Origin of the sequence: Ornatilinea apprima (assembly GCF_001306115.1) — a bacterium.
Classification (GTDB): Bacteria; Chloroflexota; Anaerolineae; order Anaerolineales; family Anaerolineaceae; genus Ornatilinea; species Ornatilinea apprima.
On record NZ_LGCL01000014.1, the window covers coordinates 1 to 57011 of the forward strand.

At 59.1% G+C, this 57011-nt stretch carries 55 protein-coding genes (1 of these 55 running past the window's edge); 32 read left to right on the top strand and 23 right to left on the bottom strand.

Features of this window, described 5'->3' with window-relative positions:
* Window positions 1-152: 152 nt before the first annotated feature.
* The 3 genes from ADN00_RS03030 to ADN00_RS20475 all read right to left on the bottom strand — a co-directional run bounded on the left by ADN00_RS03030 (window position 153) and on the right by ADN00_RS20475 (window position 3484).
* Window positions 153-1253 carry a baeRF10 domain-containing protein gene (locus tag ADN00_RS03030; protein WP_075061477.1) on the bottom strand — a complete coding sequence of 367 codons (1101 nt, stop codon included), beginning with the start codon at window positions 1251-1253 and terminating at the stop codon, window positions 153-155.
* Between the two features lie 79 nt (window positions 1254-1332).
* Window positions 1333-2520 (bottom strand): S1C family serine protease, encoded by a 1188-nt coding sequence (locus ADN00_RS03035; RefSeq protein ID WP_082389840.1) that lies wholly within the window; start codon window positions 2518-2520, stop codon window positions 1333-1335.
* 34 nt (window positions 2521-2554) lie between these two features.
* Window positions 2555-3484: a DnaJ C-terminal domain-containing protein gene (locus ADN00_RS20475; RefSeq protein ID WP_075061478.1), complete on the bottom strand. Its 930-nt coding sequence runs from the start codon at window positions 3482-3484 to the stop codon at window positions 2555-2557.
* Between the two features lie 232 nt (window positions 3485-3716).
* Between ADN00_RS20475 and ADN00_RS03045 the strand changes: the two genes are divergently transcribed.
* From ADN00_RS03045 to pheT, 5 genes are all read left to right on the top strand, one after another.
* Window positions 3717-4898 (top strand): hypothetical protein, encoded by a 1182-nt coding sequence (locus tag ADN00_RS03045; protein WP_075061479.1) that lies wholly within the window; start codon window positions 3717-3719, stop codon window positions 4896-4898.
* A 117-nt stretch (window positions 4899-5015) separates the two neighbouring features.
* Window positions 5016-6671 carry a hybrid sensor histidine kinase/response regulator gene (locus ADN00_RS03050; RefSeq protein WP_075061480.1) on the top strand — a complete coding sequence of 552 codons (1656 nt, stop codon included), beginning with the start codon at window positions 5016-5018 and terminating at the stop codon, window positions 6669-6671.
* Window positions 6672-6678: 7 nt separating this feature from the next.
* Entirely contained in the window at window positions 6679-8610 is a 1932-nt protein-coding gene (locus ADN00_RS03055; RefSeq protein ID WP_075061481.1) for a hybrid sensor histidine kinase/response regulator, read from the top strand.
* A gap of 371 nt (window positions 8611-8981) precedes the next feature.
* Window positions 8982-10034: a phenylalanine--tRNA ligase subunit alpha gene (gene pheS / locus ADN00_RS03060; RefSeq protein ID WP_075061482.1), complete on the top strand. Its 1053-nt coding sequence runs from the start codon at window positions 8982-8984 to the stop codon at window positions 10032-10034.
* Between the two features lie 2 nt (window positions 10035-10036).
* A complete protein-coding gene (gene pheT, locus ADN00_RS03065) occupies window positions 10037-12565 on the top strand; it encodes a phenylalanine--tRNA ligase subunit beta (protein ID WP_075061483.1) in 2529 nt (842 codons plus the stop codon).
* A 751-nt stretch (window positions 12566-13316) separates the two neighbouring features.
* On the opposite strand, the gene ADN00_RS03070 is transcribed toward pheT, so the two are convergent.
* Both ADN00_RS03070 and ADN00_RS03075 read right to left on the bottom strand, forming a co-directional pair.
* Entirely contained in the window at window positions 13317-14927 is a 1611-nt protein-coding gene (locus ADN00_RS03070; protein ID WP_075061484.1) for a hypothetical protein, read from the bottom strand.
* A gap of 111 nt (window positions 14928-15038) precedes the next feature.
* Window positions 15039-16001 (bottom strand): aldo/keto reductase, encoded by a 963-nt coding sequence (locus ADN00_RS03075; protein ID WP_075061485.1) that lies wholly within the window; start codon window positions 15999-16001, stop codon window positions 15039-15041.
* 191 nt (window positions 16002-16192) lie between these two features.
* Between ADN00_RS03075 and ADN00_RS03080 the strand changes: the two genes are divergently transcribed.
* Window positions 16193-17593: a TolB family protein gene (locus ADN00_RS03080; protein WP_152966239.1), complete on the top strand. Its 1401-nt coding sequence runs from the start codon at window positions 16193-16195 to the stop codon at window positions 17591-17593.
* Window positions 17594-17665: 72 nt separating this feature from the next.
* On the opposite strand, the gene pyrH is transcribed toward ADN00_RS03080, so the two are convergent.
* The 4 genes from pyrH to ADN00_RS03100 all read right to left on the bottom strand — a co-directional run bounded on the left by pyrH (window position 17666) and on the right by ADN00_RS03100 (window position 20849).
* Entirely contained in the window at window positions 17666-18385 is a 720-nt protein-coding gene (pyrH, locus tag ADN00_RS03085; RefSeq protein WP_075061487.1) for a UMP kinase, read from the bottom strand.
* Window positions 18386-18522: 137 nt separating this feature from the next.
* Window positions 18523-19134 (bottom strand): translation elongation factor Ts, encoded by a 612-nt coding sequence (gene tsf, locus ADN00_RS03090; RefSeq protein ID WP_075061488.1) that lies wholly within the window; start codon window positions 19132-19134, stop codon window positions 18523-18525.
* A gap of 45 nt (window positions 19135-19179) precedes the next feature.
* Window positions 19180-20049 carry a 30S ribosomal protein S2 gene (gene rpsB / locus ADN00_RS03095; protein ID WP_075061489.1) on the bottom strand — a complete coding sequence of 290 codons (870 nt, stop codon included), beginning with the start codon at window positions 20047-20049 and terminating at the stop codon, window positions 19180-19182.
* A gap of 209 nt (window positions 20050-20258) precedes the next feature.
* Window positions 20259-20849 (bottom strand): carbonic anhydrase, encoded by a 591-nt coding sequence (locus tag ADN00_RS03100; protein ID WP_075061490.1) that lies wholly within the window; start codon window positions 20847-20849, stop codon window positions 20259-20261.
* A gap of 128 nt (window positions 20850-20977) precedes the next feature.
* Between ADN00_RS03100 and ADN00_RS03105 the strand changes: the two genes are divergently transcribed.
* The 7 genes from ADN00_RS03105 to ADN00_RS03135 all read left to right on the top strand — a co-directional run bounded on the left by ADN00_RS03105 (window position 20978) and on the right by ADN00_RS03135 (window position 27094).
* The gene (locus ADN00_RS03105) at window positions 20978-21553 is read left to right on the top strand and encodes an HD domain-containing protein (RefSeq protein ID WP_075061491.1); all 576 of its coding nucleotides are present in this window, start codon (window positions 20978-20980) and stop codon (window positions 21551-21553) included.
* Window positions 21554-21615: 62 nt separating this feature from the next.
* Window positions 21616-22533 carry a sortase gene (locus ADN00_RS03110; RefSeq protein ID WP_152966240.1) on the top strand — a complete coding sequence of 306 codons (918 nt, stop codon included), beginning with the start codon at window positions 21616-21618 and terminating at the stop codon, window positions 22531-22533.
* A 38-nt stretch (window positions 22534-22571) separates the two neighbouring features.
* Window positions 22572-22763: a hypothetical protein gene (locus ADN00_RS03115; RefSeq protein ID WP_075061493.1), complete on the top strand. Its 192-nt coding sequence runs from the start codon at window positions 22572-22574 to the stop codon at window positions 22761-22763.
* Window positions 22764-23407: 644 nt separating this feature from the next.
* On the top strand, window positions 23408-24538 hold the full coding sequence (locus ADN00_RS03120) for a pyridoxamine 5'-phosphate oxidase family protein (protein ID WP_075061494.1): 1131 nt from the start codon (window positions 23408-23410) through the stop codon (window positions 24536-24538).
* 1 nt (window position 24539) lies between these two features.
* Window positions 24540-25313 carry an ABC transporter ATP-binding protein gene (locus ADN00_RS03125; protein WP_075061495.1) on the top strand — a complete coding sequence of 258 codons (774 nt, stop codon included), beginning with the start codon at window positions 24540-24542 and terminating at the stop codon, window positions 25311-25313.
* Window positions 25310-26074: an ABC transporter permease gene (locus ADN00_RS03130; RefSeq protein WP_082389842.1), complete on the top strand. Its 765-nt coding sequence runs from the start codon at window positions 25310-25312 to the stop codon at window positions 26072-26074. The genes ADN00_RS03125 and ADN00_RS03130 overlap by 4 nt, the downstream gene beginning before the upstream one ends.
* Window positions 26075-26098: 24 nt before the next feature.
* Window positions 26099-27094: an ABC transporter substrate-binding protein gene (locus tag ADN00_RS03135; RefSeq protein ID WP_075061496.1), complete on the top strand. Its 996-nt coding sequence runs from the start codon at window positions 26099-26101 to the stop codon at window positions 27092-27094.
* A gap of 71 nt (window positions 27095-27165) precedes the next feature.
* On the opposite strand, the gene ADN00_RS03140 is transcribed toward ADN00_RS03135, so the two are convergent.
* The gene (locus tag ADN00_RS03140; RefSeq protein ID WP_075061497.1) at window positions 27166-27471 is read right to left on the bottom strand and encodes a hypothetical protein; all 306 of its coding nucleotides are present in this window, start codon (window positions 27469-27471) and stop codon (window positions 27166-27168) included.
* 150 nt (window positions 27472-27621) lie between these two features.
* On the opposite strand from ADN00_RS03140, the gene ADN00_RS03145 reads away from it, so the two are divergent.
* From ADN00_RS03145 to ADN00_RS03185, 9 genes are all read left to right on the top strand, one after another.
* Window positions 27622-28362, top strand: coding sequence for a PIG-L deacetylase family protein (locus ADN00_RS03145; RefSeq protein ID WP_075061498.1), 741 nt, complete (start codon window positions 27622-27624; stop codon window positions 28360-28362).
* Window positions 28363-28439: 77 nt separating this feature from the next.
* Window positions 28440-28628 carry a hypothetical protein gene (locus ADN00_RS03150; protein ID WP_075061499.1) on the top strand — a complete coding sequence of 63 codons (189 nt, stop codon included), beginning with the start codon at window positions 28440-28442 and terminating at the stop codon, window positions 28626-28628.
* Between the two features lie 5 nt (window positions 28629-28633).
* On the top strand, window positions 28634-29392 hold the full coding sequence (locus ADN00_RS03155) for a DUF6754 domain-containing protein (RefSeq protein ID WP_075061500.1): 759 nt from the start codon (window positions 28634-28636) through the stop codon (window positions 29390-29392).
* The gene (locus tag ADN00_RS03160; protein WP_075061501.1) at window positions 29392-29991 is read left to right on the top strand and encodes a hypothetical protein; all 600 of its coding nucleotides are present in this window, start codon (window positions 29392-29394) and stop codon (window positions 29989-29991) included. Before ADN00_RS03155 ends, ADN00_RS03160 begins: the two co-directional genes overlap by 1 nt.
* A 2-nt stretch (window positions 29992-29993) precedes the next feature.
* A complete protein-coding gene (locus ADN00_RS03165) occupies window positions 29994-32483 on the top strand; it encodes a zinc ribbon domain-containing protein (protein ID WP_152966241.1) in 2490 nt (829 codons plus the stop codon).
* A gap of 5 nt (window positions 32484-32488) precedes the next feature.
* Window positions 32489-33169 (top strand): hypothetical protein, encoded by a 681-nt coding sequence (locus tag ADN00_RS03170; protein ID WP_075061503.1) that lies wholly within the window; start codon window positions 32489-32491, stop codon window positions 33167-33169.
* A 17-nt stretch (window positions 33170-33186) separates the two neighbouring features.
* Window positions 33187-34911, top strand: a complete 1725-nt coding sequence (locus ADN00_RS03175; protein ID WP_075061504.1) for a glutamate mutase L — start codon at window positions 33187-33189, stop codon at window positions 34909-34911.
* 47 nt (window positions 34912-34958) lie between these two features.
* On the top strand, window positions 34959-36011 hold the full coding sequence (locus ADN00_RS03180; RefSeq protein WP_075061505.1) for a hypothetical protein: 1053 nt from the start codon (window positions 34959-34961) through the stop codon (window positions 36009-36011).
* A gap of 49 nt (window positions 36012-36060) precedes the next feature.
* Entirely contained in the window at window positions 36061-36717 is a 657-nt protein-coding gene (locus ADN00_RS03185) for a hypothetical protein (protein WP_075061506.1), read from the top strand.
* Window positions 36718-37042: 325 nt separating this feature from the next.
* Here ADN00_RS03185 and rdgB read toward each other — a convergent pair whose 3' ends face one another.
* Window positions 37043-37651 carry an RdgB/HAM1 family non-canonical purine NTP pyrophosphatase gene (rdgB, locus tag ADN00_RS03190; protein WP_075061507.1) on the bottom strand — a complete coding sequence of 203 codons (609 nt, stop codon included), beginning with the start codon at window positions 37649-37651 and terminating at the stop codon, window positions 37043-37045.
* 113 nt (window positions 37652-37764) lie between these two features.
* Here rdgB and ADN00_RS03195 point away from each other — a divergent pair, with 113 nt between their 5' ends.
* Window positions 37765-38247: a YceD family protein gene (locus ADN00_RS03195; RefSeq protein WP_075061508.1), complete on the top strand. Its 483-nt coding sequence runs from the start codon at window positions 37765-37767 to the stop codon at window positions 38245-38247.
* A 75-nt stretch (window positions 38248-38322) separates the two neighbouring features.
* Complete coding sequence (locus ADN00_RS03200) at window positions 38323-39495, top strand: sigma-70 family RNA polymerase sigma factor (protein ID WP_236691468.1); 1173 nt, start codon at window positions 38323-38325, stop codon at window positions 39493-39495.
* A 139-nt stretch (window positions 39496-39634) separates the two neighbouring features.
* On the opposite strand, the gene ADN00_RS03205 is transcribed toward ADN00_RS03200, so the two are convergent.
* The 3 genes from ADN00_RS03205 to ADN00_RS03215 are packed head-to-tail and all read right to left on the bottom strand — an operon-like array spanning window position 39635 to window position 42798.
* Window positions 39635-41095 (bottom strand): phosphoglucomutase/phosphomannomutase family protein, encoded by a 1461-nt coding sequence (locus tag ADN00_RS03205; protein WP_075061510.1) that lies wholly within the window; start codon window positions 41093-41095, stop codon window positions 39635-39637.
* Between the two features lie 42 nt (window positions 41096-41137).
* Complete coding sequence (locus ADN00_RS03210; protein ID WP_075061511.1) at window positions 41138-42331, bottom strand: DUF389 domain-containing protein; 1194 nt, start codon at window positions 42329-42331, stop codon at window positions 41138-41140.
* Entirely contained in the window at window positions 42328-42798 is a 471-nt protein-coding gene (locus tag ADN00_RS03215; protein WP_075061512.1) for an HAD family hydrolase, read from the bottom strand. Before ADN00_RS03215 ends, ADN00_RS03210 begins: the two co-directional genes overlap by 4 nt.
* 285 nt (window positions 42799-43083) lie before the next feature.
* On the opposite strand from ADN00_RS03215, the gene ADN00_RS03220 reads away from it, so the two are divergent.
* The 5 genes from ADN00_RS03220 (at window position 43084) to ADN00_RS03240 (ending at window position 47580) form a co-directional block, all read left to right on the top strand.
* Entirely contained in the window at window positions 43084-43644 is a 561-nt protein-coding gene (locus tag ADN00_RS03220; RefSeq protein ID WP_075061513.1) for a helix-turn-helix domain-containing protein, read from the top strand.
* Window positions 43644-43850: a PLD nuclease N-terminal domain-containing protein gene (locus ADN00_RS03225; protein ID WP_075061514.1), complete on the top strand. Its 207-nt coding sequence runs from the start codon at window positions 43644-43646 to the stop codon at window positions 43848-43850. Before ADN00_RS03220 ends, ADN00_RS03225 begins: the two co-directional genes overlap by 1 nt.
* 59 nt (window positions 43851-43909) lie before the next feature.
* Window positions 43910-44860 (top strand): ABC transporter ATP-binding protein, encoded by a 951-nt coding sequence (locus ADN00_RS03230; RefSeq protein WP_075061515.1) that lies wholly within the window; start codon window positions 43910-43912, stop codon window positions 44858-44860.
* Window positions 44860-46425 carry a YhfC family glutamic-type intramembrane protease gene (locus tag ADN00_RS03235; RefSeq protein WP_075061516.1) on the top strand — a complete coding sequence of 522 codons (1566 nt, stop codon included), beginning with the start codon at window positions 44860-44862 and terminating at the stop codon, window positions 46423-46425. The genes ADN00_RS03230 and ADN00_RS03235 overlap by 1 nt, the downstream gene beginning before the upstream one ends.
* Window positions 46426-46566: 141 nt before the next feature.
* A complete protein-coding gene (locus tag ADN00_RS03240; RefSeq protein ID WP_075061517.1) occupies window positions 46567-47580 on the top strand; it encodes a hypothetical protein in 1014 nt (337 codons plus the stop codon).
* 61 nt (window positions 47581-47641) lie between these two features.
* Here ADN00_RS03240 and ADN00_RS03245 read toward each other — a convergent pair whose 3' ends face one another.
* Window positions 47642-48262, bottom strand: coding sequence for a sugar transferase (locus ADN00_RS03245; RefSeq protein ID WP_075061529.1), 621 nt, complete (start codon window positions 48260-48262; stop codon window positions 47642-47644).
* A 159-nt stretch (window positions 48263-48421) separates the two neighbouring features.
* Here ADN00_RS03245 and trpS point away from each other — a divergent pair, with 159 nt between their 5' ends.
* Window positions 48422-49411 (top strand): tryptophan--tRNA ligase, encoded by a 990-nt coding sequence (gene trpS, locus ADN00_RS03250; RefSeq protein ID WP_075061530.1) that lies wholly within the window; start codon window positions 48422-48424, stop codon window positions 49409-49411.
* A 69-nt stretch (window positions 49412-49480) separates the two neighbouring features.
* On the opposite strand, the gene ADN00_RS03255 is transcribed toward trpS, so the two are convergent.
* From ADN00_RS03255 to ADN00_RS03290, 8 genes are all read right to left on the bottom strand, one after another.
* Window positions 49481-49726, bottom strand: coding sequence for a PspC domain-containing protein (locus ADN00_RS03255; RefSeq protein WP_075061531.1), 246 nt, complete (start codon window positions 49724-49726; stop codon window positions 49481-49483).
* A 34-nt stretch (window positions 49727-49760) separates the two neighbouring features.
* Complete coding sequence (locus tag ADN00_RS03260) at window positions 49761-50456, bottom strand: sensor domain-containing protein (RefSeq protein WP_075061518.1); 696 nt, start codon at window positions 50454-50456, stop codon at window positions 49761-49763.
* Between the two features lie 138 nt (window positions 50457-50594).
* Entirely contained in the window at window positions 50595-51365 is a 771-nt protein-coding gene (gene ppk2, locus ADN00_RS03265; protein WP_075061519.1) for a polyphosphate kinase 2, read from the bottom strand.
* Window positions 51366-51900: 535 nt separating this feature from the next.
* A complete protein-coding gene (locus ADN00_RS03270) occupies window positions 51901-52518 on the bottom strand; it encodes a GNAT family N-acetyltransferase (protein ID WP_082389847.1) in 618 nt (205 codons plus the stop codon).
* A 167-nt stretch (window positions 52519-52685) separates the two neighbouring features.
* Window positions 52686-53141, bottom strand: coding sequence for a nitroreductase family deazaflavin-dependent oxidoreductase (locus ADN00_RS03275; RefSeq protein WP_075061521.1), 456 nt, complete (start codon window positions 53139-53141; stop codon window positions 52686-52688).
* A gap of 4 nt (window positions 53142-53145) precedes the next feature.
* Entirely contained in the window at window positions 53146-53871 is a 726-nt protein-coding gene (locus ADN00_RS03280; protein WP_075061522.1) for a potassium channel family protein, read from the bottom strand.
* Between the two features lie 12 nt (window positions 53872-53883).
* A complete protein-coding gene (locus ADN00_RS03285) occupies window positions 53884-55314 on the bottom strand; it encodes a TrkH family potassium uptake protein (protein ID WP_075061523.1) in 1431 nt (476 codons plus the stop codon).
* An 89-nt stretch (window positions 55315-55403) separates the two neighbouring features.
* On the bottom strand, window positions 55404-56054 hold the full coding sequence (locus ADN00_RS03290; protein ID WP_075061524.1) for an L-fuculose-phosphate aldolase: 651 nt from the start codon (window positions 56052-56054) through the stop codon (window positions 55404-55406).
* 199 nt (window positions 56055-56253) lie between these two features.
* Here ADN00_RS03290 and dtd point away from each other — a divergent pair, with 199 nt between their 5' ends.
* Both dtd and ADN00_RS03300 read left to right on the top strand, forming a co-directional pair.
* A complete protein-coding gene (gene dtd / locus ADN00_RS03295; RefSeq protein WP_075061525.1) occupies window positions 56254-56691 on the top strand; it encodes a D-aminoacyl-tRNA deacylase in 438 nt (145 codons plus the stop codon).
* 130 nt (window positions 56692-56821) lie between these two features.
* Window positions 56822-57011 carry the start of a prohibitin family protein gene (locus ADN00_RS03300; RefSeq protein ID WP_075061526.1) on the top strand. Its footprint extends 863 nt past the window's final position, so only the first 190 of its 1053 coding nucleotides appear in the window; it begins with the start codon at window positions 56822-56824; the stop codon falls past the right edge of the window.

Below are 57011 nucleotides of genomic sequence, written 5' to 3' on the forward strand. Positions count from 1 at the left end.
AGCAGCGCTACCTGGTTCATTACATAGGGCTTAAACACGGGGTGGGCTTGTTTTCTTCTCATTCCTTTATTGAATCATTGCTTTTTAAAAATGTAAAGGGGCTGTCCTCTACTTTTTGGACAGCCCCTTCGTTTAACAGGTTATTCAGCTTATCAGTAACGCAGAAAAGCAGCCACCCCGCCAATTTGTTCGAGTTGGTCGTTGACCTCCACAATTTGCACGTCGCCGCCGTCGCGCAGCACCTGGTTAATGGCCGCGTTGAGGATGTCCTCCAGCGGTTCCAGCGTACCGCCGCACAGCGGGCAGGCCTGGTTGTTGGCCGGTAGCAGGGCGTGGCAGCTCACGCAGCGATGCCCGGGAATTTGCAGCCCGCGCCCGGTGATGAGGGTTTGCACGCGTTTTTCGTTAACTGAGGGGATGACATTTTGCAGCCCCACCACGGCGTTCAGGCCTTTAGCGGCGGCTGTGATGGCCGATTCGACCAGCTTTTCTTCACGCTGGCGTTCAACAACGCGGCCAATTTGCATGGCTTTTTGCAGCACCTCGGCGTGGCTGGCGATCATTTCCATGGGGAAGTCGCCAATCACCAGGCTCTTCCATGCCTTGGGCATTTCGCTGCGAAAATGGGCGATATTGTCGTCTGTTCCGCCGATGAGAATGCGGCGGATGCGATTCTCTTCAAAGAATTGAATGGCGGCCTCAACGGCGTCTTTCATGTTGCGCTCAATCACTTCTTCGGTATAGCGGGTTCTGCCGGCGACACCGCCGCGATGCCCAGGAATGGTGGAAGCCCCACCACGCTTGGTGTGCCGCACAGGGTCTCCCAACATGCCTTCCTGCTCATGGAGCTGCCCCATGTGGAAGGAGAAATAGCGGGCGCCTTGTTTGTCTACCAGCACCACACCGTAGCCCCCATAGCTGTCCAATAAATCGGTAAGCGGCTGCACGCTGGGTAAATCGCCAAAGTGGATATGATCGCGTACAGGTACTTCCAATGGGTACGCGCGGAAGAATTTTTGTGCCGCGCAAGAAAATATGACCACACCGATACCAGACCAATCGTACTGGTGCTGCATATAAAGCTCCACCGCCTCAACATCTTTGGGCGCGTTGACGCTTTTAAGCATCGTGCGCAGGCGCAAGCGGTAAGCATCGGCATTGCCCATCGTGGGATCGGTGTTGAGATAGATGCTCAAGATCGGATCGGTGCCAGAGAACTCGAGCAGTTCCCGCAGGTCATTTTCATCAAACATGGCAATCTCCTTTGGCTAGAGAATTCATAAAACTGAAGAAGATGTTCCCTGCAGCTATTCGATTGTGATTGAGGAACGATCAGGGACGTTTGTCGAGAGTAATGACCACCTCCTTTTCCTGTCCGTCTCTTAATATAGTAACACTAATTGTCTCCCCGGGACTCTTGTTGGTCATCACATAGCTGAGCAATTCGCCAAAAACGCGCACCGGGCGGCCGTCAACGCCGATGATCAGGTCTCCGCCGGCGGGCAGGCCGGTGTCGGTGATCTGGCGCAGCGAGCCGCCGCGCAGGCCGGCCTGGTCGGCCGGGCCGCCCGAAACCACTTCAATCACATACGCGCCGGCGATGTATTTGCCGTCGTTTGTGCTTAAGCCGAGCGATTCTTGCTCCAGCAGGCTTAATTCTTCGCGGGCAGTGAGGCCGATGTAGGGGTAATCGTAGCCGCCCTGGTTGATTAAGGAAGGGACCACCCGCCGCACGATGTTGATGGAAACGGCAAAGCCAACGCCGCTGTTGATCGGGTCGCCGGTGATGGTGGTGCCGGTGGTGCGAATGGCGCGGTTCACGCCGATCACCTCACCATTGAGGTTGAGCAGCGGGCCGCCGGAGTTGCCAGGGTTGATGGAAGCGTCGGTTTGGAGGATGTCTCCGGCTGAATAGACGCCGCCTTCGGGGGTCTGGCGCAGAGAAGAAAGGGTGCGGCCTTTGGCCGAGATGATGCCGGTGGTCATGGTGCCGCTGAGGCCAAAGGGGTTGCCAATGGCAACAACGGTTTGGCCGACAAAGGTCTGTTCTGAATCACCGAGGGGCACGGGGGTGAGGTCTTCGGGAGGGAGGTTCACTTTGATCACGGCCAGATCGGAATCAAGATCGGTTCCGATCACCTCTCCGCGGACTTTAATGCCGGAAGGGAAGTCGACTTCCAGTTCTTTGGCGCCTTCTACTACATGGTAGTTGGTGATGATGTGGCCTTCTTTGTCGTACACAAAGCCCGAACCCAACCCGGAGCCTTCGTTGGTGAGAGTTTGAATGGCCACCACCCCGGGGCTGACGCGCTCATAAATCGACACCAGCAGGTCTTGCTGGGCGGCCAGGTCGGCTATTTGCAGGGGGGCGGCGGTGTTGAGCGGCTGCGGCGGAAGGGGAGTGGCTTCGGCCGGCTGGGGGAGGTTAAGGTTAAGCTGGCTCAACTGGGGCGCGGAAAAACAGGCCAGCGAGGTGAGTAGCAGGATAGAAATGGCGATTAAAAGTTTATGCTTTTTCATTTTGCACTTCCAATAAGGTAACTTCGCTCCGGAGTTAACTCTGGCGCGCTTTGATTAACAGTTCTTTTTGCTGGGCAGACAGGTTGCGGGGGATGCTGACCCGCACGCGGGCGTACAGGTCGCCGTGTTGCTGCGGGTTGCGCAGTTTGGGCATGCCGCGCTGCGCCAGGCGGAAGGTTTGGCCGGGCTGGGTGCCGGCAGGGATGGTGAGGAGGACGTCGCCGCCGGGGGTGGGGGTGAGTACCTGACCGCCCAGAACAGCGGTGAACATATCGACGGACACATCGGTGTATAAATCGTCGTCCTTGCGCTCGTAGCGCGGGTCGGGAGAGACCTCAATCACCAGGTAAATGTCGGTCTGGTTGGGTCCCACACCGGCCATGCGAATTTTGGTGCCGGTGCGCGCGCCAGCCGGAATTTTAACTTCCATGCGGCGGTCGTCAATTTGAATGGTGCGCGAGCCGCCGTGATAGGCTTCGTAAAAACTGATGGTAAGGGGATGCTCAATCGTCCGCGGGCGTGGGGCGGCCGCGCGCGCGCCGCGCCGGGTAGTTCTCACATCGGGGGCGCCCATGCCGCCGAAGATGAACTGGAAGAAGTCGGAGAATCCGCCAGCGCGGCCGAACATGTCTTCCATGTTGCCCATGTCCACCCGAGTGCCAGAAGCACCAGCCGCGCCGGGCGCGCTGGCGAACCAGTCTTCCCAGTTGAAGGAGCCCGGCCGCCCGGTGGTTTGCCATTGGCTGTACGATTCGCCAAGCTGGTCGTAGCGGGCGCGTTTTTGCGCGTCACTTAAAACCTCATAGGCTTCGTTGACGTCTTTGAAGCGGTCTTCGGCGGCTTTATCCCCGGGGTTGCGGTCCGGGTGATATTTCTTGGCCAGATTCCGGTAAGCTTTTTTAATTTCATCGGGTGTGGCACCACGGCTCACCCCCAGAACTTTATAGTAGTCTTTATATTCCATGATTCAATTTTATGCACTGCGGGCGATACAAGTCAAGTGAGGCAGAAAAATTCTTATACAACTCCTATTAACTGCTGACGTTTTGTTAATGAAAAAACAAGGTCCGGAGGTGCTGGCGGGCAGCGAATATGGAAAAGGAGCGAACCGTTTGCTCGGGGCGGGGCAGGGATGGGAAAAATGAGGATATGATAGTAGAATACAATTCTTAACCAGTCTGCATTGAAGGGTACTTATGCTTTCCACTCACCAGCAGCAAACCTTGCGTCGAAAATGGATCTTCGTGTTGGCGGCAGCCCTGGCGGAAGCCGTTTTTTGCCTGGCGTATTTGTTGTTAATTTCCCGCTCTGAGAAGAACGCCTGGCTGTTAGGTTACTCGAAAACGCGCCTGTTCATGACGGTGCCTTTTTGGGCGGCGGCCGGGCTGGCAGGGTGGGCTGTGAGCCGGCTGCTGCGCCGCGACGCGCCAGTGGAGAAGATGGCCGCCGGGTTGGGCAGGCCGCTGTTTCAGGTACTGGCAGACGCCTGTGCGGTGATGGCGCCTATGGGCGCTTATTTGCTGGTGAAGTGGAATTTCTTTATCGACACCGGTTTTGATTACCAGACGGTGGTGCAGCGCCTGAACCCTTATTTGCTGCTGCTGACGCTGTACGCGCTGGGATTTTTAATCGCCTTTTATCCGCGGCCGAGCTGGCAGCCGCTCGCTGGCGGGCTGGTGGAAAAGCTGCGTCGGGAAGCCAGCTATCACCGCGCGCTGCCGCTGGTGCTGCTGGTTTTCGCGCTGCTGTTTGTGGCGGCGCACTTCGCGGGTTGGACGTTTCAGAACAATGAAAACTGGAAATGGTCGCTGCTCTTTTTTGCGCATGAGTTTAACCTGGACAACGAACAGGTTTTACCGGCGTTTTTCTCGGGCTTTCTGTTGCTTCTGGCGGGCTTGCTGGCGCTGGCAGTGACCGCAGATCACTTTCAAGCGCGGGCGCGATTTCGCTGGCATTGGGGGCTGCTGGCGCTGGCTTTCTTCTACCTGGGATTGGATGAGATGCTGCATCTGCACGAAAATTGGTCGCTGCCCGGCGCGGATTTGATCAGCGGGTCGAAGGGGTTCTTCTTTGCCTGGGTGCCTTCCGCGATTGTGCTGATGGTGGTGTTTAGCCTTGTGTTTTTGCCCTTCTTTTTGAACTTGCCGCGCCGCGCCCAGGTGCTTTTCTTGGCGGCGGGGGTTTTGTATGTGGGCGGAGCGCTGGGAATGGAACTGGTCGCCAGTGAGTATATGTCCACGTTTAATGATTGGGGCTATGATTACTGGCGGCTGGTGGCTGTGGAAGAGGGGGTTGAAATGCTGGGGGTGATTGTGGCGATTCACGCGCTGCTGCAAATGCTGGGCCAGGGTGTGGAGCGAGCGCGCGCAAAGGCATAGCTAACTTGCGGCAGGATATTGGCCGCGCTTAACAATTCTGTTGGTTCGGCTGCTTCACGAAAGGGCGTTTCTTCCTTTTTTAACCAGTCCATGCTATGATTCCAAAGGGGAGGCGGCGTGAAAGAGAAGATCCTGGTCGTAGAGAACGATCCAATCATCAGGGATTTCTTAGTGCGGCAGTCGTTAGAAGCCGCCGGTTACACGGTGAGCGCCTCCGAAGATTCCTCCTCGGCTCTATCCACCATTCTGAAAGAAAACCCGGACGCGGTGGTGATTAACCTGGCGCTGCCAGGTTTAAGCGGCAAAGATCTGATTGCCGCGCTGGCTGCGCAGCATGCGGAACTTCCGATTGTGGTTGTGTCGAAAAAAGGCGGGGAAGCCGACATCATCTCTGCTTTTCGCCTGGGCGCGGCCGATTATCTGGTGTGGCCGGTGCGCGAGGCTGAAGTGGTGGCGGTGGTGGAGCGAGTGCTGAAGCAGGTGCGCAACCGCCGCGAGCGCGAAGAGCTGGCGGGCAAGCTGCAAAACGCGAATTACCTGCTGCAGCAGCGCGTGCGCGAGCTGACCACCATCTACGGCGTGGGAAAGATGGTAACTTCGATTACCGACCAATCCCTGCTGTTTGAGCGCATTCTGGAAGGCGCGATCAGCGTAACCCTGTCGGATATGGGCTGGTTTTTACTGCTGGACGAAGCCAGCCGCGAATTCCGCATGGTGGCGCAGCGCAACCTGCCCGAGTCGCTGGCGCAATTGCTGAACCAGCCGTGGGATGACGGGTTAAGCTCGCTGGTGGCCATGTCGGGCGAGTCGCTGGCGGTGCACGGACCGGCGCTGCGCCGTTTCAAAATTGCCTCGCTGGGGCAGGCGGTGTTGATTGTGCCGGTAAAGGTGCAGAAAACGGTGATCGGCATGCTGGTGATGATCCGCAAGCAGGCTAAAGATTATTCGAACAGCGAACAGCACCTGCTGGAAGCGGTAACCGATTATGCTTCGATATCGCTGGCCAACGCGCGTCTGTTCCGCGCCCTGGAAGACCGCGCAGATTCGCTGCAGCGGCTGGTTGAGAACGCGCAGGCTGGCGGGCGAATTCACAATGATTTGATGCGCAGCTTAAAAAATGAGCTGCGATCCGCGCTGCAGGCAGTCCCCGGCACAGAAAGCCAGGCCGCGCGGGCGCCCATTTCGCGCTGGACGACCCGCCCGCGTGAGCAAAACGGGGAACTCAACGCGCTGGTGCGCCGCCTGTCTCGCATTGTTGAATCGATCCAACCACTTGAAGGCCTGCCTTCTCCACAAGACGCGCCGGTGAATTTGAGCGAAGTGGTTTATGAGGCGGTGGAGCAGTTTCAGCATTACGCGCGCAGCAGCGAGATTACCCTTGTTTCAGATGTGCCCACCACGCCGTTGATGGTGATGGGCGTGCGCGAGCATTTTGATGAGGTGCTGGGCGGCCTGCTGAGCAACGCGATTAAGTTCAACCGGTTTGCCGGGCAGGTGAGTGTGCACCTGAAACAGGTGGAATCGACGGCGCGAATTGAAATCATTGACACTGGCGCTGGTGTGCCGATTGATGTTTTTGATACAATAAAGAATAGAAAACAACCCAGGCCTGGCGGACAGCATTATGGTGGCCTGGGAATTGGTCTGGAATTGGTCAATGAATTGGTAACTCGTCACAGGGGCAAGTTGTGGTTTAATAGCAAGCCCGGTGAGGGTTCCCACTTTTCTGTTGCCTTTCCATTGATCTCGAACCAAGAGACTGAAACCAGGTAACACACGCATGTCTTCAACCAAGGGCCGGATACTGATTGTGATACCCAACCCGCGTGTCAATACGCTGATGAAATCGATTCTGATTTCCAGCGGGTATGAGACGCTGTTTTCGGAAGACCGCGAAAGCGCGCTCAAGGCGGTGGCCGAATCGACCCCCAGTCTGGTGATCACCAGCGATTTGCTGGACAACGGCAAGGGGCTGGCTTTCGCCGAAGAGGTGCTGCGGCGCTTTCCGGGTTTGCCGGTGATTTTGTTTGTGGAACAGGATTCGCCGGAACTGGTCAAGCAGGCGATTAAAGTGGGGATCAGCGATTACCTTTGCCCGCCCCTGCGCGTGGAAGATATTCTCACCTCGGTGGAGAACAGTCATACCAAAGCCGAGCGCACGCGAAAATGGGTGCTGCTGGAAGCGAAACGCGCCACAGCCAGCTTGCAGCGCAAGGTGGATGAGCTGGAGACCCTGACACGCCTCGGTCACTCGATTAACGGCTCGCTGGATTTGGACAGCGTGCTCTCTTCGATTGTGGAAGCGGCGGTGGAGCTGACCGGCGCGGAAGAAGGCAGCCTGCTACTGTTGGATGAAGACACGGGCGAGCTGTATATGCGCGCCTCACGCAACTTCCAGGAAGAGTTCGCGCGCACCTTCCGCCTGCCGGTGCAAGACACGCTGGCCGGCTCGGTGCTGAGCACGGGCGAGCCGGTGCTGCTGGATGAATCTTCGCCGATGAAGATCAAGACTTCTTATCTGGTGCACAGCCTGGTGTATGTGCCGCTGACCGCGGAGGATAAGGTGATTGGGGTGCTGGGAGTGGATAACCGCAACCGCAATCTTCCCTTTAAGCAGCGGGATGTGAAGCTGCTCTCGGCCATCGCGGAGTACGCGGTGGTGGCGGTGGAAAACGCGCGTCTGCATCACCTGACCATTCAGGAGCGTAATAAACTGGATGCCATTTTAACGCGCATTCAAGACGGCGTGATCGTGATGGATAGCTCGAAGCGGCTGCTGCTGGTGAACCAGGCGGTGCGCTCGCTGTTTAACCTGGGTGAAGGCAATCTGAACGGGCGGCTATTTTTGGATGTGTTTGACCACCCCGAACTGGTAACGCTGGTGGAAGACGCCGGAAAGAATCTGACCAACTGGCTGGAGATTAGTTTTGAAGGCGGGCGGGTTTTCAGCGCGCAGGTTACTCCCATCCCCAATATTGGCCAGGCTGTGACGATGTACGACATCACCTATCTGAAGAAGCTGGACGCGATCAAAACCGATTTTGTGAATACCGTATCGCATGATTTACGCTCGCCACTGACCGCCATCATGGGCTATGTGGACTTGATCGAACGCACCGGGCCGGTAACCGATATGCAGCGCGATTTCATCCGCCGGGTGCAATTGAGCGTGCATAATATCTCTACCCTGGTGGACGATTTGCTGCGCCTGGGGCGCATTGAGGCCGATGCGGACTCGCGCAAAGAAGATGTCTACCTGGATCAGTTGATCGCTTATGTGGGCGAGCAGCTGGCCGAGCGGTTTGAGCAGCACGGGCACCATTTTGTGTACGAGCGCCCGCAGAACTTCCCGCCGGTGAAGGCCAACCCGATGCAGATGCAGTCGCTGATTGAAAACCTGCTGGATAACGCGATAAAATATACCGCCGAAGGCGGCACAATTGCGGTGCATACCAAGGTAGAGAAGAGCCAGGTGGTGCTGCAGGTGAGTGATGACGGCATTGGCATTCCGGCATTGGATTTACCCTATATTTTTGATAAGTTCTACCGCGCCAGCAACGTGGACAGCGACGTGATCGGCACCGGGCTGGGGCTTTCGATTGTGAAATCGGTGGTGGAAAATCACCAGGGGCGCATCTGGGTAGATTCGAAGCAGGGGCAGGGCACAACCTTCTCGGTGGTGCTGCCGCTGGTGGAAGAGAAAGAGAATTAAATTGCTCTTGACAATCGCCTTGTTTCTGGCATAATAAGACTTAATTACAAGCAAGCAAAGGCATTGACGGAGAAAAGTAACCCGGCGAAAGCTGACAGGGAAGCGCGGCCTGAGATTGAGAGCGGCGCGCGGCGGCAACCGGTTGAAGTTCCCTCCCGAGCCTCCCAGGGGAACGCCCATGTGGGCCAGTAGTTTGGGACGCAGGCGCAGCGTTACCGGCGCAGCTAATCGCTCAATTTTGAGCCGTTGGCGTGAGCGGGCTGGCGCAGGCCGGCCAAAAAGGGTGGTACCGCGGAGACAACCCCGTCCCTTTGGGATGGGATTTTTTTGTTAAAAACCATTGCAATCAATAATTTGTTTTTGGAGGCAGAATGAGCGATGTTATGGATCGAGAGGGGCTGGAGCAGCAGCTCGAAACCATCCGGCAAACGGCCCTTTCTGCGCTAGCGTCAATCGACACGGAAGACGCTTTGCAGGAATGGCGGCGCGCGTATCTGGGAAAAAGCGCGCCGGTGATGGAGCTGATGCGCTCGATGGGCAAAATGCCCCCCGAACTGCGCCCGCTGGTGGGCAAGGCTGCCAACGAGGTGAAGCAGGCATTGGAAGCCGCGCTGGAAGAACGCGGCGAAGCGGTGAAGCAGGCTGCCCTGCAGCACGCGCTGGAGCGCGACGCCGTGGATGTAACCCTGCCCGGCCGCCAGCCGGCGCGCGGCGGGCTGCACCCGGTGACCCAAACGCTGCGCGACGTGCTCGCGATCTTCGGCGATATGGGTTTTCAGGTGTACCAGTCGCCTGAGGTGGAGACGGATGCGTACAACTTTGAACTGTTGAACATCCCTTCCTATCACCCTGCGCGCGATATGTGGGATACCTTCCATATTTTGCAGAAGGGTGTGGTGCTGCGCACGCATACTTCGCCTGGCCAGATTCGCAGCATGGAAGAGCGCAATCCCGAGCCGGTGCGGGTGGTGCTGCCGGGCATGGTCTACCGCTACGAGCAGATCAGCGCGCGCTCCGAGATTCAATTCAACCAGGTGGAACTGCTGGTGGTGGGCAAGAACATCACCATGGCCGACCTGAAAGGCACGCTGCAAGATTTTGTGCGCCGCCTGTTTGGCAACAACGCGCGCACCCGCCTGCGCCCCAGCTACTTCCCTTTCACTGAGCCGAGCGCCGAGATGGACGTGGAATGTTTTGTGTGCGGCGGCAAAGGCTGCCCGGTGTGCAAGCGCTCCGGCTGGCTGGAAATTTTGGGCTGCGGCATGGTTCACCCGGTGGTTTTGCAGAACGGCGGGTATGACCCCACAGTGTATACCGGTTTCGCGGCAGGGTTGGGCATTGAGCGCATCACCATGCTGCGCCACCGCATTGAAGATATTCGTTATTTCTGGTCGAATGATATTCGCTTCCTGGAGCAGTTCTAACCATGAAGATACCGCTGAGTTGGCTTAAAGAATATGTAGACATTGACCTCGATCTCGAGGAACTGGCCTACACCCTGACGATGGTGGGGCTGGAAGTGGATGAAATTAAACTGGTGGGCCTGCCCATGCCGCCCGGAGACCTGCACGGCTTCAAGTACACCGGCATTGAGTGGGCGCTTGATAAGTTTGTGGTGGCGCAAATTGACGAGGTGCTGCCGCACCCCAACGCCGACCGCCTGACGTTGTGCCGCCTGCAAGACGGCGCGGGTGAAAAGCTGGTGCTGACCGGCGCGCCCAACCTGTACGACTACAAAGGCATTGGCCCGCTGGAAAAACCGCTCAAGGTGGCTTACGCGCGCCTGGGCGCTACGCTTTACGATGGACACCAGCCGGGCTATGTGCTGACCACGCTGAAGAAGACCAAAATACGCGGCGTGGAGTCCGATTCGATGGTGGCTTCGGAAAAAGAGCTGGGTATCTCGGATGAGCATGAAGGCATTATCATCCTCGATGACGACGCGCCGACTGGCATGCCGTTGGTGGATTACATGGGTGATGCGGTGTTCGAGATTTCGATTCTGCCCAATATGATCCGCGACGCGAGCGTGATCGGTGTGGCGCGCGAGATCGCCGCCGTTACCGGCAAGCCGCTGCGCAAACCCGCGCGGCAGGTGGCCATGACCGGCCCGTCGATGCGCGGCGAGGTCTCGATTGATATTCGCGAGCCAGAGCTGAATCCGCGCTTTGTGCTGGGGTTGGTGCGCGGTGCCAAACCGCTGCCCAGTCCGTATTGGGTACAGCGCCGCCTGCGCCTGGCCGGCATGCGCCCGATTAACAGTATTGTGGACGCGACCAATTATGTGATGCTCGAAGCGGGTGAACCGCTGCACGCCTTCGACTTTGACAAGCTCAAAGCGCGTGCCAATGGGAAAATGCCGGTGATCATCACCCGCCGCGCGGAAAACGGCGAAAAGCTGACCACGCTGGACAGCGTGGAGCATACCCTGGAAGACTACACCATTCTGGTGACCGACACCGCCGGGCCGCTCTCGCTGGCCGGGATTATGGGCGGCGAAGAAACCGAAGTGGATGAGAACACCACCAACGTGCTGCTCGAAGGCGCGGCGTGGAACTTTATCAACGTGCGCCGCACGGCCACCTACCATCACATCAACTCAGAGGCGGGCTATCGCTTCGCGCGCGGGGTGCACCCGGCGCTGGCTGAGCAGGGCGTGCGCATCTGCCTGGAACGCATGGCGGCCTGGAGCGGCGGCGAAATTGCCGCCGACCTGGTGGATGAGTACCCCAACCCGCCGGTGGACCCGGTGGTAACCCTCAGCGCCGAGGCCGTCAGCCGTGGGTTGGGCGTGGAATTGAGCGCGGATGAGATTGCCAATCTGCTGCGGCGGTTGGAATTTGTCTGTGAGGTGGAGGGCGACACGGTGCGCGCCGCCACCCCGCCGCACCGCCTGGATATTGGCGAGGGCGTGATCGGCCGCGCGGATTTGATGGAAGAAGTGGCGCGTATGTACGGCTACGATAAGATTCCCTACACGCGGTTGTCTTGCGAGCTGCCGGTGCAGCGCGAAAATCGCCCGGTGCGCCTGGAAGATCGGGTGAAAGACGTGCTGGCCGGGCTGGGCCTGCGTGAGATCATCAATTACCGTCTCACTTCGCCAGAGCGCGAGGCGCGCGCCCATCCGCAAGGTGTGATGGCGGATGAGGCCGAGTATGTGCGCCTGGCCAATCCGATTGCCCCTGAGCGCTCGGTAATGCGCCGCTCGCTGCTGCCGGGTATGCTGGAAATTCTGGAGCGCAACAGCCGCCTGGCGCAGCGCCTGGCCTTCTTCGAGACCGGCCCGGTGTTCTGGCCAGTGGGCGAGACGCTGCCCAAAGAGGCGCGCCGCCTGTGCCTGGGCCTGAGCGGTCTGCGCGAGCTGCCCACCTGGGACCAGCCCGTAACCACCAGTATGGATTTCTTCGATTTGAAGGGTGTGATCGAGGCGCTGCTGGACGCGCTGCATATCAGCGGCGCGGTCTACCGGCGCGGCGAGCACCCCGCCATGCACCCCAACAAGTGTGCGGAAGTGTGGGTGGGCGAGCAAAGCCTGGGTGTGTTCGGTGATCTGCACCCGCTGGTGAAAGAGAAATACGATTTGCCCAAAGCTTCTGTGCTGGTTGCTGACCTGGACCTGGAAGCGGTGATGGCGGTGATGGGGACACGCTTTGAAGCTCAACCCGTGCCGGTTTACCCGGCGGTGCTGGAAGACCTGGCGGTGATTGTGGATGAATCCGTGCCCGCCGACCAGGTAGAGGCGGTACTGCGGCGCGGCGGCGGCAAGCTGTTGGCGCGCGCGGAGCTGTTCGATATCTACCGCGGGGCGCAGATTGGCGAGGGTAAGAAGAGCCTGGCGTACAGCCTGTCTTACCAGGCGGCTGATCATACGCTGGATGAGAAAGAGGCGCTCAAGATTCGTGAGAAGGTTATTAAGAATCTGGACCGCGAGTTGGGCGCGAAAATCCGCAGTTAGGGTGAATAGAGAGATACCCTGTAGGGTGTGGTGGAGGGTGGATTATGCGCATAGTATTGGCAATGTTGAAGCTTCCGCCCGAAACCCACCAATAGGATTGAAAGATGTAATAAGCTGCTCCGTTTGGGGCAGCTTTTTTGATTCCCTCACCACCAGATGATACCCCATCCCCGCGGCTGCGCCGCTGCCTCTTTCCCGCTGCGCAGGGAAGGGACTGAAAACCGCTGGGGGGTGGTCATTTTTGCTGGTCGAAAGCCGACGATTTAATTATTGATGGGCGAGGATGGTGATTCGAATGCCCCCACCCGGCCTCCCCCGGCAAGCCAGGGGAGGTGCCTTGGGGTTGGCTTGATACCTCATCCCCGTGGCTGAAAACCGGGTATTTTGGTGAGCGCCGGGGGGTGGTCATTTTTGCTGGTCGAAAGCCGACAATTTTATCGTTGATGGGCGAGGATGGTGATTCGAATGCCCCCACCCGGCCTCCCCCGGCAAGCCAGGGGAGGTACCTTGGGGTTGGCTTGATACCTCATCCCCGTGGCTGAAAACCGGGTATTTTGGTGAGCGCCGGGGGGTGGTCATTTTTGCTGGTCGAAAGCCGACGATTTAATCGTTGATGGGCGAGGATGGTGATTCGAATGCCCCCATCCGGCCTCCCCCGGCAAGCCAGGGGAGGTGCCTTGGGGTTGGGGTTCTTCTGTAGGGTGCGGCGAACATGCAATAACGGCGGGTTTCGGGCGGTTTTAAGATGGGTTTACGGCGCGAGAGAATCGCGCAGGTAGGCGGCGGCGAAGGAGTCGCTGAGCACCAATTGGTAACCGGGCAGGGCGTCCCCTTGGGCGGCGGCGTAGAACTGCTGGATGGCCTGCATGTCGCCGGGGTCGATGGCGCGCTCAATGATGGCCGGGTCGCTGAACAGATTCAGGTTGGCCTGCTCCAGCACGATCAGGTCGGGGTTGGATTCGGCGATGATCTGCAGGGTGGGCATGGACCAACTCATCTCGACCGAGCGGGCGGCGCGCGCCGGGTAGTAGACCTTCCAGTCGCGGAAGACGACCAGCTCTTTTTGCGGTAGTTGGCTGAGCCATTCGCTTTCTAGACGGTTAAAGAACTGCACCGCCGGGGCCTGTTCCTCGCGCCGCAGGTGGGTGGAGAGAATCTGCGCGTCCTGGCGCAGGAAGAGGGCAAACTGCACCAGAATCAGGGCGGCGGCCAGCCCCTGCAGGACGCGGCGCAGTTTAATGGATAGTTTGAAAGGCAATTCTTCGCCGGTTTCGGGGAAGAAGTTAACCAGGCCTGAGAAGGCGGGCAGCAGCACCGGCAGCCAGTAATGGGTGCGGCGGGTGGCAAAGGTGATGATGACGACCGTCAGGGGAATCATCCAGGCAAGAATGAGCACGTTCAGGCGGCGGCGCTGCGGGTTGGCGATGCCCAGTCCCAGCCCGGCCAGGGCCAGCAGCACAAAGGCGGCTTCGCCGTAATGCACGCGCAGGTCGGCCGGGTAGCCGCCAGCGAAGAACGGCGCGCTGCCGGCGGTGAACATGCCGGTGGAGGTCTCGACGATCTGCTTGCTCTGGGTGGCGAGGATGGCGGCGCGTTCCTGCGGCAGGAGCAGCAAAGGGTTGCTGATCACCACCGTGGCGCACATCACCACCACGAACAGCGCGCCCAGCCCAACCGCGCGCCGCCAGGTGATGGCGCGGCGCAGCACGCCCCATCCCAGGTAGACCGGCACGCACAGCACAAAGAACAGTCCCAGGTGCTTGGTGCCGATGGCCAGCCCACAGGCGACGGCGGCCAGCAGGAAGTCTCGTTTATATTGAAAGGCGTCGCGGTCGAGGAAGAAGAGGGTCAGGACGATGAAGATCTGCACCAGACTGTCGGGGTGCCACCACAGGTTGTTGACCACCACGGCCGGCGCGGCCAGCAGCAGCAGGAACAAGCCCAGCGCGCGCCACCAAGAGCGGAAGCGGGTTTGCATCCACACCAGCAGCAGGTTGGCGGCCAGCATGGGCAGCACGTTGATCCCCTGGCGCAGCACGGTGACGAGCAGGCGGGTCTGGTCGGCCCATTCGGGGCCGAGGGCCAGCTTGAGCGGCAGAATCAACACGGCCGAGAAGAAGTAAAAGACATAGCCGTAAAAGTAATGCAAATAGACCACAAAATTGCGCAGCGACTGGTAGAAGGTGTCGCCGGGGGTGAGCATGCGCAGCAGGTGCGGGTACTGGGCGTATTCGTCAATTTCGAACACGGCCAGCATGTTGGGGTCCGCCGCGCCGGTGCGGTTGAAGGGGATAAAGGCGAGGAAGCAGGCCAGGGCGACGGCGAGGAGCAGGAAGAAGGTTCGGCGTTGGGAGGTTTGCATAAGGGTATGCCTCAATACGGCAATTATACCTTTATGAAAAAGGTTTCGGGATGGATGAGGCACAATGCGCGCTTCATCCACCCCGATTCCATACCAGAAAAAAGGTGAATGTTACTTCACTGGATTGTTATCCAGAATCTCTTCAATTCTTTCCAGCACTTCGAGGGACATTTTGTCCAGGGCGGCGGGGGCGGCCAGGTTGTCATCGAGCTGCTCCAGGCGGGTGGCGCCGGTGATGACGCTGGTTACTTCTTTGCGGCGCAGCAGCCAGCCGATGGCCAGTTGGGCGGTGGTTACTTCCAACTCGCGGGCCAGCTCGGTGAGGGCGCGCACTTTCTCAATGCGCTCCTGGGTGATATAGTCGCGGATCCAGTTCATGTCGTCCAAAGACGCGCGGCTGCCGGCGGGAATGCCGTCGTTGTACTTGCCGGTGAGGATGCCGTAGAAGAGCGGGCTCCACGTGACCAGGCCAATGCCCTGCTGCTGGGTGACGGACATCAATTCCGCTTCCACGAGCTTGCGGTGGAACATGTTGTACTGCGGCTGCTCGACCACCGGCGGGATGAGGCCGTACTGGCGCGCCACACCGATGGCTTCCATCACCTGCTGGGCTTCCCACTCGGAGGTGCCCCAGTAGAGGATTTTGCCCTGCTGGATGAAGATATTCATGGTGCGCACCACTTCTTCCACGCCGGTGTCGGGGTCAAAGCGGTGGCAGAAGTACAGGTCAACGTAGTCGGTGCCCAGACGCTTGAGCGAGGCGTGCAGCGATTCGGTCATATGCTTGCGCGAGAGGCCGCGCCCGTTGGGGCCGGGCATGGTGGGCCAGAAGACCTTGCTGGAAATGACCAGCGCCTCGCGCGGCAGCCCTTCAATGGCCTTGCCCATCACGGTTTCGGCCTGGCCGTCGGCGTACACGTCGGCATTGTCGAAGAAGTTCACGCCCTGGTCATAGGCGGCGTGAATCAGGTCGGCGGCGGTGTTGGTTTCAATTTGTTTTCCAAACGTAATCCAGGCACCCAATGAGATTTCGGATACTTTTAAGCCTGAGCGCCCCAGTCTGCGGTAGTGCATGGTAAACCTCCTTTAACAGTTATGCTGATTAGATTATAAGGCTTTTCAGCGCGGCGTGAAACTGAGTGTTGAAGGACAGACCAACCCGGCGCGAACCTTGCACCGCTAGTCCATGCGGCGGCGGATCGTGATGGGCAGCAAGACGCGTAAAGCAAGTTCGCGCAGTTTTCAGTATAATGGATGCAAATTGAGTGGATGAAAAAATGGAGATGCTGACGATGAAGCACAACCGTTTGATGATAAGCCTGGCGCTGACCAGCCTGGTGCTGGCCGCGCTGGCCTGTAATGTGCCGGGGCATATGCCGCCGACTGCCGCGCCAACCCTGTCGGATGCCGCGGTGGCTACACAGGTGGCCAAAACGATGCAGGCGGTTGGAGATGTTGCCGCGCCAACGGCCACCCCTGAACTGGTGGTAACGGCTACCAGCGAGCCGGCAGCGCCCGCGCTGGAAGGGCTGCGGGTGGCTTACAGCGACGCCAACCGCGACCTGTGGGTGTGGGATGAGGGCGAGCCGCCGGTAAAAGTGCTGGACACGGGCGACGTGGTGGATGTCAAACTCTCGCCGGATGGGGCGCAGCTCTTATTCGCGCGCTCGCTGGACTATGCTGCCTACAGCCTGTGGGTGATGGGTGCGGATGGCGGCAGTCCGCAAGAGCTGGTGAGTGCGGATGAGTTCGAAGACATGAAGGCCTACGAAAACGCGATTACGGCCCAGCCGTTTGTTTACGATTGGGTTCCGGGCAAGAAGCAGGCCTATTTTGTCACTTCACCGGTGTTTGAAGGCCCCGGCCTGGTGGTAAATGATGATTTGTGGATGGTGGATACCGAAACGGGCGATTTCCGCGCGCTGCTGGCTGCCGGAGAAGGCGGCCTGCCGTACTTCTCGCCGGACGGTGAGAAGGTGATGCTCGCGACATCCGAAAATATTCTGATGATGAACGCGGACGGCAGCGGGCTGTCTGTGGTGAAAGAATTTGAGCCGGTGCTGACCTACAGCGAGTATATGTATTATCCGTCGGTGCAGTGGCGCAGCGACAGCGAATTGGCTGCCGCGGCCATTCCGCCCAAGGATTCTCTGGCAGAAGACCCGCAAGACACCTGGACAGGATTCTTAACCCTGGCGGGTGAGGCGCAAGAAATTAAGAGCGTTCCGGCCTATTTCCTTTCGGCGGCGGTGTTTAACCAACAATTGAACGCGTTCGCTTACCTGAAGAACGCCGGAGCGCAAGGCGAAAACCGCCGCGAGCTGCGTCTGGCGACCAGCCTGGCGCCGGGTTCGATGGCAGACGCGGTGTTTGCCACCGGCAATTTAGAGTTTATCGCCTGGGCGCCGGACGGCGTGCGCTTCGCGTACCGCGACAATGGCGAAGACAAAACCATGCTAGGCCAGGTGGGGGCGGGCCGCATGCAACTGGCCGGAGTGGATGACCCGATTGGTTTCGCCTGGATTGACGACAGCAGCTTTTTATACCTGCAGCGCACAGATGAGTCGTGGAAGATGTTCACCACGCGGATCGGCTCTGACCCGGTGGAAGTGGCTGATTTAGGCCCCGTGGACGCTTCGTTCCCGACCTACAGCTTTGTGAAGTAGAGTTTTTAAGGTTCATAAAAAACAGGGCAGGCCGCGCGGCCTGCCCTGTTCGCTTGTGTGTTGCGGGGTTGTCTAGCTGGCGGTGACCAGGGTGCCCACCGATTGGCCCACCAGCGCGCCGCGCAGAGCGCTCTCGTCGAAGAGGTCCAGTACTAAAATGGGGAGCTGGTTCTCCATGCAGAGTGAGATGGCGGTGCTGTCCATCACTTTAAGCTGGCGGTTGAGGGTGTCGATGTAGGTGAGGTGATCGAATTTGACCGCATTGGGGTTCTTCTTGGGGTCCGAGTCGTAGACGCCATCGACTTTGGTGGCTTTGATGAGCACATCGGCGCCGATTTCCATGGCGCGCAGGGCGGCGGCAGTGTCGGTGGAGAAGTAGGGATTGCCAGTGCCGCCTCCGAAGATGACTACACGGCCTTTTTCGAGGTGGCGGATGGCGCGGCGGCGGATGTAAGGCTCGGCTACGGAGCGCATTTCAACGGCCGACTGCACGCGGGTAACCACGCCCAGGCTTTCAAGCGAGTCCATGAGGGCCAGGGCGTTCATCACCGTGGCGAGCATGCCCATATAGTCGGCGGTGGCGCGGTCCATGCCCAGTTCCAGGCCTTCGCGGCCGCGCCAGAGGTTGCCGGCGCCAATGACGATGGCCACGTCCACGCCCAATTCACGCACTTCACGCACGCGCTCGGCAATGTGCAGGGCGCGGTGCGGGTCTATGCCAAACTGCTGCGGCCCGGCCAGGGCTTCGCCGCTGAGCTTGAGTAAAATGCGGTGGTATTTAATATTTTCCATGTTTGATCTCCCAGTTTCACTATCCAACTGCGCGGCATGCGGCAGGAGGGAGCTGTGCCCCCGTGTCTGTTGAATACTGTACCATGAATGTTGGGCTAAAAAAAAGGCCAACCGTCTGGTTGGCCTTTCGGAGTGTTTTATTCTTCTGAAGAGGTGGTTTCACCTAACGCCCAACGGACAAATCGCCGCACAACAACGCTCTCGCCAATGGAGACGATGTTCTGGTTGATCAGTTCCTGGACAGTGATGGAGTCGTCGCGGATGTAGGGCTGGCGCAGGAGGACGGTCTCATCCATGAATTTCTTGATGGTGCCTTCCACAATGCGGGGAATGATCTGCTCGGGCTTGCCTTCTTCTTTGGCACGCGCGACAGCGATGGCCTTTTCGTGCTCAATGACGCTCTCAGGAATGTCGGTCTCGTTGATATAGAGTGGAGAAGCAGCGGCAATCTGCAGGGCGATTTCGTGGGCCAGGGTGCGGAAGGCAGCCGAGCGGCCAACGAAGTCGGTTTCGCAGTTGAGTTCAACCATCACACCCACGCGGCCGTCGCCGTGGTTATAGAGTTCCACAACACCTTCAGAAGCGTTGCGGGTGGCGCGCTTGGCGGCGGTGGCCAGGCCTTTTTCGCGCAGGAAGTCGAGCGCCTTGTCAAAGTCGCCTTCAGCGTTTTCGAGTGCTTTGCGGCAGTCCAGAATACCGGCGCCGGTCATCTCTCGCAATTTTTTAATGTCTTCAGTTGTAATAGCCATGCCAAATCCCTTCAAATTCTATGAGTTCTCTATCGAAGCCAGGAATTATTCCTCGTCTTCGCCTTCTTCCATACCACCTTCGCGGCTGCCCAGTTTGGCCAGGGTGGATTCACCCAGCAGATCATCGTCGTCCATTTCCATGTCTTCGGTGACCAGGCGGCGGCGCGGGCGGGCAACTTCAGCTTTGGGCTGTTCAGCCATTTCTTCAGCTTCCATGTCTTCTTCTTTACGCATGGAGCGGCCTTCGATGACGGCGTCGGCGATTTTCCCAACCAGCAGTTTAATGGCGCGGATGGCGTCGTCGTTGGAGGGGATGACATAGTCGATGTTGGTGGGGTCGCAGTTGGTATCGACCAGAGCGATGACCGGGATGCCTTTCAGATTGGCTTCGTGAATGGCGGTCATTTCGCGGGAAATGTCGACAACGAAGATCAGGTCAGGCAAATTGCGCATGTTGCGAATACCGCTGAGGCGCAGTTTAAGGCGGTTGATTTCGCGCTGGATGAGCAGACCTTCTTTTTTGGTGAGCTGGTTGATCTCACCGGTTTCCTGCATGCGCTCGAGGCGTTCCAGCTCGCGGATGCGCTGCTGGATGGTGATCCAGTTGGTGAGGGTGCCGCCAAGCCAGCGTTCGGTAACGTAGGGGCTGCCGCTGCGGATGGCCTCTTCGGCGATGGTTTCTTGCGCCTGGCGCTTGGTGCCGACAAAGAGAACCGAGCCGCCGTTGGCGACGGTGTCGCGCACAACGTTGTAAGCGTCGTTGAGCAGTTTGACGGTTTGTTGCAGGTCAATGATGTGGATGCCGTTGCGTTCGGTGAAGATGAAGGGTTTCATCTTCGGATCCCATTTATTGGTGCGATGACCAAAATGGACGCCGCTCTCTAAGAGCGCTTTCATAGAAACTACACTAGCCATTTTCAAAATCTCCTTTTGCGTTTTTACCCTCCGCCCCTGTCAGCCCGGTTTCACACCACAGCGGTCTGCGGCACGCAGAAGCCAGTCGGGGGGCGTGCGGAATCAAATGGTTTTAAGCGGGAGAAGTATATCACACATGCGTTGGAATCGTCCAGCGTGGGAATGAAATTAATTGATGAAGAAAACAGCGCCAGGCGCGAGGAGAAGCGCTAAAGCCACTCGACCAGGCCGCTGTCTTGGTGATAAATAGCGGCTTTCACCAGCAATTTGCCAGCCTGAATGGCGGCCGGTAGAATGGTTCCGCTTTCAGCGAGCTGCTGGGCTGCCTGGCAGGCTTCACATTCGATGGCGTTTTCCAGCAGGTCGCCGGAGCGGGTTTGGGCTTCGCGCACAGCGGAATCGAATAAGGCCAGCAGACCGCTGGCGGGCTGCCCAGCGGCGGCATTTTGCACGGCGGCGGTCAGCGCGCCGCAGCCAGAATGGCCCAGCACAACCAGCAAGGGCGCGCCAAGATGATCCACCGCATATTCGGCGCTCCACTGGGCCATGTCGCAGGCGGGGTTGCCGGCGGCGCGCACCACAAACAGGTCACCCAAACCCTGATCGAAGAGAATTTCAGGCGGTATGCGCGAGTCGGAGCAGCCTACAACAACCGCAAAGGGCGACTGTCCGCTGATCAGGCGCTGACGGGTGGTTTCATCCTGATGGGGGTGAAGAGGTGTTCCGGCGGCAAAGCGGCGGTTGCCTTCTTGAAGCTGCTGTAAAGCCGCCTGGGATGTTATTTGAGGTTTCGCGCTCATAGAGATTTTTTCCTGTGATCCCTAACGAAGTTTGCGCCTATTGTACTGCATCCGCATGAAACTGGCTGTAGGGAATTTGCGCTGAACATACTATAATCGTATCACCTGATTATTTCGCGGAGGCAAGCATGATTCAACTGGGAGAGCGGTTCAGGCTCGCTTTGGTGTTCGCTTCGCGGCTGCACGAAGACCAGGCACGCAAGGGCAGCGGCGTTCCATACCTGTCGCACTTGCTGGCGGTTACCAGCCTGGTGCTGGAAAACGGCGGGGATGAGGATGAAGCCATCGCCGCGCTCCTGCACGACGCGGTGGAAGATCGCGGGGGGAATGAGGTGTTGGAACAGATCCGTGGCGGGTTTGGCGCGCGGGTGGCCGAGATTGTGAAAGGCTGTTCGGACTGCGAAGGCAGCCCCAAGCCGCCCTGGCGCGAGCGTAAAGAGGCGCACCTGAAGCACCTGGCAGGCGCGAATGGCTCGGTGCTGCTGGTGACCAGCGCGGATAAGCTGCACAATGCGCGCTGTTACCTGGCCGACTACCGCGAGCAGGGTGAGGCGCTGTGGCCGCGCTTCCGCGGCGGGAAAGACGGCACGCTGTGGTACCTGCGCTCTTTTGTTGAATTGGCGCGCGAGCGCGGTCCGCGCAAGCTGGTAGCAGAATTAGACCTGGTGGTGAGCGAGCTGGAGCGGCTGGCCGGGCAGGCCTGAACGCTGAATGAAACACGGATGTTATAATAGGCTCAGAAGAATTGAGCATTTGGGAGAAGAGATTGGCACGCAAGAGATCGGTGGAGGACCTGACGGTCAGTGAACTGCGCCAACTGCTGGTGGAAAAACGCCGGACAGAGCGGCGCGGGCGGATGGACCATTACCGGCGCACCGGGCGAGTGATCCGCGCAGAAAATGCGGGCGGCCCGATTTCACTGGTGGATCTGCGCAGCGCGCCGATTTTCGAGGAAGAGGCAGAAGACGAACGGCCTTCCCGCCGCCCGAGCAAGCGGCAGACCTGGCTCTCGCGCTTTTTGCTGCTGGTGGAAGGCCTGGCGGTGGCGGGGCTGATCTTTGTGTTGTTCAACGGGGCCAATTTGGTGCGGTCTTTGAATGAAGAAGTCTCGGCGGCAATGGCGCAACCCACGCTGACGCCCACCCCGCTGATCAGCGCAGTGGTGCTGCCTTCGGGGCATACCCCGCCGAACTCGGCGGGTGGTGTGCAGCCCAACGAAGCGGAGATTCCCGAACACCTGCGCCCGCTGGTGCAGAGTATGGCAGAAATTCCGGTACCCACGCCGGGGCCGCAGCAGGCGGTGCGCATTCAAATTCCGGCCATCGGGGTGGATCACCCCGTGGTGCAGGGCGACGGCTGGGAGCAGTTGAAGAAGGGGGTGGGCCAGCACATTGGCACGCCCAACCCGGGGCAAACCGGCAATATGGTGCTTTCGGCGCACAATGATGTGTTTGGTGAAATTTTCCGCGACCTCGACCGTCTGAATCCGGGTGATGAGGTGGTGCTGTTCACCAACCAGCGCACTTATACCTATGTGGTGCAAGAGACGAAAATTGTTGAGCCGACCCAGGTGGAGGTGATGGCGCCCACGGCCGATCCGGTGGTTACGTTGATTTCGTGCTACCCCTATCTGGTGGACAACCAGCGAATTGTGGTCAGCGCGTATCTAAAAGCGGAAAGTTGAGTTATAATTCGGCATCATAGCTTTGAGGAGTGACAGGTATGGCGAAAAAAGAAAAACGCAGTGTATCGCGGGTTGAGGAAAGCGCGGCGCCGGTGGCGAGCCGCGGGCGCGTTTCGGTGAGCAGCGAGTTTAACCCCGATTACAGCTATATTATCAAAGACCTGAAGCGCATTGGTACACTGGCCGTGGTGTTCTTTGTGGTGCTGGTGGCGCTCTCGTTTGTGCTGTAAGTGATTCGTTGAAATTGAGAAATGGAAGAGGCTGAAACCAGCCTCTTTTTCGTTTAAGCGGTTCCCGCGGCTTGCTCAACTTGGCGAAGACGGTACGGCAGTGCCCCCACCCGGCCTCCCCCGGCAAGCCAGGGGAGGTGACTTGGGGTTGAGTGGACGTACTGTCTCGGCGTTGAAGGGGCATGTGAAGTTCCTGGAGGGGGGTGTCTTTTGAGCCGCCCGAAAGCCGACGATTTCATCATTGACGGGCAAGGTTTGTGATTCTAATGCCCCCACCCGGCCTCCCCCGGCAAGCCAGGGGAGGTGACTTGGGGTTGAGTGGACGTACTGTCTCGGCGTTGAAGGGGCATGTGAAGTTCCTGGAGGGGGTGTCTATTGAGCCGCCCGAAAGCCGACGATTTCATCATTGACGGGCAAGGTTTGTGATTCTAATGCCCCCACCCGGCCTCCCCCGGCAAGCCAGGGGAGGTGACTTGGGTTTGAGATGATGCCCCTCCATTTGACGAAAACGATGCGGCGCCGCCGCACCCTACAAAGAACGAGACTCTGCTGTAAGGTGGTGTTGCGGACAGGCAGATCAATATTCCATATTGACGGCTGTTTCTTCGTCTGCTATATTGGACTATAGTCCAAAGGAGAGGATGATGGCGGAAGAAAACCTGGTTCCCACCGCGGAGAACACGCTGAAAATTATCGAGCTGCTGCTCGACCAGCCTGAGGGACTGTCGCCGCAGGAGATGCTGCCGCACCTGGCGATTCCGCGCAGCACGCTGTTTTTGCTGCTGCGCACGCTGAAGACGCTGGGTTATGTGGAACAGTTGGAGCGGCGCGGGCGCTACCGTTTGGGCCAGCGCCTGGCAAGCTGGCGGCTGGCGCAGCCCTCTCCGGCGGCGCATGACCTGTTAAGCGCGTTCTACCAGGAGGCCGGGCGGACAGCGCGCAGCGAATCGCTGGCGCTGGTTACCCTCTCAGGCGGGCAGTGCCTGGTGCTGGCGCAGGTGGAGAGCGTGCAGGCGGTGCGCAGTGTGCTGACGCCGGGCAAGCTGTACGCGGATTTAGAAGCGGCGCGGATGGTGCTGGCAAACCCGCCCGACGCGCAGACGCGCGCCAACGGTTACACCCTGGCCGCGCGCGGCGAAAGCCTGGATCTGGCGCTGCCGGTGTGCCGCGACGGGCGGCAGGCGCATGCGGCTCTGGTGTTGAGCGCGCCGCGATTTCGTCGCCCACCCGAAATGCTGCTGGAGGAAGAACTGGATGAGCTGCGCCGCTCGGCGGCGCACATCTCTTACCAGCTGGGGGCGGTGATCTACGCTCCGTACCAGGAACAGAGCGAGCCGCGTGTGGAACGCAAACGCTCTTTGGAGCCGAAAGAAATTCAGGCCTTTTTGCAGGGTCCCTGGGCGGCGCGGCTGGCCTGTGTGCGCCCGGACGGCCACCCGCATGTGATTCCGGTGTGGCAGGAATGGGACGGCGAGGCGTTTTTAATGATTGCCTGGGCCGGTTCGCAGTGGTCGGCGTTTGTGTTGAACAACCCGAGCGTATCGCTGACGGTGGATGAACCCTGGCCGCCGCTGCGCCGCGTGGTTGTGCGCGGGCGAGCGGAGCAGGTTTCCCTCTCCGAAAGCAAACTGGAAGGATTGGTGGAACGGCTCACCCGCCGCTACCTGGGGCAGCCGTCTTTTGGACTGACCGGGCAGATTGGGCAGGTGTTTCGCGTCGCGCCGGAAAGCCTGAGCGGCTACCAGGGGCTGCCCGGCGGCGAGGCGGGAGGGTAGCATGCGCTTGCAGGTAATGTCTGTTTCGCATGAGTTCAGAAATGGCAGCGTCCGGCCGGCGCTGGAGGGGGTGAGCCTGACGGTAGAGGAAGGGCAGTTTGTGGCTCTGGTGGGGCCGAGCGGATGCGGCAAGTCTACCCTGCTGCGCCTGTGCGCCAACCTGCTGCAGCCCACGCGCGGGCAGATCACCCTGGATGGACAGCCCCCGGCGCATGCCGTGACCCAGCGGCAGATCGCCTGGCTGGCGCAAAGCCCGGCCCTGCTGCCCTGGCTGACCGCCCTGCAAAATGTGGAGCTGGCCGGCCGCTTTCACAACGTGCAGCGCGAGACGCGGCTTTCTCCTCGGGAGGCGCTGGAGATGGTGGGGCTGGCGGACGCGGCCGGGGTCTATCCGCACGCGCTGTCGGGCGGGATGCAGCAGCGCCTGGCGCTGGCGCGCCTGCTGACCCAGGAAGCCGCGCTGTGGCTGATGGATGAGCCTTTTGCCGCGCTGGATGAGCTGACCCGCGAGCGGCTGACGCTGGAGCTGGCCGAGATCTGGGGCCGCCTGCGCCCGACGGTGGTGTGGGTAACCCACAATATCCACGAGGCGCTGCGCCTGGCCGACCGGGTGGTGGTGTTCAGCCCGGCGCCGGGGCGGCTGCGCGCGGATGTGGCGGTGGATTTGCCGCGCCCGCGCGTGGAGAGCGACGCGGCCTACCAGGCTTTGCTGCGGCAGCTGCGCGCCGCGCTGCAGGGCCTGCCCGCGGCGGATGAACTGCTGGAGGCGCGGTGAGCGCGGCACGGACAGGCTCGGGGCGGGCGGCGCTGTTGATGGCGTCTGGTTTCGCGCTGGTGTGGGAGGCGGCGGTGCGCGTGCTGGATGTGCCGGCCTACCTGCTGCCAGCCCCCAGCCGGGTGGCACAGGTGCTGGTTGCGAACGCCGGTTTGTACGCGCGCGCTTCGCTGATCACCCTAGGCGAGGCGCTGGCCGGTTTGATTCTTGGTGTGCTGGCGGGCGCGCTGCTGGCCAGTCTGCTGACGCTGCGGCCGGGGCTGGAAGGCGGGGTGATGACCCTGGCGATTCTGGTCAAATCGACACCGCTGGTAGCGATTGCCCCGCTGCTGACGCTGTGGTTTGGCTTTGGCGTGCTGCCCAAGGTGCTGATCACGGCGCTGATGACGTTCTTCCCGGTGCTGGTGAATATTCTCAGCGGGCTGAATCACACCGACGCGGCGCTGGTAGATCTGTTCCGCTCGTGGAACGCCAGCCAGCGGGAACAGTTTTTTCACCTGCGCGCGCCCTCGGCGCTGCCCTATCTCTTCGCCGCGCTGAAGATCAGCGCGCCGCTGGCGCTGATTGGCGCGGTGGTGGCGGAATGGACGGGGGCTTCCGGCGGGCTGGGACGCACGATGTGGCTGGCGTATTCCAATTTGAATTTACCCTATTTGTTCGCGGCGATCTTTGTTCTGGCGGCGGCTGGCGCGGCAACCTACCGGCTGTTGGACTGGGCGGAGCGGCGGGCGGTTTTCTGGCTGGCCGAACCCGCGCTGTAAGCGTTGAAACCAAGGTGAGGGATGATGAAAAGATGGGCTTTCCTTCTGGTTATATTGGGACTGCTGGCCGGCTGTGCGCCGGTGAAAGAAACGCCGCCCCCCGCGGAGATGGTTTTTATGGCCGGCTACAAGCCGCAGGCCAACCTGCCCTTTGTGGGCGTGTATGTGGCCCAGGAAAAGGGCTTTTTTGCCGAAGAGAACCTGACCGTGCGGATTGAGCATTCACCGGGCGGCGGTGAGCACCTGCAGCTCACCGCGACGGGCAAGGTAGACGTAACCACCCAGGACGCGGCGGTGCTGCTCAAACGACGCGCCGATCCCGGCCTGCCGCTGGTGTCTTTCGCGCTGATCGGACAGCGCGGCCAGCAGGCCTACGCGGCGCTGGCGGAGAGCGGCTTGCAGTCGCCGAAGGATTGGGAAGGCCGCCTGGTGGGCTACAAAGGCACGCCGCCGCCGGATCTGCTGGCGCTGATGAAACTGGCGGGGGTGGATGAAAGTCGGGTGGAACTGGTGAATGTGGGCTTTGACCCGCGCCTGCTGGCGGAAGGCAAGGTGGATGTGTACCCGGTGTACAAGTCCAACGAGCCTTATCTGCTGCGCCAGTGGGGCTATGAGGTGACGCTGTGGGACGCGGCCGATTTTGGCGTGCCCACGCTGGGGCTGACGTATGTAACCTCAGACCAGGTGCTGGCAGAAAAACCGGAAATGCTGGCGCGCTTTCTGCGGGCGGCGTTGAAGGGCATTGAATATGCCCAGGCGCACCCCGATGAGGCGGTCCAAGTGGTGCTGAAATACGCCGGGCCGGAGACGGACGCCGATCACATGCGCTATATGCTGGAGAGTGAATTGGCCGAGGCGAATTCTTCCGCGCCGGAGTGGAAGGGGGTGGGCTGGCAGACCGCCGAACAGTGGCAGAGCCTGGCAGATATGCTGACCGAGTTCGAGGCCATGCCGGCGGTGGATGTGGAAACGGTCTTCACCAACCAGGTGTGGGAGGCCGCCCAGCAGCCGCTGAAGTGAGCAAGAAAATCGCCCGCGGATTTAAAGGTCCGCGGGCGAGTTTTTATTTGGATAATGGATAAGGGAGTGGATCAGCTTAACCAGGAGCCAATGCCCATCCAGCAGTATTCCAGGTGAGCGGCCAGCTCTTTGCCCAGTTTGCGGCGCACGCGGCGCAGCACATAGTCCATCAGGTTATAGCCACCCAGGTCGTTGAGGCGCTTGCCAATTTCCACCCCGCGGATGTGGCGGCACTGGTTATTAAAAGGCCGGCCGGGGCGCTCGGAGAGAAAATCGTCGCGCGGGCCAATTTCCACCAGCTCTTTTACCAGGCGCTCCACTTCCTCTCGCGCGCCGCTGGGGATGGGGGGGAACAATAGATCACTTAAAAAACCCATGATGCAAACCCTCCTGGCAGACAGGCATTGATAAGAAAAGTGTACCATAAAACCGGTGGCTGCTTTTCAATATTGTAAAGCCCGGCATGCCGTTGGATTTTTACGCGAAAACGATGAATATTTTGTGTCCGTTTATGGTACAACAAAAGAGTGAAATGGATTTACCTTTCGCCTCATTTGGATGATGTAGTTCTTTCTTGCGGCGGGATTATCTGGCAGCAGCGCAGCGCGGGAGAAGATGTGGAAGTCTGGACGCTGTGCGCTGGCGACCCGCCGCCGGGGAAGATCTCTACCTACGCGACACAACTGCACGCGCGCTGGAAGCTGTTAAAAGAGCCGGTGGCGGCGCGGCGCGAAGAAGACCAGCAGGCCTGCCAGATTCTGGGGGTGAAATGGCAGCATTTTGGTCTGCCCGATATCATCTACCGGCGCCAGCCGGGTGGAGATTTTCAGATTCGCGCGGATGAAGACCTGTTCAGGCCGCTTTCACCCTATAAAGAGAATCTGGTGCCGCTGCTGGCCGGGCAGTTGAAAAGCGAACTGCCCGCGGATGCGCGCGTTGTCAGCCCGATGGGGGTGGGCGGGCACACCGATCACCGTATGACTCGCGCCATCGCCGAGCGACTGCCGCATGAGTTGTGGTATTACCCTGAATTTCCGTACACGGCGCGCCATCCTGGCGCGATGGACAGCTTGATCTCGCCAGATTGGACGGAAGTGACGTACACGGTCAGCGCGCAGGCGTTGAGCGCCTGGCAGACCGCGATCGCCGCGTACCGTTCGCAGATCAGCACGTTTTGGCAAAGTGAAAGCGATATGCGAGTGAGCCTGGAGGCGTACTGGTACGCGGATGGGGGAAAGCGGCTGTGGCGCGCGAATGTTAAAAAATAGACTGTTTGTGCTATACTGATACTATGCAGGGACACACATACTGGAATAAATGGGCGCGTTTCTTGCAACGTTGGAAGATGCAAGAATTTGTTGCCACACTGTTAGAAGCCAGCGGTCCGCTGCGGGTGCTGGCGGCGCAGGGTGTGTATCTCAGCCAGCCGTTTTTAGGCCGCTCGATGAGCGGCGGAGAGTGGGATGCGCTGGCTCTGCTGCTGGAAGATGAACGGGAAAGCCGTTCGTTTATTCAATATTTAAGGGAGGAGTGATCCGCTTGAGCGTAGACAAGCTGATTGGCCTGGGTATTATTTTTCTCAGCGCGGCGCTGATCTTTTTGTTTTCTGTGCTGAAACGGCCGGGGAACGGGCTGCGCGCCATCCCCGGGGTGCAGCGCCTGCGGCGCGCGATTGGCCTGGCGGTGGAAGATGGAAAACGCCTGCACATCTCCCTGGGAAAAGCCAGTATTGTCAGCCCGCAGAGCGCTTCGGCGCTGGTGGGTTTGAGTGTTTTAGAGCGGCTGGCCGAGGTGAGCACGGTGAGCGATAAGCCGCCGGTGGCCACCAGCGGCGACGGCGGCCTGGCGTTGTTAAGCCAGGACAGCCTGCGCGCGGTGTACCGCGAGAGCAACCAGCTCGACCAGTATAACCGCGACCTGGGCCGCCTGGCCGGGCCAACCGATTTTTCTTATATCGCCGGCAGCCTGCCGGTGATTCGCGGTGAAGAGGTGTACACCAACGTGCTGGTCGGCCACTTTGGGCCGGAAGCGGCCTTGATGTGCGAGGAAGTGGAGCGTGTGGACGGCTTTTCCCTGGCCGCCAGCGACTCGCTGCCCGCCCAGGCGGCGCTGTTTGCCGCCGCGCAAGAGCCGCTGATTGGAGAAGAATTATTCGCTTTGCCGGCGTATCTGCAGTCTGGCCCGATGCACCAGGCCAGCGTGCGCGCGCAAGATGTGGTGCGCTGGGTGCTGATTGGCGTGCTGGTGCTGGGGTCGCTGGCCAGGCTGGCGCTGGCTGTGATGGGAGGTGGTTTCTAATGAAGTCACCTGTATCGACGGCTGTGGCAATTGCGGTGGGGTTAATCGTGCTGCTGGGGTTTTTCATCCCGGTGGCGGTGCTGCAGAATCTGCGTGAAGTGTTGGTGGGCTGGGCGGCCATTCTGGCTGGCGTGGCCGGGCTGGTGGCGATTCTCAATCTGGTGAGCGCGCACTGGCGCAAGCTGACGTCCGCCGGGAAGCGCGATGTGTACAGCCTGGCGCTGCTGCTGGCGTTTGTGGTTACGCTGGCGGCTGGTTTGTGGTTGACACCGGCCAACGCCGATTACCAGCGCGTGGTAACAGCCATTCAGGCCCCGGTGGAGATGAGTCTGCTGGCTCTGTTGGCGTTCAGCCTGGCTTATGCCAGCCTGCGCCTGCTGCAGCGCCGCAGGGATTTGATGTCAGTAATTTTCGTGATCAGCGCGGTGGTGTTTTTGTTCCTCTTTAGCGGATTTTTGCCCGCCGCGGGTAACGTTTTTGGCTTTCTCCAGCGCCTGCCGATGGCTGGCGCGCGCGGGATCTTATTGGGCGTAGCGGCCGGCAGTGTGATGACCGGTTTGCGCATTTTACTGGGGGCCGACCGCCCATATAGCGGGTGATTATGGCAGAAGAAATTCGCTGTCCAATGTGTGGAAAATTAAACCCTGCCGGCGCAGAGGTATGCCAGCACTGCCAGGCGCAGCTCAAGCCGGTTAACCTGACGCCGGCAGAGGGCGGAAAACCAGACGAAGGTCTGGACTGGCTGCGCGACCTGGATGCCTTTTCACCCGGCCAGGAGCCGGCGAAGGAAGCCGAAGACACGCCGGACTGGTTGAATCGCCTGCGCCAGCGCGACCGGGTGGAAGAGCAGCTCGCTTCGATGCAGCCGGGCAGCCAGACGCCTGAGCCAACTGAACCCGAAACGCCGATGGGCATGGAGAGCTGGCTGGCCGGAGCGCGTGAAGATGAGACCAGCTGGCTGGATATGCTGCGCGGTGAAGGCGAGCAAAGCCCGGCGGAGCCGGAAGCGGAAGAGCCTTTTGAGCCATCGCTGGGCGAGCAGGACGTATCGCAGCGCCTTTCGGCGTTTACCGACCTGGAGCCCGAACCAAGCGGGGCAGAAAAACCATTTTTCGGCGCTGAAGAAGAGACCTGGGAACAGCGGGCCGATTCTCTGCTGTCGGCGGAGGAGAAACCGGCGGAGGAAGCTGAAGAAATGCCCGATTGGCTGGCCAGCCTGGCCAGCACGCCGGCGGAGAAGGCTTCCGCGGCCGACGAAGAAATCCCTGGCTGGTTGAATCACGGTTTGGACCTCCCGGAAACCGAACCGGCAGAAACGTTCGAGCAGGGAGACAGCGGCCTGCCCGATTGGCTGGATCAAACAGGAAGCCTGAGCCACGCGCCTGAAGGGGAAGCGGGCGAGGAAGAATCCATTTTGCCCGATTGGCTGGGCGAACTCACGAAAAAAGAATCCGCGTCGGAGCCGCTGGAAGCGGAAGAAGCCATCAGCGCCGGCCTGGCCGCTCTGCTGGCCGGGGCTGGCCTGGCAGACGAAGCCGGGGAAGAAGAGCAGCCCGGCAGCCCGCAGCAAGCGGTGGAAGAGCAAAAAGAAGACTGGTTGAAAAACCTGCAGGCCGAATTGGCTGAGATGGACGAGGCTGAACTGCAGGCCAGCGAGCCTGTCCCGTCTGGGGCGGAAATTCCGCAGGGCGTGGAGGAAGAAGCACAGGGCAGCCTGGTCTTTACAGAATTGGAACCTGAACCGCACCCAGCGGCCGGCGGGCAAGAAAGCACAGCCCCCCAGCCGTTTATCATGGAAATTCCTGAAGAAGAAATGGAACCATCCAGCGTAGCGGCCTTGCCCTTCACAGGTGAGGATATCCCTGATTGGCTGGGTGAGGATGATTTTAGCGCGCCGGATGAGGGAGCCGAAAAAGCCCCGGCGGCCGCGGAAGAGGCCGAGCTGGCCCCTGGTGAAATGCCGGGCTGGCTGAAGGCGATGCGGCCGGTGGAAGCGGTAACCCCGCAGAAGCCGCATGAAGAAAAAGAAGCGCGAACCGAGTCGATGGGTCCGCTGGCGGGGCTGCAGGGTATTCTGCCGGCCGAGAACCTGGCCGTGCGCTACCGCAAACCGCCCATCTACTCCACGCGTTTGAAAGCCAATGATAAACAACGCGAACAGGCCGCGCTGCTGGAAGAGACCATTGCCAGCGAGCGCCAACCCCAGGCGGTTAAACGCGAAAGCGCGCGCGCTCCGCGTGGCTTTGTGCGCCTGCTGCTGGCGGCGCTGCTGACCGCGGTGCTGGTGGGCATGCTGATTGTGGCCCCTGGCAGCACCATGGGAACGGTGGCGGTTCCAGCGGAAGCGGCCCAGTTCCACACCGCGCTGGAGGCCGTTCCAGACGGCGCCGCGGTGCTGGTGGCGGTGGATTACGCCCCCGGCTACGCGGGTGAAATGCGCTACGCCGCCGCGGCGGTGATGCGCCGCCTGCTGGAGAAGGACGCGCAGATCGCGCTGATTTCAACGCTTTCCACCGGGCCGGTGATGGGCGAGGACCTGCTTGCCCAGGCCGCCAGCCTGCCGGGCATCCCGCTGGCGGCGGAAGCCCAATCGGTGAACATGGGCTACCTGCCGGGCGGAATCACTTCGCTGCAGCAGTTTGCCGCGCGCCCGCAGCAAGCCGCGCGTTATGGGCTGAATTCGGCCCTCGACGGGCAGCCGGTGTGGAGCAGCGGACTGTTGAGCGGCAAAGACAGCCTGGATGATTTTGACCTGCTGCTGGTGATGACCGACAGCGTGGACAGCGGACGGGCCTGGGTGGAACAGGTGGAGCCGGCGCTCAGCGGCGCGCCGCTGCTGGTGGTCAGCAGCGCGCAATCCGCGCCGATGCTGGCGCCGTATGTACAGTCCGGGCAGGTGGATGGGCTGATCTCTGGGGTGGAAGGCGGCATGGCGTATGAGCAGCTGTCGCAGATCTCGGGCGGGGCGCGGGCGGTGCGTAGCGCCTACCAGGCCGGGATGTTCGCCGCGGTGGTGATTTTACTGCTGGGAATGGCGCTGGGGCTGCTGACCACTGTCTTTTCTCGATCCAATAAGCGACGTGAGGCGTAGCAACCATGCAAATGCTTGACCCGGTGTGGACGATTACCAGTTTTGCACTCACTGTGCTGGTTTTAAGCTTTCTGCTGGGCGATAACCCGTTGTTTCGCCTGGTTTCATACCTGTTTGTGGGCGTGTCGGCCGGTTTCGCGGCGGTGATGCTGGTTTACCAGGTGATTCTGCCGCGCCTGGTGTGGCCTTTGTTGGAAGGCAGCCCGGCAGAGCGCGCCCTGGCGGTGATTCCGCTGGTGCTGAGCGTTTTGCTGCTGGCGCGCCTGGTTCCGCGCCTGGCGGTGGTAGGCAGCCTGCCGATGGGTTATCTGGTGGGCGCGGGGGCGGCGGTGATGATCAGCGGGGCAGTGATGGGCACGTTGGTACGGCAAACCCTGAGCGCGATCCAGGTGTTTGACCTGAGCGCGGCAGCCCCCAGCCAGAATCCTGTTTTGCAGTTTGCCGAAGCGGCGGTCATGCTGACCGGCACGGTGGGAACCCTGGCTTATTTTCAGTTTACGGCTCGCGCCAAACCGAACCAGCCCGCGCAGCGCCCGGCCTGGGTGAATGGACTGGCCAGAGTTGGCGAGGTGTTCATTGCTATTACCCTGGGCGCGCTGTTCGCGGGGGTATACGCGGCGGCGCTGAGCGCGTTGATTGACCGCCTGGAATTTATATTGCAGGTGATTCAAGGATTGATAGGCTGATTGTTAAGTGAGCGCTTATGACTTCATCCATCGTTGATGCCGATTCTGTTCTGGCGATTGACCTGGGGTCCGCCTATACCCGCGCGCTGTTGTTTGATATGGTGGAAGGCCATTATCATTTCATCGCGGTGGGCACGGCGCGCAGCACGGTGAACGCGCCGTTCCGCGATGCGGGCGAATGCGTGCACCAGGCGCTGGATCATCTGCAGGAGATCACCGGCCGGGTATTCACCGACAAAGACGCCAGCCTGATTCTGCCCAGCAAGCCGGACGGCAGCGGGGTAGACCGCCTGGTGATGACCTTTTCGGCGGGGCCAGAGCTGCGCGTGGTGACGGCCGGGCTGCTGCCAGACGTTTCGCTGGAGAGCGCGCGGAATTTGATCCGCACCACATACGGCCAGGTGGTGGAAGCAATTGGGCTGAATGACCGGCGGCGCACAGACGCACGCCTGGATGCCATTCTGGAAGCGAAACCCGATTTGGTGATTCTGGCGGGCGGAACCGAAAGCGGGGCCAACCGCTCGGTGCTGAAGCTGGCCGAGCTGGTGGCGATGGCCTGCCGGGTGCTGCCGCAAGACAAGCGCCCGCAGGTGCTGTACGCGGGCAATTCGGTGCTGGCCAAGAAGATCAAAGCCGGACTGGAAAAATACACGCGGGTTCACACCGCGGCCAATGTGCGCCCCAGTGTGGACGTGGAAAGCCTGGGCGCGGCGGAGATGGAGCTAACCAAAGTAGTTACCGAACTGCGCGGTCAGCAAATGGGCGGTTTTCGCTCGCTGGCGCAGGTATGCTCCGCGCCGCCCCTGCCCAACGCGCACGCCTTTGGGCGCATGATCCGCTTTTTCAGCCGTTTGTATGACCATTCACGCGGGGTGTTGGGGGTGGATGTGGGCGCGGAATCGACTGCCGTGGCGGCCGCGCAGGCCGGTCACCTGACCGTTGAAGTGCTGCCGCAGGGATTGGGGCGGGCGATTCTTTCCATGCAGGCCGAAGAAGACCTGAAAGAAATCATCCGGTTTATTCCGTTTTCCATGACCCCCAACGCGCTGCGCGATTATCTGTATCAAAAGAGTGTTACCCCGGCCGGCATACCCATGACGGAAGAAAGCCTGGCGGTGGAACAGGCGGTGGCGCGCCAGATTCTGCGCAAGGGCATGCAGCAACTGCGAGAGCGCTGGGATGGGCGCTGGATGTCTTTTGAGCCGATTTTGGCCAGCGGATCGGTGTTGGCGCGCGCGGCGACGCCAGCCCAGAGCCTGATGATGCTGCTGGATGGCCTGCAGCCGGTGGGTGTAACCACGCTGGTGATTGACCCCAACGGCCTGGCGGCTTCGCTGGGGGCGATTGCCGAAGTGGATCGCATGCTGCCGGTACAGGTAATGGAAAGCGGCGCGTTTCAGGTGCTGGGAACAGTGATTTGCCCGGCCAGCCGCGCCAAAGCCGGCACGGTGATTATGAACGCGCGCCTGGAAATGGAAAGCGGAGAAGAAATCCGTCTGCAGGTAAAACAGGGCAGCCTGACGCAGCTTCCGCTGCAGAGCGGGCAAACCGCGCGCCTGCACATAGATCATTTGAACCGGGCTGAGCTGGGCGCGCGCGGACAGCGCGTTCCATCCAACTATAAAGTGGTGGGCGGCTTATGCGGGGCGGTGATTGACGCCCGCGGCCGGCCTTTGCCAACGAGCGATGATGAAACCAAGCGGATTGAGTTGCTGAAGAAATGGTCCGCGGCATTGCGTTAAGGATGCTGGTACGAAATTTGCATCCAATATTCTAAGAGGCAAACCAGATGCAGACGCCAGTTACCCACATATTACCCCTTACCTTGATCCGCCGCGTGCGCTTGCTGCCCGCGCCGGGGAAGGTGCTGGTGCGCGCCGGTCAGGAAGTGCATGCTGCCGACGTGGTAGCCGAGACGGCCAGCCACCAACGGCATGTCTTGCTGGATGTGCGGCGCGCGTTGCAGCTTTCGGCGGACGAAGACCTGAAGCAGGTGTTCGACCGCAAAGTGGGGGAAAAAATACAAAAGGGCGATCTGATTGCCCAAAAGGGCGGTCTGTTCAAGCGCGTGCTGGTCTCACCCGAAGACGGGGTGATTCTGGCGGTGATGGGCGGGCAGGTATTGATCGAGGCAGTTACTCCTCCAACGCAGATTTTCGCCGGTTTTGATGGGCGCGTGGCGGAAGTGATTGCCGATCAGGGTGTGGTGATCGAAACGCACGGGGCGCTTCTTCAGGGGGTATGGGGCAATAACCAGATTGGCAACGGGCTGCTGATTTCGCTGGCGAAATCGCCCGCCGATGACCTGTCCAGCAGTTTGTTGGATGTGAGCATGCGTGGGGCGGTTTTACTGGCTGGAACCTGCAGCGAGGCGTCTGCGCTGGAGATGGCGCGCGATATTCACCTGCGCGGATTGATTTTGGGCAGCATCAGCGCGCACCTCATCCCGCTGGCCGAGAAGCTGGAATTTCCGGTGATGGTTCTGGAGGGGTTTGGACAGATTCCCATCAGCACGCCGGCCTTCCGCATTCTATCGACCAGCGAAAAGCGCGAGGTGTGCCTGAATGCCACGCGATGGGACGCGTTCCACGGTGAGCGGCCCGAACTGGTCATCCCTCTGCCGGCGCAGGGCGAAGTGGCGCAAGACCTGGCCGCTCTGCAAGCCGGCAGAAAAGTGCGCCTCACGCTCGCCCCGTGGGTGGGGGCGGTAGGGTCGATTGAGCAAATGCTGCCGGGGCAAACGGCGCTGCCCAACGGGCTGCGCGCGCCGGCCGCGCGTGTGCGGTTGGAAAATGGCGAAGTTCACACAGTACCCAGCGTAAACCTGGATGTGCTAGAATAACCAGAGCAAACGATACAGGCTGATTTCTGTACCAGAAGGAGAAGCAGCGATGAGCGATTTCAATGACAATATTTTTGATGATTTCGAAGAAGAACCCTCGAACCAGCCCGAACCTGTTTTTGAAGACGAGGAGCCGCCCCAGCCCAAGCGCGGCCAGAACCGCACGTTTGTGATTGCGGTTGGCGTGCTGGGGGCGATCTTTTTGCTGATTTTGATTGCCATGGCGGTGTTTGCCCTGATCATTGTACCGCAGCGCAACGCGGCTATGGCAGAACAGGCTGCCCAGATCAACGCGGCCAATACGGCCACGTCGGTGGCGGCCACCGAAGGCGCGTTCGCCCAGGCAATGGCGGCAACCGGCACGGCGCAGTTTGTGCCCTCGCCCACGGGGACGGCCACGCAAACGCCGGTTGTAGTGTTCTCGACCCAGACGCCCGAACCGGAGGCTGGAGGAGACGGCATTGGCGCGGGAGCCGATTTGAACGCGCGCACGGCAACCGTTTCTGCGCTGCTGACGCTGGCGGCCGGGGGCGGCACCACGCCGAATGCCACCCAGGCCACACAAACAGCGGCGGCCAAAACACCCACCGCGCTGCCTACCACGGGTTTCGCGGATGAGGTGGGCCTGCCCGGCCTGCTGGGTGTGGCGGTGCTGCTGGTGGCAGTGATCGCGCTCTCGCGGCGGCTGCGCGCGGCGGCCAGTTAACTGGCGCTATAGCGCTTATTTTTGCTCCTCTCTGGTCAGCGGGGAAGGAATGTCGATTCAGGCCTGGCGGAAGCCAGGCCTTTTCTATTGGGGTTTTTCTTGTAGGGCGGTGTAGAGGGCGGGTCAACGGGCATTAAGGTAAAACCATTATGAAGCCGCCCGAAACCCGCCGTTGATCAATCCATTGGTGGGTTTCAGGCGGGCCAATACGCTGGTTTACCTTTGAAATGGTTTTCCCGCCTTCCACCCACCTTACCCATGAAGGTGATTGACTCCCACACCCTACCGAAGAATGGGTTTCTCTTTTAATACTTACCAACCAATGCTAGCGGCTGATCAGCTCTTGAATGAGCGGGATGGCGGCGTGAACCGCGCGGGCGCGGTGGGAGAGGGTGTTCTTCTCTGCCATGCTGAGCTCGGCTATGGTTTTGCCGCGCTCGCTGAGCAGGAAGATGGGGTCGTAGCCAAAACCGTTATTGCCGCGCTCTTCGGGGATGATTTCGCCGGGGCAAATGCCTTCGCTGTGGCGCAGCTCGCCATTGGGGCTGGCCAGGGCCACCAGGCAGCGAAAGCGCGCCGTCCACGGGCGAGGGTGGAAGTGCAGATTGTCGAGCAGGTGAATGCGCCGGTCCACGTCGGTGGCGCCGGGTTTATCGGAGTAGCGCGCGGAAAACAGGCCGGGGGCGCCGTTGAGGGCGTCCACTTCCAGGCCGGAGTCATCGGCCAGGGTGAGCAGGCCGCTGGCTTGCCCGTAGGCGAGGGCTTTCTTGACGGCGTTTTCCAGATAGGTGTCGCCGTCTTCAACCACTTCCAGGGAGAGGTTGAGGTCGGCGGGCAAGAGGAGCTGAATCTGGTCGTGCAGGTCAACCAGCAGGGCTTGCAGCTCGCGCAGTTTGCCGGGGTTTGAAGTGGCGATTAAGAGGGGGGTAGGCACTGTTAAAATCCTCCATTTTTATCAATTTAATCATATAAACTTGACTAGATGATTCCACTATGCTATAATGCCTGTGAGCACTTATATACTGATCATTATATTACAAACTGCCTGTGAACTTTTCTCGCTTCCCGCTGCGAATCAATATTGGTTTTCTGATTAACGCTCCGGTTGGAACGAACCGGGATTTTGAGTTTGAACTTCCCACGCTTCGTTATCATCCCGACCAGGAGTTTCATGATTTTAAGGGAACAGCCAGGGTAACCCGCACTCAGCAAGGGCTTTTTGTGCAGGGGGATTTTGAGACAATGGTAACGTCTGAATGTGTGCGCTGCCTGGCAGAGTTTGTGCAACCTCTTCAAACGACGTTCAGCGAGCTGTACGCGTTTGATCAGCGCAGTATTACGGAGTCGAATTTGCTGGTGCCGCCCGATGGGTATATTGATTTAGGACCGTTGGTGCGGGAGTATCTGATTCTTGAAATTCCGATCCGCCCTATTTGCCGTGAAGACTGCAAGGGGCTGTGCCCGATCTGTGGGGAAGATTGGAATGCATCGACTTGTGAGCACCAGCATGGAAGCTCCAGCCAGGATTGAAGCCGAAAACATACGTGCTGTAGGTGCCGTACGTGTGCAGCGTTCGCGAGTAGGTTGAGCGATAGGAGGGGTAGATTGGCAACTGCAAGTAAACGCACTCGCATGGGGGATATTATTCATATTCTGCTGGAAAAAGCGGATGTGGTTGGTTACCTGACGATGGATGACCTGATGCAGATCTACCCCGAAGGTGGGGAAGACAGCGAGCGGTTGAATACAGTGATCAACGCGTTGCGCCGGCGCGGGGTTGAACTGGTGGATGATGACCTCGCGGATGATGAGGGTGATCTGTTCAATGGCGCGGATTATGATCCGTATGTGGACATGACCGCCATATCAACCAGCGACACGGTTGGGCTGTACATGAAAGAAATGGCCCGCGTTCCGTTGCTTTCGGTGGATGAAGAAATCTTTCTGGCCAAGCGCATTGAAGGCGGCGAAGAAGCCCAACAGCAGTTGAAAGGGTTGAATGGCAACTGCACTCCCGAAATGCGCGTGGAACTGGAGCAGGTGGTTCTTGACGGGCAGGAGGCGCGTGAGCATCTGATTAAGGCCAACACACGCCTGGTTGTGAGCATTGCCAAGCGCTACATTGGGCGCGGCGTGCCGTTTCTGGATTTGATTCAGGAAGGTAATTTGGGCTTGATGAAAGCCGTGAAGAAGTATGAATACCGGCGCGGTTTCCGCTTTTCAACCTACGCCACCTGGTGGATTCGCCAGACGATTACGCGCGCGATTGCCGACCAGAGCCGTACGATTCGCGTTCCGGTGCACATGACCGACCGCATTCGCCAGTTGTACCGCAAGTCGCACGAGATGGAGCAGGAATTGGGGCGCGCGCCGAACACAGACGAGCTGGCGCGGGCGTTAAAGCTGCCGATCAAGAAGGTGGATTGGATGCTGCGTGTTTCGTGGGTGCCACTATCTCTGGAAAGCCCAATCAATGACGACGGTGAAGAAGCTGAGTTGGGCATGTTCGTGGAAGATACGGTAACGCCCACGCCGATGCAGAGCGCGTATTCCAAGCTGCTGGGTGAGAAGATTGAGCAGGTGCTGGACACCCTGCCGCCGCGCGAGGCGCGCATTCTGCGGCTGCGCTTTGGGCTGGAGAACGGCCGCACCTACACGCTGGAAGAGGTGGGTCAGAAATTCGGCCTGACGCGCGAGCGCATCCGCCAGATTGAGAGCAAAGCCCTGCGCCGGCTGCGCCATCCACGGCGGGCGCGGCAGTTGAGAGAATATTTGTAGAGGTTTTCCTCTGGCATCTCCCCCATTTTCGGCAAGCCCAGCGAAAATGGGGGAGATGGTTTTAACCCCTTTGTGGCAGTGAGCAAAAAACATCCCCGCGCTGAGGCGGGGATGCCGGGTTTGTGATCGTGGAGAGGGATCAGGATACGCTGGAAGCGATCTGCCCGCCGTAGGCCAGCAGCGCTTTGACCATCTCTTCTGAGCGGCCTTCGGCGTAAACGCGCAGCACCGGCTCGGTGCCGGAGGGGCGGATGAGCAGCCAGGATTCGTCGGCAAGCAGGTATTTAACGCCGTCGGTGGTGCCAACATTGATGATGCTTTCGCCACCGATTTGTGCGGGGGCTTCTTCGACCAGCTTTTGCACCATGATCTGTTTGGATACGGGCTGGCTGAGACGCAGGTCGCGGCGCTCGTAAAAGGACGGGCCGGCTTCTTTGAGCAGGTTTTCCACCAGTTCGTAGAGCGAGGTGCGGTTAGCCGAGACGATTTCCAGCAGCAGCAGGCCCATGATGATGCCGTCGCCTTCGGGGATGTGCCCCTTAAAGGAGATGCCGCCGGATTCTTCGCCGCCGATCAGCACATCTTCTTTCATCATGTAATCGGCGATGTGGTTAAAGCCCACCGGCGTTTCACGCACGGGTAAGCCGTATTTGGCGGCCAGGCGGTCGACCATGCGAGTGGTCGAGACGGTGCGGATAACTGAACCGCTGAGGCCGCGTTTTTCGACCAGGTGCTTGAGGGACAGAGCCATGATTTTGTGCGGGTCCACAAAGTTGCCGCGCTCATCCATGGCGCCAATGCGGTCGGCGTCGCCGTCGGTGGCCAGGCCAAAGTTGCCCAGCCCGGTGCTGATGGCGCCGGCCAGGGTGCCCAAGTAGCGCCCAATCGGTTCGGGGTGCACGCCGCCGAAACCGGGGTTCATTTCGCCGCGGATTTCAGTTACTTCACAGGCGGTGCCTTGCAGAATGCCGCGAATCACACCACGCCCGGAGCCGTACATGGAATCAACCACCACGCGCTGCCTGGCTTCGGAGATGGTATCCATGTCGATCAGCTCGCGCAGGTGATCGTAGTAAGCGGGGATGGGGTTGAAGCGGGTGATCAAACCGGCCTGGGTGGCTTTTTCGTAATCCATCAGGTTGGGGCCGCGGCCCTGCTGCTCGTTGTCATTCAGATACACTTCCACACGGCGGCACTGTTCGGGTGAGGCCGAGTTGCCGCGTGCCGATTTGAGCTTGACGCCGTTATAGCGCGGCGCGTTGTGCGAAGCGGTGATCATCACGCCGCCGATGGCGCCCAAATATTTGACCGAGTAGGAAATGGCGGGGGTGGGGGCGTCGGCCTGGCTGAGGTAGACGCGGAAGCCGTTGGCGGCCAGCACGCGCGCCACTTCTTTGGCATAGCGGTCAGAGAGGAAGCGGGTGTCGAAACCCACCACCATCTTTTTCGCGTCGGGGGCGGGCTCGGGGGCGTTGCCATTCATCCAATGCGGAGAGGCAACCGCGTCGGCGACGGCCTGAGTAACCAGGCGCAGGTTATGAAACGTGAAAGTATCTGAGATGACGGCACGCCAGCCGTCGGTTCCAAAGTGGATTGTCATGCGTTAAGCTCCAAACAGTCGTATTTTCTCTCTCAAAAACAGCTACTCAGCCGGTTGGGGGGCAGCCGTAGCCAATAATTCGCGTAAAATCCAGCCTTCCACCGGGTCTTCGCCGGTGGTTCGCACGCGCACCCAGATTGTGGCGCCGGCTTCCGTGCTTTCGGGCAGAACCTCCACCAGCATGCCGTTGCTCACCACGCGGATATACGCGCTGGTGGTGCTGGGTTCCTGGCGGATGATGGCGCCATCACCGCCCACGGCTTGGATGCGGGCGTAGATGGGGGTGGGTTTGGGGGTGAAGGTGAGGGTGGGTGTGCGGCTTGGCACCAGGGTTTTGGTGGGAGTCAGCGTTGCGGTGGGCGGCAGCGGGGTGGGGGTAATGCTGGGGGTGAGGGTGATGGTGGGCGTTAAGGTGGGGGTGGGCGGCGGCATGGCTACCTGCGTGCTGAGGGCGGTGCCAAATCCGCTGATGACCACCACGGCCGCCAGACCGGCCAGCACCAGGGTGCTGCCGACGGTGTAGCCGAACAAGGTGCGCGGTCTGAGGCCGATCAGTGCCAGGGTGAGCGCGCCGAGCAGGGCGGCCAGGGCCAGGTGAACGGCAAAAACGATCAACCCGTCGGGCCAGAAGCCGCTTTGCTGGCTGGTGAGGCCGAAACCAGCCGCGGCCAGGGGCAGATAAAGCTCATAGGCCAGCGCCACGCTGGGAATGAGCGGTTTTTGTTTGGGAGCGCGGGCCAGCATGAGCGTGGTGAGAACCGCGCCCACGGCCAACAGGAAAAGATCAGCCCAGGTGAAGTGGGTGTGCGCCAGCGCCTGGAGATGCGACTGGCGTGGCAGCAGGCTGCTCAACCAGCCGGCAGCGGCCCCGCTGGCGGTGACCAGCAGGCCGCCCATCAGCAGGCTTCCGAGGGCCTGGAGCAGGAAGCGCGCCGATCCGAAAACAGTGGCCAACGACAGCCCGCTGACCGGGGCCATGAAGGGCGCGACGAGAGCGGCCAGCACAAACAGGGCCGGGGCGTCGAACAACAGGGCAACGGCGGAAATTAACCCGCAGACCAGGGTAAAGAGGAAGAAATCGGCGGAGGGGATGACGCGGTGCGCCAGCTCTTCGAGAAAGCGCGCCTGCTCAGAGCGATCGGGCGGGACGATGGTGCGCCGCTGCTGCCTGCGCCGCGCGGGGGGCAGGTTTTCAGGTTCGTCGGAGAGGATCGGTTCGCTGGTTGGTAATGTCATTTTCTTAAGCTCGCGGTGATTCGGGCCGGGTGTTCAAACAGTTCCAGGGCTGAATCAATGTCGGGCATCAATAGATCTGCGGAGAGCAGAGTTTCCACGGCCAGGCCTTCGGTGGAGAGCACGCAAATGCCCAAAGCGGCCAGTTTGAGCATGGCGGCGTCATTGGCGCCCTGCCCAATGGCGGCGACGGACGGCGCGCCAAGCTGGCGCACAAATTCCGCTTTTTGGCCGGCTTCGTTGCCGGGTGAGATGCGCACGGCGCGCAGACCAAGCTGCTCATCAATTTGGTGCTGGCGGCCGTGGGTGTCGGCGGTGAGCAGGTGAATGGTGATCAAATTTTTAAGGCGCGCAAACCGTTCTGCCACACCCGGCTGCAAGATGCCATCTACGGCCAGAGTTCCGTTGACGTCGCAGACCAGATGCCGCAAGGTAATCGAGTCCCGTCCGGGAATATTGAGCCTAATCATGGCGTAATTATAATACAGGTGCGCAAATCGGGCGCGTTGGCGTCTTCTTCCCCCTGTGCGGTTTCTTCTCCACCGTTGATTGTAACGCAAAGATACAGATTCGGGACAAAAGAGCAAGCTTCTACTGATCTTTGACAGCCTAAAAGACGGTGAGCGTTGCTCTTGGTAATCGATTGGCCAGGAAACTATCTCCCCGGCTATTGACGGACTGTCCATATGGGTAGGGTGATTTTGTGAACATCGTTATATTATCATTATTGATAATGAGAATGAAGGAGCGCTGCTATGGACAAGTTATCCAAAGTTGAGGTGGTGATACATCCGTTACGGCTGCAAATTTTGCAGACCCTGACCAGAGGTTCGCTTACCACACAGCAAATCGCGGATGAACTACCGCAGCAACCCAAGTCGTCGATATACCGCCATCTCAAGATTTTGCTGGAGGCAGAAATGGTCCAGGTGGTGGAGACACGGGTGGTGAAAGGCAAGGAAGAACGTGTATACGCGCTGGCGCAGGCTCCGCATATCAACGCGGAGGATATTGCCCACGCCACTGCCGAAGATCACCGGCAGATGTTCACCATGTATATCGTGTCGTTGATGAGCGGTTTTTCAGACTACCTTGAGAGCGGGAAAGCCCCGGATTTGGTTAACGACCGGGTTGGAATCGGTGAATTCATCTTGAATGTTACCCGCGAGGAACTGGATGAGTTCTCTAAAAAATTGCAGGAGGCTTTGATCCCCCTATTGAATAACCCGGCTGGAGAAGGCCGGTATAAACACAAATTTGCTTTGATATCGCATCCGATTAGTCAATTGAAAAACGGTTTGGAGGAACCAAAATAATGGACGCACTCAATCTACTTCAACAGTATTTACCCCTTTTGATCCCCGTGTTTGTGGTGCAGCTTGGCTTATTGATTTTTGCCCTGGTGGACCTGCTGAAGCGGGAAAAGACCAACGGCCCCAAATGGCTGTGGGTGATCATTATTGTGTTTGTCAACATGATTGGCCCGATTGTGTACTTTATCGTAGGTCGCCGCGACGAGTAATCCATACCCTTAACGCTAGGGGCTGTTTGCCTCGGTGAACAGAAATTGCAGGAAGAACCATGATCAAGCAAACAAGTAATGGAAAGGCCGCCATCCGCTGCGAAAATTTAACGCGCTATTACGGGGATGTTGCGGCACTCAAACAATTGAATTTGACCGTACCCGAAGGAAGCATTTTTGGTTTCTTGGGGCGAAATGGCGCGGGAAAAACCACTACCATTCGATTATTAACCGGTTTGGCGCACCCCACCCAGGGCAGCGCCTGGGTAGCCGGGGTGGAAACCACCAACGGCGATGACAGCGCACGTGAACAATTTGGTTACCTGCCGCAAGAACCAGCGTTTTATACCTGGATGACCGCGTCGGAATTCTTGAATTATTGCGCGCAAATTTACAACATTCCTGAAAAACAGCGCAAAGCGCGGGTGGCAGAAATATTGGAACAGGTGGGCTTGAAAGAAGCTGCCAAACGCAAGATCGCCGGTTTCTCGGGGGGCATGCGCCAGCGGCTGGGGATCGCCCAGGCAATGATTCACAACCCCCCGGTGCTGTTTCTGGATGAACCCACCAGCGCATTAGACCCGGCTGGCCGCTACGAAGTGCTGGATATGATTGAACGCCTGCGCGGCCAGGTGACGGTGTTTCTGTCGACTCACATTTTGAGCGACGTGGAGCGCATCTGTGATCAGGTAGCGGTGATCCATAAAGGCGAACTGCTGCTGGTGTCTGACCGTGAAGCATTATTGGAACATTACGCTTCCAACGCGGCTGAAATTGAGCTGGACTCATCCAGTTTGGACCAGTTGGCAGCGGTGAAACAACAACTGGAGCAGCAAGAATGGGTGTCTAGGATTCTTGAAGACCAGAATGTGCTGCGTGTGATGGTGGATGATCTGGCAACCGCCCGGCAGAATCTGCTGCCGCTGGTGGCAGCCTGCCACCTGGTGGTGAACCGGTTTGAATGGGTTCGCTCAAGCCTGGAAGAGATTTTCCTGAAGGTGAGTGAGTGATGGCTACGATCTTGATATTTTCGGTGATTATTTTGGTCACCATTTTCGTGCCGGTGCTGGCAGCCACCTGGCTGCGACGGCGCTATGAAACCCCCTGGATGGTGTTTGTGGTGGGCGCGCTGGCTTTTGGGGTTTCGCAGGCGATCCATATTCCGCTGAACAATTTACTGCTGGCGTTGAAAGTGCTGCCCAGGGATGTCAATTACGCGGCATTATGGCAAACCGCGTTGATCATGGGATTGACCGCGGGCGTAAGTGAGGCCCTGGCGCGCGCGGGCAGCTACACGCTGCTAAAGCGCCGCCGCTCTGGCGCGGATGGCGTTATGCTGGGCCTGGGCCACGGCGGGATCGAGATGATGTTCCTTGGCGGCGCGCTGGTGGCGGCTGGTTTCTCCAGTTTTCATTCGACGCCCTTCGAGAAAATGTTGGAGATGGTGAAAAGCCCCGAGCAGATGCAAGCGCTGGAGCTGCAGGCTAAAGTATTTGGTCAGCTCACCTGGGTTTCATTCCTTCCGCTGGTAGAACGCCTGATGGCTCTCTCGCTGCATGTTTCGCTGTCATTGATGATGCTGCAGGCTTTCCGCCAGAAGAATATTTTGTTCGGCGTGCTGACGGTTTTCTACCACGCGCTGACGGACGCGGCAGCAGTGTTTCTTGCTTACAATGTGGACAGCTTGCTGCTCAAAGAGTTGCCTGTGGCGATTATGGCGCTGCCAGCTGTGGTATTGACCCTCAAGTTTTGGGGTCCGCGCAAGAGTGAACAGACCCGCCGCACTTCAAAGTTTACGCGCGAGCTGGCTTTGTTTGCAATAGCTTTTCGCAAGGAAGTAACTGAGTTGTGGCGCACGCGCCGATTCCTGGTAACTATCGCAGTCTTCGTCCTGTTTGGGGTGATGTCGCCCCTGCTGGCCAAATTCATGCCCGAGATGATCAAGAACATGGAGGAGGCCAAGATGTTCGCGGACCTGATCCCCGAACCCAGCGCAACGGATGCAGTGACACAGTACCTGAAGAATTTGAGCCAGTTTGGGTTTATTACGGTTATTTTGCTGAGCATGGGTGGGGTGGTCGGTGAAAAAGAGCGCGGTGTGGCGGCAGTGATCTTGAGCAAACCTTTACCGCGGTGGGTGTTTATTGGCAGCAAATTTGCCGCTCAGGTATTAATGCTGGCATGTGGGTTCATCATCTCGACGTTGGGCGCGTGGTATTACACCGCGGTGCTGTTTAAGCCGGTCGATGTGGGCACCTTCGCGTTGATCAATGTGCTGATGTTGATCTGGTTGTCTGTGTTCGCGACGGTAACCTTGCTGGGTAGTGTCATTGCCAAATCGAATGGGGCGGCGGCCGGGATTGGCCTGGGGGCGTCCATGCTGATCTTGCTGCTGGGCAATATTCCCGGTTGGGGCGGGTTGATGCCTTCGGGTGTGATGGCCTGGGCCAACCAATTGGGCACGTTGTCCAATGAAACGGTGCCTGCCAATGGCGGCGCTGTGGCGATGAGCCTGGTGTTGGTCATCATGCTGGTGATTGGCTCTGTGGCTGTTTTTGAACAACAGGAGCTGTAATCAGGATTAAAGGTATGAAGCAGGCAGTCTGAATAGGGCTGCCTGTTTTTGATTCGGGTGAAGAAGGATTGGGGTTTGCCAGGTTGCCTGTTTTTATGATAGCATTGAAAAAGCTTTTTGCCTGGAGCGTTCAATAACCTTATGATGAAGAAAACCTCGCGATTGTGGTTGATGGTATTGGCTGTGGCTCTGCTGGCCGGCTGCGCCCGGCCGGTGGAAAATACGCCGGCCGAGCCGGTTGAGACGTCCGCGCCGCCGGCAGTGGAATCACCCACCGCCGAAGCGCCCACCCCCGCGTCGGTGGAGGCCAAGACGGTGGTGCTGGTCTCGGCCAGCGGGGCGTACCCGGCGATGGAAGCGGCGTTGGGGGAACTGGCTGCTGAGGCGGGTTTGACAGTGGAGACGCGGGAGAGCGTGCAGGCGGGTGACTTGAGCGCGGAGTGGAAGGTGGTGGTTTTCCCATCGGCGCCGGGCAACCTGGCTGAGCTGGCCGCGGCGGCCCCGCAGACCCAGTTTGTGGCGGCCAGCGGCGCGGACCTGCCCGCCGGCGCCAACGTGAGTGTGATCCGCCTGCGGCCAGAGTACACGTCGTTTACGGCGGGGTATCTGGGGGTGGTGCTGGCGTTTGATTTCCGCATGGGGGCGCTGCTGCCCGCGGAAGGGACGGCAGCCGAGACCTTTGTGAACGGCGGGCGCTTTTTCTGCGGGTTGTGCAATTCCACCTATTCACCGATTGTGCGCTTTCCGGTGGTGAGCCAGGCTCCGGCCGGCACAGCGGCGGGGCAGTGGCAGCAGGCGGTGGATACGCTGCAGCAGAATTATTTGTATGTGATGTATGTGTCGCCTGAGGCGGCCAGCAGCGAGTTGTTGAGCTATCTCACGGCGATGGGGTACACGCTCTACGGCGGGCAGACGCCGCCGGATGAATTCCGCTCGCGCTGGGCGGCGACGGTGCGCGAGGACCTGGTTACCCCGCTGCGCGCGTTGTGGCCGGGGGTGATCGCCGGGCAGGGCGGACAGACGGTTGAGGCGAGTGTGGAGATCGCGGATGTAAACGCGGATTTGCTCAGCGCCGGGCGGTTGGAGCAGGTGCAGAAGATGATTGCTGAAATGGCGGCAGGCAGAATTTACCCGTTTAACCCGCCCATGGAATAGACCGATAGATAAAGTACAGCCCCCGCGGACGCGGGGGCTGTTTTGATCTTGTTCTCTGATATTAAGATTCTTCAGGCGGGTTGCCGGTGAAATATTCGGTGGTGGCCTGGCCGGGCTGGCTGATGCCTTCGCGCCGGATGACTTTCCAGAAGGTCAGGAAGATGATTTTCAGGTCCAGCCAGAAGGACCAGTGATCGACGTACCACACATCGAGACGGAATTTCTCTTGCCAGGAGATGGCGTTGCGCCCGTTGATCTGCGCCCAGCCGGTGAGGCCGGGCAGGACGTCGTGGCGGCGCATTTGCTCGGCGCTGTAGCGTTCCAGGTATTCCACCAGCAGCGGGCGCGGGCCGACCAGGCTCATTTCTCCGCGCAGGATGTTGAACAGTTCGGGCAGCTCGTCGATACTGGTGAGGCGCAGGATTTTCCCCAGCCGGGAGACGCGTTGAGCGTCGGGCAGCGGCTGACCGCGGCGGTCGAACGCGTGGCGCATGGTGCGGAATTTGTAGAGGGTGAAAATGCGGCCTTTGTAGCCGGGGCGCGGCTGGCGAAAGAACACCGGCCGCCCATCAACCATGAGGATTAGCAGGGCGACGACCAGCATCAGCGGCGAAAGCAGCAGCAGGGCCAGGCTGGAAACCAGCAGGTCGAAGGCGCGTTTGGCGGGGGAGATTGCACGCATGCTGGCATTGTACCAAAAAAGCCAGAAGTTGTTATAATCTACCAGAGCGATAGTATATGGCCGCAACGGACAATATTGTCCGCGGAGATGATGTTTTGCCGGTAAAAATCGTTTTTGCCGGCGCGGCGGAAAAATTCGATGGTTTTGGAAAGGCGGATGATGAGCAACAAGAAAGGTCGCGTTTTCTCGGGCGCTCGCCCTACCGGACGCCAGCATTTAGGCAACTATCTGGGCGCTATTAAGAATTATGTGGCGCTGCAGGATGAATACAACTGCGTGTACTGCATTGTGGATGTGCACGCGCTTACCACGGTGGAAACGACGCAAAACCTGCGCCAGAACACGATTGAAATGGCGCTGGATTGGCTGGCGGCGGGCATCCGGCCGGAGGAATCGATTGTGTTCATCCAGTCGCATGTGCCCGAGGTGATGGAGCTGCACACCTACCTCTCGATGGTAACGCCGCTGGGCAAGCTGACCGATTTGCCAACATTCAAAGAGAAAATTCGCCTGCACCCCAATAATGTCAATTACGGTCTGGTGGGTTACCCGGTGCTGATGTCTGCCGATATTTTGCTCTACCGCGCCAGCGCGGTTCCGGTGGGGGTAGACCAGGCTCCGCATATTGAGTTCGCGCGCGAGACGGTGCGCTCGTTCAACTTCCGCTACAACTGCGACGTGCTGGTGGAGCCGCAGATGAAAATCACCCAGGTTCCCAAGGTGATTGGCATCGACGGGGTGCAGAAGATGAGCAAGAGCCTGGATAATCACATTGAGATTGCCGCCACCGCCGAGGAAACCCAGAAGCGCGTGATGCAAATGGTAACCGATCCGCAGCGCCAGCGGCGCAGCGACCCCGGCAACCCGGATGTGTGCAATGTATTCTCTTTCCACAAGATTTTCTCCACGCCGGAGGAAGTGGAAATGGTCAACACCGAATGCCGCAAGGCCGGGATTGGCTGCGTGGACTGCAAGAAGATGCTGGCCAAGAATCTGAACGCCTCGCTGGCGCCTTTCCGCGCGCGGCGCGCCGAGCTGGAAAAAGACACCGACGCGGTGTGGGATGTGCTGATGGATGGGGCGAAACGCGCCCGGGTGATCGCCGAAGAGACGATGACCGATGTGCGCCAGGCGATTGGCCTGCCGTAGACGATTACAAAAAGAAAAGCAAAACCGCCCCGAAATCCGGGGCGGTTTTTTGGTTGTGTTTGGCGCAGATTATTGCTGGTTGGGCTGGTCCGCGGCGGGGGCGTCGACGACGGCCTGGCTGGCGGGCAGCGTTTCGCTGGGGACGAGGATCAGCATGATCAGATAAATGAGCACGCCGTTGCCGCCCAGGAAGAACAGCAGCACGAAGAGCAGGCGCACCAGGGTGGGGTCGATATCAAAGTAGTCGGCCAGGCCGCCGCACACACCGGCGATCATGCGTTCTTTTTGGCTGCGATAAAGTCGTTTCTTTTCCATTTTCATATTCTCCTAAACAGATTTGTTTGTGTTGTTATACGGTTTGTTCTTGGGTCTCGATGGGCATCGAAGCAGGCTGGCTGATGGCCGGAGCCGCCGGGGCGGCTGCGCCAGCGTTGCCGAGCATGACGCGCGCCAGCTCACCGAGCAGGTACGAGAAGAAGTTCAGAATGTGCAGGGACAGGGTGAGCAGCACGAAGCCCATGGTCATCATAGCGATTACTTCAGGCAGTGTGTCAATTCGCCAGAAGGTAAGATCAATATGCACATTCGGGATGAACAGCACCATCGGCGAGAAGATCATGGCCAGCGGTACGCTGAGCAGGGTAACCACGGCGGTGAAGGTGCCAATGCCGATGGGCAGTTTGATGAGCAGGTAGATGAGGCCCTTCCAGGTAACCGGGTTGCCCAGGTAGTTGATAAAGCGCTTCCAGATGCTGGCGCCAGGGATGGCCGGGCGCGACATGGGCGGCACTTTGACGCCCAGCAAGCCGATGGCGCTGATGCGCTCGAAGGCGGTGAAGCCCCAGGCTATGCCCATGACCAGCAACAGGATGGGGATGCCCACCCATACGATGATCAACGGAATGCCCAGCGCGAAGCCGGTTACCAGTAAGGTGAAATATACGATCCCCAGAGGCAGCGCCAGTAATTGGAACAGAATGCCGCCATAGGTGCGGGGTTGGATGTAAACGCCAAAAATTCTGGCGAAGATGGATTGATTTTTCATACGGACCTCGGTTATTTTTTAGTGTTGCTTTCTATTAGGGTTTACGCAGGCAGGCGCAAAAGGTTGCAAAATGGGAAAATTAAAAAAGAAAACCCTGAAACAGCTCAGGGTTTTCGGGCAGTAAGCGGTTGTGGCGGACTAATAAACTTCGGGAACAAAGGTCTGGTCGGTGATGGGCGGGCGCACATAGCCAGAGTCTTCCTGGCGTGGGGGTAGCTCAAGTTTGGGCGGCGTGAGGTCTTCGTAGGGGATTTGGGTGAGCAGGTGGTGGATGCAGTTGAGGCGGGCGCGTTTTTTATCATCGGCGTTGACCACCCACCAGGGGGCCTGCTTGATGTCGGTGTAGGTGAACATTTCGTCTTTGGCTTTGGAATATTCGACCCAGAACTCGCGTGATTTCAGGTCCATGGGGCTGAGCTTCCAGCGTTTGGTGGGGTCGTCAATGCGGGCCTGGAAGCGGCGCTCCTGTTCTTCGTCGCTGACCGAGAACCAGTACTTGATAAGGATGATGCCTGAGCGGAGCAGCATGCGCTCAAATTCCGGGCAAGAGCGGAAAAATTCCTGCACCTGCTCGGCGGTGGCGAAGCCCATCACGCGTTCCACGCCGGCGCGGTTGTACCAGGAGCGGTCGAAGAGCACCATCTCACCGGCGGCGGGCAGGTAGGGGACGTAGCGTTGAAAGTACCATTGGGTTTTCTCGCGCTCGGTGGGCACACCCAGGGCCACAACCTTGACGACGCGGGGATTGAGAGATTCGGTGATGCGCTTGATGGTGCCGCCCTTGCCGGCCGCGTCGCGGCCTTCAAAGATGACCACCACTTTTAGTCCCCTGGCTTTAATCCATTCCTGCAGCTTGACCAGCTCCAACTGCAGCTTGCCCAGCTCTTCAAGGTATTCTTTGTTGGACAGTTTGGGCTTTTTCTCCTGAACGGTTTGCGCTTCGGCTAGGTTGTTTTTCTTTTCCTATTTCTTCTTTTTGGACATAGACTCCCTCCTTAAATATCGCCAGGCGCGATGATCAGAAAAATCAGTCGATTCCCGTTTCCGGCGGTCCGCGAAGAAAGCAGTATCAGCCTTTTATGAGTGTAGCATATTTCGAGTGGCGGCGTTGGTAAATTTTTAAGTGGCAGGGCCGTCTGCGTAATTAACCCCACCCCCTACCCCTCCCCAAAATCATTTGGGGAGGGGTAAGACGCTAACTGACCATGCGCCTTATGGCCAATAGCATGGATTGGCTGTGTGGCTGTGATGAGCCATCCGCACAATTGACCCCATCCCTGAGGGTAAGCCGCTATTTAGTCCTGCGCCTTATGGCCAATAGCATGGGATTGTTATGCAGCCGAGATGAGCCGCCCGCACCACACCCGCCCCCGGCTGGGCCAGTTAAATAAAACTCCCCCGGGCAAGCCGGGGAAGCCATGTAGCTGATGAACTGGAGGGGAACTCAGCTAGCCAACGTAAGAAGGAATTGATTGTCGCGCCCGGCGAGGAAGCCCATGCGTTTGAGATAGCGGGAGTGCTTCTCTGTGGCGGCGCGGGTGGAAATGCGGCGAATGCCTTTGGAGAGGAAGAAGGCGGCATTTTTCTCGTAGAGATAGCGGCCAATTTTGAAGTCGCGATAGCCAGGGATGACAAAATCCAGCTCCACTTCCAGGGTATCTTCACCGGCAACGCGGCCGATGAACAGGCCGGCCGGCACCATGTTGCGCAGCACAAAGAAGATGATCTGCTGGTCTTCGGGTTTGAATTCGAAACCGGGGAAGTATTTTTGCAGTTCGGGCTGGTAATGGCTGAGGAATTCTTTGAAGTAATTATTCTGCGGGCGCACGTCCAGCAGTTTGAAATACTCTTTGGCAGCGCGCATTTCGTAGAGGAAATACAGGTCGATCAGCACAATGAAGAAGTTGAGCCCGGCCACCGGGTACGCGCCAATCAGCAGGCCGTAGACCGTGAAAATGGACGCGCCGATCAGGTTGATGACGCGCAGTTTGAGGATGGAGCTCATGGTGAGCGAGATGGCTACCAGCGTGGACGCGGCATAGCCGATAATTTCATATAACATTTGGGTATTCATATTTCTTTGTGAACCTTCAAAACCTTTTTTGACAATGAAAATCCGCAAAATCGAGATTCGATTGAGCGGGAGGGGGATTTTAATCGATTGTCTGACAACATGCAAGGGGGAAAATAGAAAACAGGCCAAATGGCCAGGGCGGCGCGATCAGCAGATTAGGAGGGCGGGTAAAGAGCGACCAGAACGAGATTCTGCGCGAACTGGAGGATCTGCTGGTGGGTGGGCTTGGGAGGCAGCAGGGCGCGCATCAGGCGCGGGCGGCGCTGCAGGCGGTATTCCAGGTACTGGGCAATGCGTTCAGGATCGACCATCAGCTCGGCGCGGGCGCAGAACTGGCGCCGAAGAACGCGCACCTGGGCGCGCGGGTCGGCTTGCAGGTTGCGCACCCAGTCGGTTTTGGGGCCGAAGGCGGCGGCGACATAATACACAACGTCGATTTGCTCGTACTGCAGCGGGGTAACGCGCGCTTTGCCGCTTTTGCGGCCGGTAGTGGTGAGCAGCAGCACCAGCCTGCCAATGAGCGGGCCCAGACCCAGGGCGTAGGCCAGGCGGGGCGGGTAATGGATGAGACGGCGAAATAAATAATTGAGGCGAGAGCGCGTGCTCAGCATCTTTCTATTCATCCAGCATGGGCCAATTGTCTCGGTCTAACCGGTTGGCATGTTCTTTTGCCACGCGCGCCACGCGGCGCAGCTCTTTGAGAACTTCTTTACCCAGGGATCGTTCGTAAATGACTAGCACTTTTGAGCCTTCTTCCACCAGGGTTTTATACCCCAGATGGGTTTTTCCTTCTTTGGCGATGGCGATGGTGTTGAGGAAGTCGGACTGCAGGTTTCCCAGGCGGCAGCCGACCAGTTCGGGCACGCGCGCCACGTCGATTTCATCCAGGTCAAACTGGCCCTCAGCAAGGTCTACCAGATCGGCAACATCCGGCTTGAGGATGCGGATGGAAAGGAAGGCGGCAGCCGTCTCTGATGTTTGGATGGGGACGATGCCAACGGATTCGAACAGGGCGGCGAAGCGGGTTTCAAATACACGCGCATAGATGTTTTTGGCACCTTTATTGCGCGCGTAGAGGGCGCAGAGCACGTTGGTATCGTCTTCCCGCGAACCGGCGATGAAGGTGTGACAGTTTTCCAGATCGAGCTGGTCGAGCACTTCGGGGTCAGACGGGTTGCCGCTGATGGCAACCACGTTTTCGAGCAGGCTGGCTTCTACTGCCTGGTCGCGCTCGGGCAGCAAAAAATAGAGATGCCCGGAGATTTTTTTACGCAAAGCGTTGACCATCGACCATGAGAACGTGCTATCTCCGATAACAACCACATTCAGTTTCTTTTCCAAGGAAAACCTCCCTTACTGGCTGCGGAAGCTGCGCAGCAGATAGATGAGCGGAAAGATTTCGACGCGGCCGATAAACATGTGCAACATGAGCTGAATTTTGAGAATCGGGTGCATGCCATAATAGAGCGCGTTGGGCATGGCGTTGAGTCCCACGTTACCCTGAGCCGAGAAAACGGTGAAGAGCGCGTCGAGGGCGCGGTAACCAAACAGCATGAAGAACAGCGCGCCCACCATACCGATTCCCAGGTAGAGCAGCACAAACGCCATGATCTGAATGGCGGTCTGGTCGGAGACTATGTTGTTCCCCATACGGATGGGCAGCAGAGTTCCAGGGGGGTAGAAGGGGCGGCGGATCTCACGCTGGATGAGCTTGAAAATGATTAATACACGCCACAATTTTATGCCACCTGTGGTGGAACCATAAGCCGCGCCGGTCATCATCAGAAAGATCAGTGTAAAGATCACCCGGTCGGGAAGATGCGACAATTGCAGGGTGGTTCCGGCTCCGCAAGTGGTAACGGCGCTGACTACATAGAAGAAACCATTGAGAATTTGCTCGCCAGGATTGCTGCCGGTAATGTGCAATTCCAGCAGCAGCAGCCCCGCGAAGAGCGGGATAATGACCAGCAAGGCGCGTACTTCGGGGTTGTTCCACATTTTGCGCCATTTGCCAACCATCAGCGCCTGATGCGAGCTGAAGCTGATGCCGCCGACCAACATGATGGTCATGGCGACCAGCGAAGGCGCGGCGCCATACAGACCCACGCCCACGCTGTTGGAAGAAAAGCCACCGGTGGATAACGAGGTGATGGCGTGCGTGAGAGCGTGAAAGGCAGGCACGCCCGTTGCCCACAGGCCCAGAAAGCCAACCAGCGTGTACGCCAGATAAATGAGCGTAACCGTACGACCAATATGCCACAGGTTGAAGGTGAAATCTTCAAAGCGGCCTTCGGCCTCAAACAAACCGCGCGCCGCGCGGGCCGAGTCGCCGCGCAGGAAGAGCATGAACATAACAATGCCCAGGCCGCTGACCCACTGGGTGAGCACGCGGAAGAATCCCAATGAATAGGGCAGAATGCCGGGGTCGGGGATCATGGTGAGGCCGGTATCCGACCAGCCGGAGAACGCCTCAAAAAAAGCGTCTACCGGCTGCAGGCCGAAGACGATGAAGGGAACGGCAGAGAAAAGGGAATAGAGGATCCAGCCGGCGGCCAGCGCGATGGCGGCGTGGCGCTCTTTGATCACCGGCGAGGGCAGGGATTGGCGCAGCCAGAACATGCTCACCAGGAAGACGGCCGCCATCACACCGAAGGTGAGCGCCTGCTGTTGTTCGCCTGTGAAGAGGGCAATGCCCAAGGGAATGAGCAGCAGCACGCCAAAGATCAGTAAAAAATCGGCGACCAGGCGCAGGATGGGGTGCGGCGCGGGAAGCTGGCGGATCAAGGAGGCTGTTCTCCGTTTGGCGAGAAGTTGCCCGCAGGGCGGCAGAACGCTTTCCGCACCCTGCGGATTTGGTCAGCGGATCAAAATTATTATTTTCTTCTGCCCTGGCCGTAGCCCTGGAAGCTCATCAGTACCTCTCCCATTTGTTCATTGTTGAGGATAACGGGCTGGCCAATGCATTTGGTCTGGTAATAAAGCTGGGCGACCAACTCAATTTCTTCGGCGGCGGCGAAGGCGCGCTCCATGCTGTGCCCAACGGCGATGAGGCCGTGGTTGGCGAGCAGGACGACGTTATAGTCGCCAATGGTTTTGAGAATGTTATCGGAAAGTTCCTGGGTGCCGTAGGTGGCGTAGGGGGCTACGGGCACTTTGTCGCCAGAGAAGCCCACCAGGTAATGCACGGCGGGGATTTCCCAGTTGAGGCAGGCAAAGGTGGTGGCGTAGACCTGATGGGTGTGCACCACAGCGTTGATGTTATCGCGGTGTTGTAATAAATCGAGGTGGAAGCGCCACTCGCTGGAGGGTTTGCGTTTCCCTTCAACGATATTGCCATCCAGGTCGAGGACGACGATGTCTTCGGGCTGGGTGGTGAAGTAATCCATGCCGCTGGGGGTGATGGCAACCAGGCCTTCTTCGCGGTTGAGAATGGACAGATTGCCGCCTGAGCCGGTGGTGAGGTGCGAGGTAATCAGTCTTTTACCGTAGGCTACCAGTTGTTCGCGTTCGTTTTGCAGTCGCATATTCAAGGTTCTCCATTAATAAAAAATATTAGATCAACACTGCCTGCAAGAGCAGGTCTTTCTTGCAGGGGCAGCGTGTGGCTATCTGCTGCTTATTATAAAGTGAAAATGGAAGATTGGAGGGGGCGGATAAACGTGTTAGGACTCAGATTGAGTATAATCATACACGAATATTCCAGTTCCACACAGGAGGACAGCCATGCGCGCAGTTGTACAGCGGGTAAAACAGGGTAGCGTAACCATCGATGGAGCGGTGAGGGCCAGTATTGGGCAAGGGCTGGTCATTCTGCTGGGCGTGGGGCCGGAAGACGGCCCGGAAAATGCCAGCGCGCTGGCGCGCAAGATCGCGATGATGCGCATTTTCAGCGACGAGCAAGGAAAGATGAACCTTTCGGTGCTGGATGTGCAAGGCGAGGTGATTGTGGTTTCGCAGTTCACCCTGTATGCCGACACACGCAAGGGACACCGGCCTTCGTTTGTGAAGGCGGCCCCGCCGGATCTGGCCTCTCCGCTGGTGGACCAATTCGCCGCGCTGCTGCGCGAGCAGGGCGTGCCCACCCAAACAGGTGAGTTTGGAGCCGACATGCTGGTAAAGATTGAAAATGACGGCCCGGTCACCATCTGGCTGGAGATGTAGAAGGCTTGCGACCTAAAGGTTGCGTATAACCTCCAGATTGTATACAACCCGTCTGAACAAATTTTCGTATACAATGATGAAAGTCGATTTTCTTATTTTGTTTAACCGTTTTGCTTAAGGAGAAGAAAAAATGAACGTTGCCAGTTTGTTTCAGGGTGTCTCATTGCTGGCATGGCTGGCGTTTTTCCTGTCGGTGATTTTTGTGGTGGTGCAGGCCTCGCGTGGTAAGGCAGTGAAAAACGGGCGCACCATTCTGATTGTAGTGGCGGTGGCCGCGATTGTGCTCACCACACTCAGCTCGGGAATTGTATTCGTGAACC

Excerpts from the sequence above, each read along its gene's own strand:
- ADN00_RS03210 (WP_075061511.1), bottom strand. The coding sequence starts at position 42,331 with ATGACATTACCAACCAGCGAACCGATCCTCTCCGACGAACCTGAAAAC.
- ADN00_RS03070 (WP_075061484.1), bottom strand. The coding sequence starts at position 14,927 with ATGCAAACCTCCCAACGCCGAACCTTCTTCCTGCTCCTCGCCGTCGCC.
- ADN00_RS03115 (WP_075061493.1), top strand. The coding sequence starts at position 22,572 with ATGGCGAAAAAAGAAAAACGCAGTGTATCGCGGGTTGAGGAAAGCGCG.
- ADN00_RS03180 (WP_075061505.1), top strand. The coding sequence starts at position 34,959 with ATGCAGACGCCAGTTACCCACATATTACCCCTTACCTTGATCCGCCGC.
- dtd (WP_075061525.1), top strand. The coding sequence starts at position 56,254 with ATGCGCGCAGTTGTACAGCGGGTAAAACAGGGTAGCGTAACCATCGAT.
- pheS (WP_075061482.1), top strand. The coding sequence starts at position 8,982 with ATGAGCGATGTTATGGATCGAGAGGGGCTGGAGCAGCAGCTCGAAACC.
- ADN00_RS03235 (WP_075061516.1), top strand. The coding sequence starts at position 44,860 with ATGGCTACGATCTTGATATTTTCGGTGATTATTTTGGTCACCATTTTC.
- pyrH (WP_075061487.1), bottom strand. The coding sequence starts at position 18,385 with ATGGAAAATATTAAATACCACCGCATTTTACTCAAGCTCAGCGGCGAA.
- ADN00_RS03045 (WP_075061479.1), top strand. The coding sequence starts at position 3,717 with ATGCTTTCCACTCACCAGCAGCAAACCTTGCGTCGAAAATGGATCTTC.
- ADN00_RS03160 (WP_075061501.1), top strand. The coding sequence starts at position 29,392 with ATGAAGTCACCTGTATCGACGGCTGTGGCAATTGCGGTGGGGTTAATC.
- ADN00_RS03220 (WP_075061513.1), top strand. The coding sequence starts at position 43,084 with ATGGACAAGTTATCCAAAGTTGAGGTGGTGATACATCCGTTACGGCTG.
- ADN00_RS03055 (WP_075061481.1), top strand. The coding sequence starts at position 6,679 with ATGTCTTCAACCAAGGGCCGGATACTGATTGTGATACCCAACCCGCGT.
- ADN00_RS03150 (WP_075061499.1), top strand. The coding sequence starts at position 28,440 with ATGCAAGAATTTGTTGCCACACTGTTAGAAGCCAGCGGTCCGCTGCGG.
- ADN00_RS03125 (WP_075061495.1), top strand. The coding sequence starts at position 24,540 with ATGCGCTTGCAGGTAATGTCTGTTTCGCATGAGTTCAGAAATGGCAGC.
- ADN00_RS03170 (WP_075061503.1), top strand. The coding sequence starts at position 32,489 with ATGCAAATGCTTGACCCGGTGTGGACGATTACCAGTTTTGCACTCACT.
- ADN00_RS03135 (WP_075061496.1), top strand. The coding sequence starts at position 26,099 with ATGAAAAGATGGGCTTTCCTTCTGGTTATATTGGGACTGCTGGCCGGC.
- ADN00_RS03205 (WP_075061510.1), bottom strand. The coding sequence starts at position 41,095 with ATGACAATCCACTTTGGAACCGACGGCTGGCGTGCCGTCATCTCAGAT.
- ADN00_RS03140 (WP_075061497.1), bottom strand. The coding sequence starts at position 27,471 with ATGGGTTTTTTAAGTGATCTATTGTTCCCCCCCATCCCCAGCGGCGCG.
- rpsB (WP_075061489.1), bottom strand. The coding sequence starts at position 20,049 with ATGGCTAGTGTAGTTTCTATGAAAGCGCTCTTAGAGAGCGGCGTCCAT.
- ADN00_RS03100 (WP_075061490.1), bottom strand. The coding sequence starts at position 20,849 with ATGAGCGCGAAACCTCAAATAACATCCCAGGCGGCTTTACAGCAGCTT.
- ADN00_RS03215 (WP_075061512.1), bottom strand. The coding sequence starts at position 42,798 with ATGATTAGGCTCAATATTCCCGGACGGGACTCGATTACCTTGCGGCAT.
- ADN00_RS03270 (WP_082389847.1), bottom strand. The coding sequence starts at position 52,518 with ATGTTATATGAAATTATCGGCTATGCCGCGTCCACGCTGGTAGCCATC.
- ADN00_RS03275 (WP_075061521.1), bottom strand. The coding sequence starts at position 53,141 with ATGCTGAGCACGCGCTCTCGCCTCAATTATTTATTTCGCCGTCTCATC.
- ADN00_RS03035 (WP_082389840.1), bottom strand. The coding sequence starts at position 2,520 with ATGAAAAAGCATAAACTTTTAATCGCCATTTCTATCCTGCTACTCACC.
- ADN00_RS03245 (WP_075061529.1), bottom strand. The coding sequence starts at position 48,262 with ATGCGTGCAATCTCCCCCGCCAAACGCGCCTTCGACCTGCTGGTTTCC.
- tsf (WP_075061488.1), bottom strand. The coding sequence starts at position 19,134 with ATGGCTATTACAACTGAAGACATTAAAAAATTGCGAGAGATGACCGGC.
- ADN00_RS03185 (WP_075061506.1), top strand. The coding sequence starts at position 36,061 with ATGAGCGATTTCAATGACAATATTTTTGATGATTTCGAAGAAGAACCC.
- ADN00_RS03105 (WP_075061491.1), top strand. The coding sequence starts at position 20,978 with ATGATTCAACTGGGAGAGCGGTTCAGGCTCGCTTTGGTGTTCGCTTCG.
- ADN00_RS03175 (WP_075061504.1), top strand. The coding sequence starts at position 33,187 with ATGACTTCATCCATCGTTGATGCCGATTCTGTTCTGGCGATTGACCTG.
- ADN00_RS03240 (WP_075061517.1), top strand. The coding sequence starts at position 46,567 with ATGATGAAGAAAACCTCGCGATTGTGGTTGATGGTATTGGCTGTGGCT.
- ADN00_RS03260 (WP_075061518.1), bottom strand. The coding sequence starts at position 50,456 with ATGAAAAATCAATCCATCTTCGCCAGAATTTTTGGCGTTTACATCCAA.
- ADN00_RS03255 (WP_075061531.1), bottom strand. The coding sequence starts at position 49,726 with ATGGAAAAGAAACGACTTTATCGCAGCCAAAAAGAACGCATGATCGCC.
- trpS (WP_075061530.1), top strand. The coding sequence starts at position 48,422 with ATGAGCAACAAGAAAGGTCGCGTTTTCTCGGGCGCTCGCCCTACCGGA.
- ADN00_RS03120 (WP_075061494.1), top strand. The coding sequence starts at position 23,408 with ATGGCGGAAGAAAACCTGGTTCCCACCGCGGAGAACACGCTGAAAATT.
- ADN00_RS03225 (WP_075061514.1), top strand. The coding sequence starts at position 43,644 with ATGGACGCACTCAATCTACTTCAACAGTATTTACCCCTTTTGATCCCC.
- pheT (WP_075061483.1), top strand. The coding sequence starts at position 10,037 with ATGAAGATACCGCTGAGTTGGCTTAAAGAATATGTAGACATTGACCTC.
- ADN00_RS03030 (WP_075061477.1), bottom strand. The coding sequence starts at position 1,253 with ATGTTTGATGAAAATGACCTGCGGGAACTGCTCGAGTTCTCTGGCACC.
- ADN00_RS03290 (WP_075061524.1), bottom strand. The coding sequence starts at position 56,054 with ATGCGACTGCAAAACGAACGCGAACAACTGGTAGCCTACGGTAAAAGA.
- ADN00_RS03230 (WP_075061515.1), top strand. The coding sequence starts at position 43,910 with ATGATCAAGCAAACAAGTAATGGAAAGGCCGCCATCCGCTGCGAAAAT.
- ADN00_RS03165 (WP_152966241.1), top strand. The coding sequence starts at position 29,994 with ATGGCAGAAGAAATTCGCTGTCCAATGTGTGGAAAATTAAACCCTGCC.
- ADN00_RS03075 (WP_075061485.1), bottom strand. The coding sequence starts at position 16,001 with ATGCACTACCGCAGACTGGGGCGCTCAGGCTTAAAAGTATCCGAAATC.
- ADN00_RS20475 (WP_075061478.1), bottom strand. The coding sequence starts at position 3,484 with ATGGAATATAAAGACTACTATAAAGTTCTGGGGGTGAGCCGTGGTGCC.